This is a genomic window from Microbispora sp. H10670, from assembly GCF_014161385.1.
GTDB lineage: Bacteria > Actinomycetota > Actinomycetes > Streptosporangiales > Streptosporangiaceae > Microbispora > Microbispora triticiradicis.
The window spans coordinates 113,890-170,934 of record NZ_JABBWW010000015.1 but is presented as its reverse complement, the minus strand read 5'-3'; the positions used below and the strand labels follow the sequence as shown (position 1 = coordinate 170,934).

The window sequence follows — 57,045 nt, the reverse complement described above, 5'->3', positions numbered from 1 at the left end:
GCTGTCCGACGCGGCGGCCTTCGTCACCGGCACGGCATGGACGGTCGACGGTGGCTACACAGCGCAGTAACCCCGAGGCCGGCGACCCCCTGCAGGCCGGTCCGCCCGCCCCCGCCTCGGTCCACGCCTCTGTTCACGCCTCGCTGGAGCCGAGGGCGCTGGAGCTGCTCCGGGCCATCGCGAACTCGCCGGAACCGCTCGGCGCGCGGGAGCTCGGCCGCCGCATCGAGGCCGGCAACCGGCCGCTGAGCGAGTCGACGGTGAACCGGCTGCTGCGGCGGCTGGACGAGCAGGGCCTCACCCGTTCGATGGACGGCAGGGGACGGGTCGTGTCGGAGGCCGGGCGGGCGCTCGCGCAGCGGGCGGCGGCCGAGGTCACCTGGCACCAGCAGATCGGCTCCCTGGAGATCCGTACGGTGCAGGACGTGCGCGACCTGCTGGTCGCCCGGCGCGGCGTGGAACGCGAGATCGTCCGGGAGGCGGCGACGTCGGTCTCTGGTGAGGACGTCGAACGCCTGCAGTCGGTCATGGAGGAGTACGAGCGGTCCGTCCACACCGAGGAGCGGCGCCGCGACGTCTCCACCAACTTCCACAAGGCGCTCGCGTCGACGGTGGAGAACACGATGCTCCGCGCCGTCGCCATGGTGATCTTCGATCCCCGCTTCGACATGCTGGAGCACGTCCTCGACATGGTCACCGCCGGGCGCGGCACGACCATGCACTCCGTGCACGAGCACGAGGAGATCATGCGCGCCATCCGGGCCGGCGACCCGGACGCGGCGGAGGCGGCCATGGTCCGCCACATCAACCGCCTCATCGCCGACGCCAGTGCCGTGGTCGCCCCGTCCACGCGCCTGGCGATCGAACTGCTGCTCAGGAACCACAGCCCCGTCATCGGCGGCGGCACATGACCCTGGAGGAACCTGTGTCCACTATCACCCCGATCATCACCGACGCCGCGGCGGCGCCGAGCGCGTCCTACTCCCAGGGCATCGTGGCCGGCCGTCTCGTCGTGACGGCGGGACAGATCGGCCGCGACGCGGTGACCGGTGAACTGCCGGCCACGCTGGCCGGGCAGGTGGAGTCGGCCATCGCCAACCTCAAGGCCGTGCTCGCGGCGGCCGGGCTCGACCTGTCGCACGTGGTGAAGACGACCTGCTTCCTCACCCGGATCGAGGACTTCCCGGAGTTCGACTCCATCTACCGCGAGCACTTCTCCGACCCGCTGCCCGCGCGCAGCACGGTGGGCGTCGTGCTGGCGGGCGACCTGCTGTTCGAGATCGAGGCGTTGGCCGTCAAGCCCGAGGAAGTGGCATGAAGCCCGGTTTCGACCTGCTCATCCGCGGGGGTGAGGTCGTCAACGGCGACGCCCGGGCGGCGCTGGACGTCGGCGTTGCCGGAGGGCGGATCGCCGCCCTCCTCGCGCCGGGTTCATCGGCCGCCGCCGAGCGGGAGATCGACGCGACCGGGCTGCTCGTCATGCCCGGTGGCATCGACACCCACACCCACGTCGCCTGGCCGTACGACGACACCGTCACGGTGGACGACTGGCACTCGGCGACCCGGGCCGCGGTGCTCGGCGGGACGACCACGATCATGGACTTCGTCCCGCCCGCCGAGGGCGGCCTGGCCGCGCGCTGCCGCGCCCGCGTCGAGGAGGCCGCCGCCGACGCGGTGATCGACTTCGGGTTCCACCCGATCCTCACGGGGTCCGACGCCCGGAACGTCGAGGACATCGGCAAGGTCATCGCCGAGGGCTTCACGTCGTTCAAGATGTACACGACGTACGAGGACCGGCGCGTCGACGACGGAGCCGCCTGGACGCTGATGCGGGCCATCGCCGCGAACGGCGGGCTGCCCGGCTTCCACGCCGAGAACCACGAGATCCTCACCAGCGCGCTGGACGACCAGGTCCGCTCCGGCCACCTGGGCCTGGCGGACTATCCCCACAGCCGCCCCGGACTGGCCGAGGCCGAGACCATCCACATGGTGTCGATGTACGCCCGGCGGCTGAACACGCCGGTCTACATCTTCCACGTCTCCGGCTCCGACGCGCTCGACGCCGTACGCTTCGCGCGCCGGGCCGGGACGGTCGTCCACGCCGAGACCTGCACGCACTACCTCGCGCACGACGAGAGCGTGTTCACCGGCAAGGACGCGTGGCGCTTCGTCATCTCCCCGCCGATCCGCGGCGCGGCCGACCGGCTCGACCTGTGGTCGGGGATCGCGGACGGCACGGTCGTCTCCGTCGGCTCCGACCACTGCGCGTACGACACCTCCGCGAAGCGGGGCTGGGAGCACGACCACCGGCACATCCCGGCAGGCGCCCCCGGCATCGAGGCCCGTACACCGGTGCTGTGGAACGAGGCTGTGAACGTGCGCGGACTTGATCCGTGCCAGTTCGTCCAGGTCTCGGCGGAGCGCGCCGCGCGGGCGCTCGGGCTGTTCCCGCGCAAGGGCCGCGTGGCGGTCGGCGCCGACGCCGACCTCGTCCTGTGGGACCCGGCCCGCGCCTGGACCGGCGCCGACCTGCGGCCCGTCTCGCCCGCCACCTTCTCCCTGTACGAGCGGTCGAGCGGCACCGGGCTCGCCCGGCACGTCGTCGCAGGAGGCCGTCTGGTGGTCGAGGACGAGAACTTCGCGGGGGAGAAGGGCGCGGGACGGTTCCTCGCCCGCGCGCCGATGGCCCGGCCGTGAGCGCACCCGACGTCGTCACGTACGGCGAGATCATGGGCAACTTCGTGGCCACCGAGGTGGGCCCGCTGGAGAAGGCCACGCTGTTCGAACGGCGGCTCGCGGGCTCGGAGCTGAACGTCGCGGTCGCGCTGGCGCGGCTCGGCCACCGGACCGGATACGTCGGCCGCGTGGGCGACGACCCGCTCGGGGACGCCGCCCGCGTCCGCCTGCGCGAGGAGGGCATCGACGACGCGCACGTGCGCGCCGAGGACCACGCGGTCACCGGCATCCAGCTGAAGCAGCGCGTGCTCGTCGGGGACCCCCGCTACGTGTACTACCGCCGCGGGTCGGCCGGGTCGCTGCTCGCGCCGTCCCCCGAGACGCTGGCCTACGTGGCGTCGGCCCGGCACCTGCACGCGACCGGCATCCCGCCCGCGCTGTCCGCGACGGCCCGCCGGTTCGCGTACGAGGCGATGGAGGCGGCGCGGGACGCCGGGGCGAGCGTCACCTTCGACCCGAACCTCCGTCCCACCCTCTGGCCGGACCACGGCGAGATGACGCGCCTCGTGGACGACCTGGCCACGCGGGCCGACTGGGTGCTGCCCGGCGTCGCGGAGGGCGAGGCGCTGACCGGGCGGCGCGAGCCGGAGGCCATCGCCGGTCACTACCTGTCGCGGGGAGCGCGCGGGGTCGCCGTCAAGCTCGGCGCGGCGGGGGCCATGCTGTTCACGCCCGAGGGGTCGTGGACCTGCCCGCCGTTCCGGGTCACGACGGTCGACACCATCGGGGCGGGCGACGGGTTCGCGGCCGGGTTCGTCAGCGGCCTGCTCGATGGTCTCGACGAGGAGCAGCGGCTCCGGCGCGCGTGCGCGGTGGGGGCGCTCGCCACCAGCAACAAGGGCGACAACGAAGGCATGCCCACCCGTGCGGAACTGGACGCCCTCCTCGCGGCGGACCTACCGGTGGAAGGAACGCGATGACCGCGCGCAGTCTGCTCGACGTCGTCCAGACGGAGGTGGCCGGCGTCCTGGCCGAGGTCGAGCCGGCCACGCTGGAGACGGCCGCCGACCTGCTGGACCACGCGCCGCGGATCTTCGTGGCGGGAGAGGGCCGGTCGGGCTACATGGCCAGGGCGTTCGCCATGCGCCTCGTTCACCTCGGCCGTACGGCGTACTTCGTCGGCGACACCTGCACGCCGTCGACCGGGCCGGGCGACCTGCTCGTCGCCGTCTCCGGGTCCGGGACGACGGCGGCCACCGTACGCGCGGCGCGGGCGGTCACCGACGGCGGCGGGGAAGTCCTCGCGGTCACCACCGCGCCGTCGTCGCCCCTCGCCACCGGCGCGCGGCACGTCCTGCACGTGCCCGCCGCCACCAAGCACCGGCGCGAGGGCGAGGCGGCCACCGTGCAGCCCCTGTCGAGCCTGTTCGACCAGTGCACGCACCTGCTGCTCGACTGCGTCTGCCTGGAGCTCGCCCGGCGGCACCACGTCACGGACGAGCAGGCGAGGCAGGCCCACGCGAACACCGAGTGACGGGTCTGTCCACCCGGCGGGGTTCTGGACAGCGGGGGTTCAGACAGCGGGGTTCTGGACGGCGCTGGGCATCGGCGTCGCGGCGGTGCGGCGGTCCTCCTGGAAGCGCGTGATCGACAGGACGACCGCGACGGCGAGGGCGGCGGTGACGATGTACGCGGCGTTGACGGCGATGTCGAAGAGCGCGGCCTCGCGCATTTCCGGTAGCTCTTCGGCGTTCAGGTATCTGCGGCCCACTCCCTTGGCGATCCACATGCTGACAAGCCACGCCAGCCACCAGGCCCAGACCAGTCCGGAACGGCGGGCGTGATCATTTCTCTCGGTCGGGTTCTGGCGGGCTCCTTAGGGTGTGGTGATGGACGTGAAGATCAGCGGTGTTCCGGTGCGCGTCGTGGAGCACGGCGGCGGAAAGCCCGTTCTGGCGTTGCACGGTGCGGGCGTGGACCATCGGGAGATGGCCGGCGCGCTGGAGCCCGTGTTCCGTGACCGGCCCGGTTATCGGCGCATTTATCCGGACCTGCCGGGAATGGGACGCACCCCGTTGCCGGACTGGTTCCGTGGCTCCGACGACACTTTGGATGTCGTGCTCGGCCTGATCGACGCTCTGGTCGGCGACGAGCCGATCGCAGTCGTCGGCCACTCCTTCGGCGCGTACCTCGCGAGGGCCGTCGCCGAACGGCGCCCTGAGCGGGTCGCGGGACTGGCGCTGGTCTGTCCCATCGGCGAGGAGGCACGCGACGTGCCCGCGCACGCGGTGCTGCACGGCTCGGCCGGTGTGGCCGACGCGCTGAGCCCGGACGAGCAGGCCCAGTTCCGCGACTACTTCGTGGTGCAGACGCCCGCCATGGTGGAGCGGTTCCGCGAGTACGTGGCTCCGGCCCTGCCCCTCGTCGACGGGAACGGCCTGGAGCGGATCTCCGACCGATGGCGGCTGAGCGACGCTCCCGCGGAGACGTCCCCGTACACCGGCCCGGCGCTGATCCTCGCCGGACGCCAGGACTCCACGGTGGGGTACGCCGGTCCCTGGGAGCTGGTGGAGCGGTATCCGCGTGCCACGTTCGCCGTCCTGGACCGCGCCGGTCACGCGCTGCCGCACGAGCAGCCCGGGCTGTTCACCGCCCTCGTCGCCGAATGGCTCGACCGGGTGGCCGAGCATCGTACGGCGTGACGCCGGTGTCAGCCGCCGACGGCGCGGAGGGCGCCGGGGCGGCGTCCGGTGAGCCGGTCGAGCCGCGCGGCGGTGGCGTGGTCGGCGGGAAGATAGGCGATCAGTAGCTGGCTGTCGTCGTCGGACAGGCCGAGGGTCTCGTAGGCCAGCCGCAGCTCGCCCTCCTGAGGATGCGTCAGCCGTTCGACGCCGGTGCGGCTCGGGCTGGATGGAGCCTTCAACCGGTCAGTGAAGGGGGCGCCGACGGCGAGGGTCAGCTCGTCGACGAGATGGCCGACGTGTGGGTCCTCCCGGCGAAGGCCCAGGCCGAGGACGGCGATCCGCTCGTCGGCCACCCGCTCCCACTCCGGATAGGCCGCCCTGGCCCTCGGATCGGCGAACAGGTAGCGCAGCAGATTGGCCCGCCCGTGGTCCAGCAGTCCGATGGGACCGGCGAGCCGCTCGTAGCCGTCCGTGTGGGCGAGCACGTCACCGAGCCGGTTGATGACCAGCGCGGGGGCGGGTTCGAGCCGGTCGAGCAGCGCCCGGACGGTGGGGCGCACCGACTGCGCGGGCGGCCTCTGGCACACGCCGACCAGCCGGCCCGCGCCGTCGGCCGCCTTGTAGTGGTTCAGCAGACGCAGGCGCTCGTCGGCGGACAGGCGCAACGCGTCGGCGAGGGCGGCGAGCACGGGCATCGAGGGGTGACGATCACGCCCCTGCTCAAGCCGGGTCAGGTATTCGACGCTGATCCCGGCGAGCGCGGCCAGTTCGGAACGGCGCAGGCCCGGGGTACGGCGCCGGCCGCCGCCGGGTAGCCCGACCTCGGCGGGGGTGACGGCCTCGCGACGGGCCCGCAGGAACTCGCCCAGACTGTTGTCGCTCACGATTCGCAGGCTACCGAGTGACCCCGTATCCGATCGTGGCCCTGCCGGGGCCAGCCTCGGCCCGGCCTCCCTTCGATGGTCGCCGCCGCCGGATCCTTGGGTCTCCACTGTGATGAGGAGCGTCGAAATGGATCTGGGACTCACCGGCCGTACGGTCATCGTGACGGGAGCCTCCGGCGGCATCGGCCGGGAGATCGCCCGCGGGTTCGCCGCCGAAGGGGCCGACGTCGTGCTCACCTATCACCACTCCCAGGAGGGCGCGGAGCGCCTTGCCAAGGAGATCGGCGGACGCTTGCTCGTCGCGCCGTACGACCTGGACGACGACGAGGCGGCCCGCACTCTTGCCGAGACCGTGATCGAGTGGTCCGGCCGGATCGACGTGCTGGTCAACAACGCGGTGCACTGGGGCGCCACGGAGCCGGATGCGGGTCTCGCCTTCGAGGCGGTGCCCGACGAGAGGTGGCAGAAGACGATCAGGGCCAACGTCGAGGGCGCGCTCCGGCTCACCCGGGCGGTCGTCCCGTCCATGCGGGAGCGCCGATGGGGCCGGCTGGTGCACATCTCCTCTGCCATCGCGGTCGACGGGATGCCCGGCGGTGAGTACTACGGCGCGGCCAAGGCGGCACTGCACGGTTTCAGCAGGTCCGCCGCGTTCGGGCTCGGCAAGGACGGCGACATCCTGTCCAACGTCGTCATGCCCGGCCTCACCAGGACGGAGACCAACGGCGCGATCGTCGAGCAGGCGGGCGGGCACTACAGCGCGCTGGCTCCGATCGGCCGCCTGCTCGACGCCGCCGAGGTCGCGAGCGCCGTCGTCTACCTGGGCTCCGCCGCCAACACCGGCATCACCGGACAGGCGATCAAGGTCACCGGCGGGGCCTGACACTCTGGTCGAGGGTGGTGCCGGGCGTGCCGGCCCAGCTGCCGAGGAGGCGGAGTTTGTCTTCGGAGTCGCTGCCGGGCTCGGCTCCGTAGACGACCAGGGTGAGATTGTCGGCAGCCAGGTGCACTTCGGCGTCGCATTATCGCCAACTGTCCCGCGTCAGGCCCGGAGCCGCGGAAGGCGTGGAGAACCTTCTCGGACTCCCCACCGCTTGTAGACGTTGACGCGCCCGGCGTCGACAAGATCGGCGCTGAGACCGGGTCGACAGTGAGCCAGCCGGCGATGATGATCACGCCGTCACCGTAGGATCCGGCACCGACAAAAGCCCGTGCGCCGTACGTCGTCCAGCCCGGTCCGGGTCTCGCCGGCCGGCGAGAGGACCTTATGTCACGAACCTGTCACGCTCTGTCGGTTCTGCCTGATATTCCATAGGGCGGGTGTCATGGTCCAGCCAGGTACAGGGTCCGTACGGCTGGCAGGGAGTGGCGCGATGGCGAGGGGTCCGTTCGGGTATGCGGTCATCGACGTGGAGACGACCGGGCTGGCATCCAGACGGCACGATCGTGTCATCGAGATCGGAGTCGTCCACCTCACGCCCGCGGGTGAGGTGACTGGCGAGTGGACGACCCTCGTCAACCCCGAACGCGATCTCGGTCCTCAGCACATCCATGGGGTCAGCGCTGCCGACGTACGGCACGCGCCTACTTTCGCCGACGTCGCCGGGACCGTCATCGAACTCCTGCGTGGACGTGTGGTGGTCGCGCACAACCTGCCCTTCGATGTCGGCTTCGTCGCGCAGGAGTTCGCCCGTCTCGGTGCTGCCGCCCCGCTCCGCCGTGACCTCGGTGTCTGCACCATGGCCGAGGCGATCCGGTACCTCCCGCAGGCTCCCCGCTCGCTCGCGGCCTGCTGCGCCATGGCCGACATCCCTCTCAACGGTCATCACGATGCGCTCATCGACGCCCGGGCCTGCGCTTCGCTCCTGCGGCACTATCTGGACCTCGCCAGCCCGGCTGACCCCTGGCGGGACCTGCTGCACACCGCGGTACGAACCCCATGGCCGCACCTCCCGCCCACCGGCGCCCCGTGGGTACGGCGAGGCGTCTCCGCCGATCGCGATGGTCACTTCCTGGCACGCATCGTCGACCGGCTTCCCCGGGTGCCGCATCCGGCTGCGGCGGACTCCTACCTCGCGCTCTTGGACCAGGTGCTTCTCGATCACCACATCTCCGCGTCGGAGGCCGACGCCCTGGTCACGCTCGCCACGGACCTCGGCCTGAGCCGCGAGGACCTGAACCGGCTGCACCACGACTACCTCGCCGCGCTCGCCGAGGCGGCGCTCGCGGACGGCGTCGTCACCGTGGCCGAACGCCGTGAGCTGGATCTGGTCGCCACACTCCTCGACCTCTCGTCCACGGCGGTCGACGAAGCCCTAACCCGGTCGAGGGACGAGAAGGTGCCGGCCGTTCAGCGGTTCCGGCTGGCCCCCGGAGACCTGATCGTCTTCACTGGGGAGATGGACGGCGGACGGGACGCCTGGGAGGCCCGTGCCCGCCAAGCCGGGTATGTCCCGCACCCCACCGTGACAAAGAAGGTGCGACTCCTCGTCGCCGCGGATCCTGACACGCTCTCGGGCAAGGCCCGCAAGGCTCGGGCGTACGGGCTCCCCATCGTCACGCCCGACGCCTTCAGCTGCATGATCGGCTGATCGTGTCGCGTCGCCCCCGGCGAGAGCCGGCCGCGACCCCCTGAGCCTGTGTCCTTCCGGGGGAATCAGAGGCATCACCGGGCAGGCGGTCAAGGTCACCGGCGGAGCGTGAGTGCGGCCGCTCGTTCCCTAGGGTGCGACCAGCGGGAGCGCCGCGAAGGCGTGGTCCCGCCACAGCAGCCGCGAGGCCTCCTCCGGATAGGCGGTGACCGTCGACGGCGTGTCGAAGAGCTGGGCGAGGCGGCGCTCGGCGTCGTATGGAGGCCAGCCGGGGTCGCCGTGCGCGGCGAAGGCCGTCCACGCCGTACGCATGCGCGCGGACAGCTCCTCCGCCGCCGGGGAGGGCGGGGTGCCGATCAGCATGGCAGGCTGCCCGCTGCTCAGGTTGCCGAACACGAGCGGCACGTCCAGGCCGTGGCAGGCGCCGAGGGCACCGCCCAGCCCCGGGGCGGGCCACGTCAGCTCGTAGAGGTGGGCCCGCCCGCCCCCGGCGATCTGCGCGTCGGCGAGGCGAAGGCTCGGCATGCGGAACAGCCAGTCCCCGTTGACCAGTTCGTACAGCTCCTCGTCGGCGGCGGCGGGGAACGCCTCCCGGTAGCGGCGCGCGCCGTCCGGGCCGGGGGCGAGCATGCGCAGGGCGGTCTCGGTCTGCTCGGATGTGACCTGGCCGAGCGCGCCGTCGATCAGGCTGAACAACCGGTGCTCGTCACGTGTGTGCCCGGCGAGAAGCTCGACGTCCCGGGCGGCCCCGCCGGCCAGCGCCTGCCACGGGGTAGCCGGCAGGACGTCGCCGTCGACGACCGGAGCGAACGGGATCGGCCGGTGGGTGATCTGCCCCCAGCGCTCCCGCCATCGGACCATCTTCGCCGAGATCGCGTCGCCCGCGGCGGGCAGCCGGGCCGGGTCCACCGCCGACATGCCGGACACCGTGGGCCGTACGCCCAGCTCGGCGGCGCAGGTGGCGGCGACGTCGGCGGCCAGCTCGGGGGAGAAGAATGTGCCCGGCACACTCTGCGCGACCGCCCGGCGGAAGAGCCCGGCGGCGCGCGGCATCGCGAGCAGCGCGGCGACCGATCCGCCGCCCGCCGACTCCCCGAAGACCGTGACGCGGCCAGGATCGCCGCCGAACGCCCGGATGTTGTCCCGCACCCACCGCAGAGCCGCGACCTGGTCGAGCAGCCCCCGGTTGGCCGGGGCTCCGTCGATGAGCGCGAAACCCTCGATGCCGAGGCGGTAGTTGAGGGTGACGACCACGACTCCGCTCGCGGCCAGGCGCCCGGCGTCGTACTCCGGGAGGCCGGCGTTGCCCGAGACGTAACCGCCGCCGGGGATCCACACCATCACCGGGAACTCCGCCGCCGGGTCCGGTTCCGCTGTCCACACGTTGACCGTCAGCCAGTCGTCACCGGCGGACTCCTGGGACCCTCCGAGCAGGCCGGACTGCGGGGGCGGCGGGCCGTACGCGAGTGCCGGGCGCACACCATCCCAGCCGCGCACCGGCCGCGGCGCGGCGAACCGCAGGGCGCCGACCGGCGGCTCGGCGTACGGGATGCCGCGGAAGACCGTCATCCCCGCCTCCCGGCCGCCGCGCAGGACACCGGCCGCCGTGCGGACCTCCGGCTCGGACTCGTACGGCGTGCCAGACGCGGTGACGGCCACTTCGCGGTCTCCTCTCCGAACCTGCCCGGCCGAGCATGCCAACGTGTACGGACCGCGGGCAAACCATTTTGGAAAGCGACGCCGACGGGTCTGAAAGCCTGATTTCGGCCGTCCGCCACCGTGGTGTCTATGGCATTGGTAATTTCCCACATCCCGTTCACATCCAAATGCTTTAAGGAGTGAGCTGGCCCGTAGGTGCTGTCATCGATCGCTAGCATGGGCCGAATGCTCACAACTCGGGACGTGCCGATACAGACCAGGAAACGCTTGGCGTGGCTCGACGCCCTCCGTGGCCTCGCGGCCCTGACCGTGGTCTTCGAGCACACCCTTGAAACCGTTGTTGCCCCGAAGCGTGGCTACCGGTGAAGGCGGTTTTCGGCCCCGGCTGGTATGGCGTGATGGTGTTCTTCTTGGTCAGTGGATACATCGTCCCGGCGTCCCCGGAACGGCGGGCGAGCTTACGGAAATTCTGGATTTCCCGTTTCTTCCGCCTGTATCCGCTGTTCGGAATCGCCACGGTGGCCATGGCTCTGCTGACGCTGTTGGGCTGGGACGATCCGCACATCTGGTGGACGTCCCGGCCGCTCTCCGTGGTCCTGGGCCACCTGACAATGCTGCAGAACCTGCTGTACATGCCCAACCTGCTCAACGTCCTCTGGACGCTGTCCTACGAGATGGCCTTCTATCTGCTGCTGACGGCGCTGTTCACGCTCGGCGTCAACCGGAGGAGCATCACCGGCGCACTCGGCTTCACCGCGGCGGCCCTGCTGGGCGCGGGCATCCTCCCGGTCGCCCTGCTGTCAGCGGGCGGATCCGGCCGGATGCTGACGGTAGCCCTGGTGGTGACCACACTGACAGCGGCGGGACTGGCCGCTGCGATCAGGGGTTCGGGCGCGGTGCGGCAGGCAGGCGGGATCCTCATCGGGCTCACTGTGCTGACACTCCTGGCGGTCAACCAGAGCTATCCCGGGCCGTGGCAGGGCCTGCTGATCCTGGCCACGATGTTCGCCGGCACCGTGCTGTACCGGGCGGAGCAGCGTGAACTCTCCTGGAAACAAGCGGGATGGGTGGCTCTGGTCCCGGTGGCCGGGATCTGGCTGGCGCGTGACGACGTCGGCACACAGACGGCCACGGTCGCCGCCTGGCTCACCTTCGCCGCCGGCCTGGCCTTACGGCATCAGAAGATGCCACGCGTACTCACGTGGCTGGGGCTGGTCAGTTACTCGGTCTACCTGCTCCATCCCCTGCTGCTGGAAAGCGTCGAGTGGTTCTGGCCGGTGCCGCTGGCCGTACCCCTGCACCTGCGCATCGCGGCTCTGGCCTTCGTGGTAACGCTGCTGCTCGGACTCAGCGCGCTGACGTGGCGTTTCGTCGAAGCCCCCGCACAACGCCTGGCCAAGCGCCTCGTGGCCCGGACGCCGCCCGGCAGGAAGACCACGATCGTCCGGATGAGGCGGACGAGGTGAGCTGACGCTCAGTGCCTCCACCACCCGGCGGTGCTGGGTGCGGACCGAGGCGGTGGCCGCCTAATCCAAGTGATGAGCCTGAAACTCACTCCGGCGTGGGCTTTCGTCGGATAGGCAAGTGCTTGACGCTGACGCTGACGAAGGGGACTGGCATGGGAGTGCATCTCGCCGACCACACGGAGGCCCAGGCCAGGCTCGGGGAGCTTCTTGACGCGGCTGAGCGGGGCCAGAGCGCGACCGTCCGCTGCGGTGATCGGACCGCCGCCGTGGTGAACGGTGAGCGCCTGCGACACTTCCTCGCGCGCATCTGCCCGTCCAAGGTCCAGGTAGTGGCAGAGGCGGGTGGATGGTCGGCCTTCATCCCCGGCCTTCCGGTCGCGGCGCACGGATCGACGTTCGACGAGGCGATCGATGAGCTGATCGACGCTCTCCGGGAGTACGCCGAGGACTGGCAGGATCACCTGTTGGATGCCCCCGGCCACAGGGACAACTGGGGTCTGGTGCAGATGATCTGCCTGAGTAGCGACGCGCAGCTACGGAAGTGGCTGGTCGGGATGGGAGACCGCAAGTGAGTTCGTCACCGGCGTCGAGTGAGGTCGCGTCCCTCCTCGGCTACCTGGACTGGAAGCGGCGGCACGTCTTCGACATCCTGGACGGCCTGGACGAGGCCGACCTCCGGCGTCCGGTCCTTCCGTCCGCCTGGACCCCGGCCGGCCTCGTCCGCCATCTCGCCGTCGACGTCGAGCGCTTCTGGTTCCGTGCCGTCTTCGGCGGCGACCCTGACGCGATTGCCTCGCTCGCCACCCCGGCGGACGCATGGCAGGTGCCCGGCGACCGGCCCGCCTCGGAGGTGTTCGACCTCTACCGCGAGGAGACGGCGCGCGCCGACGAGGTGATCGCCTCCAGCGCCCCGGACCAGGTGCCGCGCTGGTGGCCGGACTACCGCGACGACCAGCCGCCAAGCGACCTGCGCGAGGCGATCCTCCACGTCCTCGTCGAGACGGCGACCCACGCCGGCCACCTCGACGCGGTCCGCGAACTGATCGACGGCAAGCAGTTCCTCGTCCTGGACTGACCGACCCCGCGAGGGTCTTATCGAGCGCGGCCGAGCAGCAGTTCCGTCCACAGCGGGCGCATCCGCGCGTACGGCAGACGTTCGGTCTCGCAGATCTTCGGCCGGTCGCCGCTCCGGTCTGTACGGCGGACGAACAGCAGCCCGCCAGAGGCACACAGCTCGTACGTCAGGGGCGAGCAGTCGTCGCAGGTGTGGGCGACGACCCGGACAGAGACACTGCGCCGGGTCTCGCGCATCCACCGAATCGCGACGTGGCCAGGTTGCTCGGGAGCAAGGTGCAATCCCGGGCAGGCGTCCCCGGACTGGCTGAGGGCTTTGAGCGCCCGGACGGCGGATGCTCGTAGGGCGGATGGCGGCGCACTCATCGGGGAGGCAATTCCGAAGCGAGTCGCTCTTGGTCGCGGAGCTGTTCACCCAGCTGGTGCGTGTCATCTCCATCGATCGTGTGGCTCAGCCCGTGGTCCAACTCCACGTCGGTCAGCTGTCGATTACGCGTAGCCCAGAGGCGATTTGCGGAGCTCCGCCAGATTGTCCAGCCGGGGAACGCGGCCTGCAGTTCCTTCAAGGTTGTCGTCGTACGCATGGCCACAGCGTGACGTTTGGTATCGGATCGTTTACACTCCGTTCTTGTGACGTGCGGGACGTTTTGCGTTACCGCTCAGATACGTCCTCAACGTCCTCCTGATTCGAGGTCGCGCGTGTCAAATGACTCTCTACGGCAAGCAATGACCGATGCGAGACTTACCGAAAGGGACCTCGCATTGCGGTGCGAGGTGGACATCAAGACGGTGTCCCGCTGGCTGGCTGACGAAGCGCGTGTCCCGCACCCGCGTCACCGGTGGGCGGCGGCCGATGCTCTGGGGGTGGATGAGTCCGTGTTATGGCCCGAGGCGATACGGAACACGGTCAAGATCGGACCCGATCGGGAGATAGTTACGGTCTACCCCTACCGTTCGGCCTGTCCCAAAAGTGTATGGCGGGCGCTCATCACCGAGGCGCGGTCGCACATCACGATTGCCGGGTACACGAACTACTTCCTCTGGTTGGAACACCCGAATCTGGCCAAGATCCTCAAGCGTAAGGCTGAACAGGGCTGCGAGATCCGATTCCTGATCGGTGATCCCGACAGTGATGTGACCCGCCGCCGGGAGGACACCGAAGCGGTGCCCCTGACGGTGTCCACCCGCATCCGCATCACCCTTGCCGAGTTGGAGCAACTCAAGGGCGTGTCCGGCATCGAGGCGCGCTTTGGCGACGAGCACATCGCCATGTCGGTGTTCCAGTTCGACGAAGAGATGCTCGTCACCCCGCACTTGGCCAAGCTGGTCGGCCACGACTCGCCGATGCTGCACCTGAAGCGCTACCAGGACGACGGCCTCTACGACCGCTTCGCGTACCACGTCAAGGAGCTGTGGTCGGCAGGCCGAGACATCTGGTCAGCAGCAAGCGCGGGATGACACCAGCCGTGAGGTGCGAGTTCGGTGAATCGGGATGAGCGGCAGCTTTGTGACCGTTGTGGCGAAATCTGAGCCGGCGTTTCAATACGATGATCTCTTGCGGTGCGCCTGTAGCGCAGACCTAGCCACAAGGACATGTAGTGGACGACGCCCTGATCCCTGGCCTGTACGACTCGCTGCTCACTGAGAAGCTCACCAAAAGCGTCGACGCGGCGCGGCAGATGGGGCACCTCGTGGAGGTGTCCGAAGTGGACAAAGAAGAGGTAGCCCACCTGCTGGGGCGTTTCGTGGGCGAAACGGCAACCCGAGCTTTGGCCATGCTGAAGGAGCCTCAAGAGCAGGTTGATTTGGTCAACCGGCTGTTGAACCAGTTGACGGAGCCCGAGACCGTAGCAGATGGGCCGAACAGGCTGTTGTCGATCGTGCGGGCCAGTCCGGGTGCGAGCAATCCAGTACGCCCTTTGACCTCGCTGTCCGAAGCGGCCTTGCTAACCAATGCTCGCGAGGATCCCAACCTGGCGCATGAGTTGGCGGCCGAGTTAGTCAGTGCCAACCGCGTGGACCTCTTGTGTGCCTTCGTCAAGTGGTCGGGACTGCGAATCCTGGAACGCTCCCTCGCGGACCTGCAGCGCAGGGGTGTCCCTCTCAGAGTAATCACGACGACGTACATGGGTGCGACTGAGCGGCGTGCGTTGGACCGACTGGTGCGCGACTTTGGCGCCGAGGTGCGGGTCAGTTACGAGCAGAACTCCACCCGCCTACACGCCAAGGCATGGCTGCTGCGCCGGGAGACCGGCTTCGACACCGCCTACGTAGGCAGCTCCAATCTCTCCAGGGCGGCACTGCTGGACGGGCTCGAATGGAACGTACGGCTCTCGTCCGTGACTACCCCTCGGCTTCTGGACAAGTTCGAGGCGACCTTCGACTCCTACTGGAACCGGCCAGAGTTCGAGCCTTACGACCCGGCAGTTGACGGCGACCGGTTGGATGAGGCGCTGTCCCGATCAAAGGTGGGTCAGCAGCTTTTCGACATCCCCGCCTTGGTGCCGCATCCTTTTCATCACCAACGGGAGATGCTGGAAGACCTGGACGTCGAGCGCAGTGTGCACGGTCGGCATCGCAACCTCCTCGTCGCGGCTACCGGCACCGGCAAGACGGTAGTAGCGGCTTTCGACTACCGTAACTTGCAGCAGCGGTTGGGCCGCCAGCCGTCACTGCTGTTCGTTGCGCACCGGCGCGAGATCCTGGCTCAGGCATTGCGCACGTACCGGCAGGTGCTGGCTGTGCCAGATTTCGGTGAGTTGCATGTGGGCGATGAGCGCTCGCGAAACTGGCGGCACGTCTTCGCCAGCGTACAGTCGCTCACCGCCATGGGGATCGAGTCGTTCGACCCTGAGCATTTCGACGTAGTCGTCATCGACGAGTTCCACCACGCCGCCGCTCGTACCTATCGACGGATCATTGATCACCTCAAGCCCAAGGAACTGTTGGGTCTCACCGCAACCCCTGAACGTGCCGATGGCACGTGGGTCCAGGACGAGTTCTTCGAGGGTCGGATTGCCTCAGAGTTGCGTCTGTGGGACGCACTGGATGCCGACTTGCTCTGCCCGTTCCACTACTTCGGTATCAATGATGAAACCGACCTCACCAGCATCAAATGGTCGCGCGGCTCCTACGACAGCAATGCGCTCGACAACTTGTTCACTGGTGATGATGTCCGAGCCCGCCTGGTCTTCAATGCTCTGAACGACAAGGTTAGCAATCTCGCTACTGTGCGTGGCTTGGGCTTCTGCGTGTCAGTACGGCATGCCCGCTTCATGGCTGACTTCTTCACGAGGGCAGGGTTGCCCTCTCTTGCGGTGGACGGCTCCACCGATGATGCTTCCCGGAAGGCGGCACTGAGGGCGCTGCGGGATGGCGAGGTCCGGTTCCTCTTCGCGGTCGACCTGTTCAACGAGGGTCTGGACGTGCCGGATGTAGATACTCTGCTGCTTCTACGGCCGACCGAGAGTGCAACCATCTTCCTCCAGCAGCTTGGCCGAGGGCTTCGTCGTACTCCGGACAAAGAGGTGCTAACGGTGCTGGACTTCGTCGGCCAGCACCGGAAGGAGTACCGTTTCGCTAACCGGTTCCAGGCATTGACCGGGTTCACTCGTGGCAGGCTAGACAAGCAGGTCAAAGACGAGTTCCCGCTGCTGCCGTCGGGCAGTCAGATTGTGCTGGACCGAGTGACCAAGGATCGGCTTCTCGCCGAGCTCAAGATTCATCTCGGCGCGACGGTGAGCACACTGACGCAGGAGATCCGTTCCTGTGCGGAGACGTCGCTTATCGCATATCTCGAAGAGATGGGGCGGGACATCGGCGACCTGTACCGCAACCGAAGGTACTGGACATCGCTCCTTCGTCGGGCCGGCCTGTTGCCCGAGTCTGGCTCGCCGCTAGAAGAGGCCCTTGGCCGGCGGGTCCGGGCGCTTCTGCACGTGGACGACCGTCGCCGTGGCGAAGCATACGCCCGACTCCTAAGCGCCGAGGGCCTGCGCTACGCGGACTGCTCGTCTACGGACCAGGCCTTTGCGCGGATGCTGTGCTTTTCCTTCTGGCGTGACGGCGGGGACTTCTCTTCCTACGATGAGGCGCTGGACCGGCTGCGCGAAGAGCCCGTTCTGTGCGAGGAGATCCGGCAGGTTCTGACCTACGGCATACACCGCCCGAGGCACGTGGCCCGACCGCTCGATCCGAGCGTTGGCGCGGTACCACTCGCGGTCAACGCCCGTTACTCCACGGAGGAAGTGCTCGCCGCGATCGGATGGGCATCGCTTGGTGGGCTGGTGCCGTCCACAATGCGCGAGGGTGTCGCGTGGAGCCCTGCCACCCAGTGCGACGCACTATTCGTCACGCTACACAAGAACGAAAAAGAGTTCTCCCCTCAGACCATGTACCGGGACTACGCGCTCACCCCGCGTCTTTTCCACTGGGAGTCGCAGAACCGGACCAGTTCGCACTCCACTACAGGTCTGCGATACCAGAACCATGAGACTGAGGGCAGCCACGTGCTCCTGTTCACCAGGGAGCGCAAGGAGAACGAGAGCGGCCACCCCGAACCCTTTGTCTTCCACGGCACTGCGCGATACGTGGAGCATCGAGGCGAGCGTCCGATGGCTATCACCTGGAAACTCGACGAGGAAATGCCTGCCGACCTATTCCGGAGGGCTGCTATTGCCGGGTAGGTCCGAGCGAAGCTACTGATCTTTAATTCGTGATGTCGACTCCTGCCGTTATTGCCAGGCCGGTCGGTGGGAGGCATCCGTCGATGAGGTGAGGCCGGTACTGGATCTTCTTCAGGGCGCGCTTGATGACGCGGACGAGCTGGGGCAGGTCGGCGACGGCGAGGCTGGCCAGGGCACCGCGTTTGAGCAGGGACCAGATGCCCTCGGTGGGGTTGAGGTCGGGGGCGTAGGCGGGGAACTGGACGATGGTGAGCCAGTCGGCGTGCTCGGCGGCGAAGGTCTTCATCCCAGGCACCAGGTGCAGGTTGAGGTTGTCCCAGACCAGCACGATCGGCGCACCGAGCTGGGCGTGGGCGTGCAAGATCAGGTCGCGGTAGTCCATCCACCCGAAGGTCTTGGGCTCGCCCTTGCGGCCGCGGTAGACGTGCAGGCGGTAGATCAGCCGGGAGCGCTCACCGGGTTTGTAACAGACCAGGGCGGCAATGTTCACCCGCCCTCTGCCGCGCCCGCGGACATGCACGACCGGAGTGTGCCCGCGTCGGCCCCAGGTACGAGCGACAGGCGGCCTCAGCCCTTGACCGGCTTCGTCTTCGAAGCAGATCCAGGCGCCGTCGGCCGCCGCGGATCTTCCACCTGCGGCCAGACCTCCTTCTTCCACACCTCGACCGCAGCCTCGTCGCGCTCGATCGCCCGCCGGGCGGGCCGCTGACAGGACCAGCCGTTACGCCGCAGCAGGTACCACACCCCCTGCACGGTGTAGCCGAGGTGGAACATCCGGCCGATCAGCGTCTTGATCCGCATCAGCGTCCAGCGCTGGTCGGCGAACCCGTGCGCCAGCGGACCGCGTTGCAGCTCGGTCTCCAGCCGGGCGAACTGGGCCGGGCTGAGCCGGGGCAGCGCGTGCGGGCCTGCTGAGGCCAGCGCCGCCGTGCCACCCTCGCGCCAGGCGCGCCGCCACCGCTCCACCGACCTCTGGGTGACCCGCAGCGTCCGGGCTACCGCCGCGTTCGTGACCCCCTGAGCGAACATCTCGGCTGCTTGCAGCCGTACCTCCTCGCGGCGCCGCTGCTCCTGGGGGGTGAAGCCGCCGCCTTGGGCATACCGCACACCCTGGTCACACAGACCGGATCAGCCCTCGTCAGCTCACCGACAAGACCCATGTTTAAGTTCCGTATTGAGTCCTCTCATACGGTCGGGACTTCGCCGACCGGCTCTCGGTCGCACCGAGTTGCCGTCACCGCGCCCACCTGTCGGCGGGTATCGAGGGGCCCGGCCAGGCTGGGGCCTGCCCGACCTGGCCGGGTTAGGGATCAGAGTTCGGACACCCAGTACGGCTCCACGTCCATCCAGCCGTTCCCTCTAGCGCCGTTCAGGCGACCGCGGCTGGTGGTGGACAGCGTGTACCAGGAGTCCACATAGTCGGGGTCGTCGGTCCACCAGGAGGTGGGGATGGCGGAGATGATGGCATTGACCAGCGGGATGTAGGTGCCGGCGTCGGCGATGGTGAGCAGCGCGGTGATGATCGCCTGGGCGAGTTGCTGGTAGTTGGTGTCGCCGTCGTCCTCCATCATCACGACGTCGGCCAGGTTGTACTTGTAGCCGTTGAAGTGGACCAGGAGCTGGTTGGGGTAGTAGGTCGTGCCGTCGTGGTCCAGGTAGGGCATCTGGACGATGGTGGCGGTCGCCTTGCCGTCCAGGCCGAAACCGCCGACGATGCTGTAGATCTCAGCGGCCCCCTTGATCCACGGCTCCTCGTCATCAGACAGCCGGACCGCGTCGATCTTGGTGGCCCAGTACCCGCCCGACGACTGGACGGTCGCGAGCGGCTTGGCCTCGGTCACCCCGCCGTGGGAAAGGGTCTTGCGCATGAGGTCGATCCCCATGGGCAACGCTTTGGCCACGTCGACCTCGACCACCAGCACCGGCCGCTCAGGCGCCACGGCGGGGTCGAGGGCCACCTTCCCACCGAGCGGGTCGTACGCGGTGATCGTGGCGGCCTCGTCGTCCGTGGGCGCCGCCGCTACCAGCGGCACCTCACCGCGGGACAGTCCGGCGTGCATCGCGTCGGTGGCAACGCGCAGTTGCAGCAGCGAGCCGCTGTTCGCGGGGAGGCCCTTGGCGGCGAGCACGGCATGGTTGGCCGTGCGGGCGGCCTGGGCAACGCCCGTGTTCGCGGTGAGCGCCAGCAGGTCCGCGGGCGCCGAGGCGATGGCCGCCACGGCGCGATCGCGGAACTTCCGGTCGGCCAGGGCGCCTGCGACCTGTGCGGCGAGACGGTCGGTGGCGGCGGAGACCGTGCCGTCGGCGGCGGGGGCCGAGGAGGAGGCGGGCGCCGGATCGGTGGGAGAGGCCAGGGCCGTTCCGCTGGACAGGGCCAGCGCGGCCGCCATGGCGATGGCGGCCGTGAGGACTCGGGTCACGAGTCTTCTCCTTCGGTCAGGGTTCCGGCCGGTAAGGGGGTGTCGGGGCCGGAGGGGGAGACATTTGGAGAGTGACAAGTCCTGACAGTTCATGAAATGTAGAAACCTGCCGATGACCGCTCCGCCATTCAGTGCGGCTTTACAATTTTCTGACCGGTTCCGTCAACCCATGATGGTACGAACCTGAACGCCTCACCGCGCCTGCGGCATCGTGCCGATACCTCGCCACGCTTCGATCGCGCGATTGCGGGTCATCGCGCGCCGGGACACTTGATCGATTGATCAAATCTCCATCGCCCTGACACGTCGGCCTCGTTGATCGACATCTTCATTTCGGCGTGGCATGGCGAGTCGCCACAGGGGTTGAAGCCGCTTGCCGAGCAGTTTGCTCAACCATGTTGCTGGCGGCGCGGGCAGGGGGCATCCTGACCTGGGGCACCAAGAGTGATCGGGCTGTTACCGGACGCGTTGCTCGGCGCTCGATGCTCTCGTGATCCATGTCTGGCCCTCACCTTAGGAGGACTGACGCGATGCCCCGCCCGACGTTGGTCCGACTTCTCATCCAGGAGCACCACTGGGACAACTGGGCGGTGTTCTGCAACCGCTTCGAGGAAGCGGCGTGGGCCGAGCGCTACTAACAGGCAGGCGAATCCCAACCGCGTAGTTCCCTGCACGAAGGGAGTGCACAGCATGGCGAAGCATGAGGGGCAGAAACCGACGAGCAAGCCCTTCACACCTGAGAAGCCAACCCCGGATGGGGACCGCCCCAACACCGGCGGTGGTCAGCACGAGAAGCCCCAGGGCAAGTGACGAACAACGGGCGTCTGATCGCACAGCTACAGGGCCTCGACTCACGATGGGCGGACGCCATGCGGGCGGTGCCGCGTCACCTCTTCATCCCCGACCGGGCATGGTGCTCGCCTGACGACAAGCCGGGCTATCTGATCGACCGGACCGCCGACCCCGACAGGTGGATGGGCGCCGTCTACTCGAACACGGCGATCGTCACCCAGCTTGACGACGGGACGACCGACTTGAGCGCGGGAAACGGGGACTACACCTCGTCATGCTCCATGCCCAGCATCGTTGCGGCGGGACTGGACCTGCTCGATCCCTACGACGGTGACGAAGTCCTGGAGATCGGTACGGGAACCGGCTGGACGGCGGGCCTGCTGGCCCATCGCCTCGGCGACGGCAACGTCACCAGTGTCGAGATAGATCAGGCCGTCCTTGCCGCAGCGACCGAGAGCCTCAAGAACGCCGGTCGTCTTCCCCGGCTCGTCCTGGGGGATGGGAGCGCCGGGTGCCCGGATGGCAAACCCTATGACCGGGTCCACGTCACCTGCGGCGTCGATGAGGTGCCCCATGCCTGGGTCGAGCAGACGCGTCCCGCGGGCCTGATCGTTTTCCCCTGGATGCCTCGGTGGGAGGCCGGCCACCTGACCAGGCTGACCGTGACCGGGGACGGCACGGCTGTGGGAAGGTTCCACCGGGGCTGTTCCTTCATGATGCTGCGGTCGCAACGACGGCGCGTACCCGAGCTGGTGGGCGACTACCGGGAGTCGTCGACCTACCTGGACCCCCGCCGGATCGTGCGCTCCTCGGTCGGTGCCGATGTGGCGGTCGCGGGCAAGATTCCCGACCTGAACGGCCGGCACGCCGACGAGGAAAACGGCGACTTCCACCTGTGGCTGTGGTCGGACGACTCCGATGCTCAGGTGCATTACTCGCCGGAGTACAAGCGCGTGGCCGTTCTCCAGAGGGGGCCACGCGATCTCTGGAACGAACTTGAGGCCGCGTTCCTGTGGTGGGTCTCCACCGGTTCCCCGGGCCGTGAGCGGTTCGGCCTGACCGTCACGCCGGAGGGTCAGCACGTCTGGCTCGACTCCCCGGCGAACGTCATCGGGTAGGCGCCTTCAAAGCCGGGCCCGGCGGCATGGCCGACGACTCCGCCACCTTCGCGGCGGCATCGCACCGACCTGGGAACTTGAGCGGTTGCTCAAATCGGCCTACTCTCGGTTTTGAGCGACTGCTCAAAACTGTGGGGGTGGCTTGTGGGTCGCTTCGTGTATGTGGAGTGCCTGGTCCGGGCGGACATGGGTGCTCTCTGGGAATTGACGCAGACCCCTGACCAGCATCAACGGTGGGATCTGCGGTTCACCGAGATCGACTACCTGCCGCGCGCCGACGGCGAACCGCAGTGGTTCCGGTACGCCGTCAGGCTGCTGCCGGGCCTCGTGATCACCGGTGCCGGCGTCGCGGCGGGGGACCGGCTCGACCCCGACGACAGGACGTCCGCGCTGCGCTTCGCATCGGCGCACCCGCTGTCGCCGATTCGCTCGGGTTCCGGCTACTGGCGATACGTCCAGACTCCCGACGGTGTCCGCTTCCTCACCCGGTACGGCTACCGCCCCGGCTGGGGAAGGGCCGTGGACCTCGTCTTCCGGCCGCTCATCGGCTGGGCGACGGCATGGTCCTTCGACCGGCTCCGCCTCTGGCTGGAGACAGGAAGAACACCCGAGCGTTCCCTGTGGCAGGCCCTCGCCGAGGTGTGCGTACGCGTGCTCGTCACCACCACGGCCACAGCACTGGCCCCGCCCCCAGCCGCCCTACTGGTCGCGGCGCTGGCGGTCCTCCTGCCGCCGCTGCCCGGAACCCCCGCCGCCCGGCGCTGCCTGCGCCGCCCAACCAGCCGACCGATCAGCCGCGCAACCATCCGCCCACCCGACCGGCAGGCAGCAACAGCCCCGCTGCCCGAACTGGAGACGCGATGACCTCGATCTTCGAACGCACCCTCGGCGCCGACTTCGCCCGCCTGCACCCGCAGTTACGCCGCCGCTTCGGCGTCAGCGTGACCGGCGGGCGGGCCTGCGTCGGCACGGGAACGATGGACCACATCTGGCATGCCGCGTTCACCCGGCCGTTCCTGGCCCTGGGCACCAGGCGCAACATCCTGGTCCCCGAGCAGGGCCGGCGGGTGCCGTTCACCATCGAGAACTATCCGTACGTCGACTCCCACGGACGCGAGACCGTCACGTTCGTCCGCACCTTCGACCTGCCCCGACGGCGGCGGAGGTTCGACGCCACGATGGTGTACGACCACGAGCGGCGCGGCATCGTCGACTATCTCGGCTCGCACCAGCACCTGGCGGTCGACCTGGACATGGCGGTGGACGAGCACGGGGGCCTCGTCATCCGGTCCGGCGAGTTCCGCCTGCACGAGGGGCTCGTCTCCTGCCGCCTCCCCGGCTCCGTGACCGGGACCGCCGTCGTCAGGGAGTCGTACGACGGTGACGCCGGGCTCTTCCGCGTCGGCGTCACCGTCTCCAACGCGAAGCTCGGCCCGCTGTTCGGCTATTGGGGGGCGTTCCGGGCGCGCTACGTCGACGTCGTGGAGCACGGCGTACCCGCTACCGTGAAGCCGCGGCGCGAAGAGGTACGCCGCTGAGGGAGTGACGATGGGCGACACCCGGACGAGGCTGCTCGAAGGAGCGCTGGAAACCCTGCGTACGCAGGGCATCGCGGGGGCCTCCGCGCGGGCCGTCGCCACCGCCGCCGGGGTCAACCAGGCGCTGGTCTTCTACCACTTCGGCACCGTCGACGAGCTCCTCGCCGCGGCCCTGCGGTACGGCTCGGAGCAGCGGGTGACGGTCTACCGCGAGCGGTTCGCGGCCGTGACCACGCTGCGCGAACTGCTCGACCTGGGCCGCTCGCTGCACGCCGAGGAGCGTGAAGCGGGGAACCTCGCCGTGCTCGCCCAGATGCTCGCGGGCAGCCAGATGGACGGCAGGCTCGCCCCCGCCACCGGGGCCGGCCTCGGCATGTGGGTCGCCGAGGTCGAAGAGGTGCTCCAGAGGGTGCTGACCGGCACCCCGATCGCCGAGTTCGTGGACGTCGCCGGGCTCGCCCGCGCCACCGCCGCCGCGTTCGTCGGTCTCGAACTGTACGAGGGGGTCGACGAGGACGGCGCGAAGCGCGCGTTCGACAGCCTGGAGCAGCTCGCCGGCCTGGTCGCGGCGCTGGACGACATGGGCCCGCTGGTCCGCCGTACGGTCCGGGCCCGGCTCCGCAAGGTCAACAGCACCGATAAGTGAGTCAGCGCAGCGGGGGGACGGCGTTCTTCGCGCGGTCGAGGGCGAGGGCGGGCCACCAGGTGCCGCCGACCGGGTCCACCTGGTGCCACTCGGGGTCCTCGGGGCCCGGGCCGCCTCGGGTGCACTGGCCGTTCGACCGCTCGGGGGCGCGGAGCCACAGGAACGCGTCGGCCAGTTCGCCGCCGGTCTCGGTGGTCGGGCGGGGTCCCACGCCCACCCCCGGTGGATTGCACCACTTCTCCGGGTCGGCGTACCTGCCCTTCGGCGGTTTCCACCCGCCCCTGCCGTTCCGGCTGGTGTCGAGGACGAAGTGGGTCAGCGGCGCTCCGGTCGGCACCGCGCCGAGCTCCGCGCCGGTGCAGGCGCTCGCGGGGTCCTTCGTCTTCACATAAAGGCACAGGGACAGGTTCTCCCCATACCGCAGGAGCCGATCGGTCTCCTGGTAGTCCGAGGTGTTCAGGTAGAAGCCGTCCGCTCGCCCCACCCCGGCCTTCAGCAGCCGGTCGGCGATGTCGACCATGCCCGGCCAGCCCTCGATGCCGCCGTCGAGATACACGGCCGTGTGCGGAAGCCTCCGCAGGCGGTTCACCGCGTAACCGAGCTCCCGGTAACGCTCGGCCGCCGCCGCCCTGCCCCCGGCCGGGCAACTGTCGGATCCCGGAATCCTGGTCAGGCTGTTCGGCTCCAGCACGACCACCGCCCGGCCCGAGCCGATCGCCTTCGCCACCACGTCGATCCAGGCGCGGTACGCCCGCTCGTCCACTTCTCCCCACTGGGAGCAGTCCTTCCTCGGCACCTGGTCGGTCACGATCACCGCGACGGCGTGACGCGCGGTGGCCGCCCGCATGGCGGACGCGACCGTACGGCCGGCCTCGTCGGCGGGCATGTTCAGGTTCACGGGGTGCGGCACCGCCGCCAGGGCGCGCATCAGCGCGGCGTCGGCCTTCCTGCCCTGCGCGCTCCAGACGTTCGCCTGGCGCCGCGCGTCCGGGTCCGTCTGGTACGCGAACCGTACGCCGGGCTCGCGCAGCGGGTTTCCCCTGCCGGGGTCGTCGCCGCCGTCCGCCTGTGGCGCCTGTGACGCGGCCGGGGTGGAGGACACGCCGGTCCGAGGTGCGGAGTCGTCTCCGGCCACCGCGGCGGAGCGCGTGGACGTCGCCGAGGTTGCCGGGGAGGGCGGGTCGTCCCCGGCAAGCCGTACGGCGGCCACCGTCGCGATCACCGCCAGCCCGGCGACCCCGGCACCGATCCCGGTCACCAGCCCGCGACGGCTCCTCCGCCCGCCCGGCTGGGTGGTGACCCACGCCTCCGGCTCCGCCCGGGAGCCGGTGAGGGCGTCCAGGATCTCCTGCACGGTCGGCCGTACGGCCGGGTCCTTGGCCAGGGCGCGCTCGACCAGCGGACGCAGCGGCCCGTCCAGGCCGTCCAGTCTCGGCTCCCCGTTGATGACCTGGTTGAGCACGACCGGGAGCGGCCCGTTGCCGAACGGCGCCCGGCCGGTGCCCGCGTACGTGACCGTGCCCGCCCAGGCGAAGACGTCCGACGCGGGGGTGAGCGCGCGGCCGTCGAACTGCTCGGGCGACATGAACGCGGGGGTGCCGACGACGGCGCTGCTGTGCGTGCCGGTGTCGGTCACGTGGGCCACGCCGAAGTCGATGACCTTCGGCCCGATGGGGGAGAGCAGGACGTTGCCCGGCTTCAGGTCGCGGTGGATGATGCCCGCCGCGTGGACGGCCCGCAGCGCCGTCGCGACGCTGACCGCGAGCCCGTCCAGGCTGGAGCCGCGCAGCGGCCCGTCCCGTTCGACGGCCTCCCGGAGGGTCGGCCCGGGGACGTACTCGGTGACCAGGTAGACGGTCTCGCCGTCCACCTCCGCGTCCAGCACGGCGGCGGTGCAGAAGCGGGCGACCCGCTTGGCCGCCTCCACCTCGCGCCGGAACCGGCGGCGGAAGCCGGGGTCGGCGGCGATGGTGTGGTGCAGCAGTTTGACCGCCACCCGCGTGCTGTCCGGCGCCTCGCCCAGGTAGACGACGCCCATGCCGCCCTCGCCCAGCCTGCGCACCAGCCGGTACGGTCCGACCTCGCGGGGATCGCCCCTACGCAGGTCGGCGGGTAAGTTCCCCGCCTCGCCGCCGTTCGTACCAGAGTGCGACATCGCTCGGCCCCCGCTGAGATGTCCCGAAAAATCAGGTCGTCACGGATCCTATTGACCACCGCCACGGTGAACCAGGCACTCGTCTTCTACTCGTCTCTTCTGTTGTGGTCGAGGCCGGTGAACTGGCGCATGAACGCGTGGTAGGCGTCGGCCCGGACTCTGGCCGACGGCGATCGAACACCTTCGGAGATGTCCTGAGCAACGCCGGAGCCGGCCCTCCTCGACTGGTAGTCCCGCAGTCGTTCCCGGTGATCGTCCGCCCAGTCGTGGATCGCCCCGATGCGGGCGAAATGAAACGCCACGCCCAGCAGCGGCGTGAGGAGAATCGTCGTCACGATGACGCCGACGTCATGAAGGAGCACCCCGAAAATCAGCACGAATCCGACCACGAGGCCGGCTCTGAACAGACCCCTCCGAGTTCTCCCGCGGTCGGCCCTGGCCTCCTCGGCCCACTCGCGCACGCGCCGCAGCGGAGGCTGGTACGCCGCGCCGAGCCGGATGACCTTTGGCAGCCAGCCCGCGTACGCGGCCAGGGTCAGCATGACGAGATACCAGGACAGCGTCGCGGCGATGTCCGGCCGAATCCAGCCCCACATGATCCAGGTCACCGGGATCGTGGCCGCGCCCCAGGACCCGAGCCACAGCGTCGCGCGGACGACCGCTTCCAGCCGGGCGGCGGGCGAGAGTCGCCGGCCCTCGTAGTCGGCCCACTGCCGCTGCCGCAGAGCGGAGGCGGCGTCCAGCGTGGTCCGTATCCGCTGGTTCTGCCGGTCGGCTTCCGCCTGCCGGCGCCGCTGTTCCGCCTGGGCCGCGGCGAAAGCAGTGAAGTCGGCGCGCACGAGCCATCCGACAGGGGTGTCCGAGCCGCCGTCCCGCGCCCGCAACCAGTCGTACCACTCGATCTCGCCCGTGGGGGGTGGCGCCACTCGCTCGCAGCCGGCGCGCAACCACGTCCTGGTCTCCGAGTAGGGCAGAAGGGCAGCCAACAACAGCCCGCGCGCCCCGCTCTCGGCCCATTCCCGGCCTTCGGGCGGCAGTCCGGGAACCTGAGTGGCCAACCGCCGCCACGAACCCCAGACCTCGTCCCAGGCCCGCTGCGTTCCGCGCAGCGCGCTCAGCCGGCTGAACCGCGACAGGGCGTCCAGCAGGCCGCCCTCGCAGAGGTCGCGGTAGAGCTCCCATTCGGGGCCGCTTTCTTCCAGACGGCCGATCCGGCAGGCCTCGGAAAGCGACTCCGGGGTCACGACCGTTCCCCGCCAGACGGCTTCTCCCTCCGGATCGAGCCAGCCCAGCAGGTGCAGCACTTTCAAGTCGGCCGGGAGAGCGTCGTCCCGGAGCCGATGGTCGATGAGTTCTATCTGAGCGGTCAGGTCGCCGGCGGTGAGGCCGTCGAGATCGCGCAGCCAGGCGAGAAGACCGAGCAGACCATCGGAGGGCGCGCCGGTTGCGGCCGCGCCCTCGAAGAACTGACGCCTCGCGGCGGTCCAGTCGCGGCGGATGACGGCGGCGAGTTCTTCCCGGGTCGACAGCGTCGCACCCGCGAGAACCAGCGGGCGGCGATGCGGCGTCGCCTGGTGAATGTGATTGATCTGGACGTTGCGATCGCCGAGTTGGAAGGGAGCCGGGCCGTGGAAGATGTTTCCCGATACTCCGTCTCCGCCTGAATCGGAGTCGCGGCTCATGTCTTCGGCCCGAAATGGTTGTCCTGACGGTTGTGGTCGCCGACCTGGAATGCGGCCGGTCCGTGGAAGACGTTCCCCGACACTCCCCCCACTGATGCCTGGCGAGCCTGGTCGGCGATGTCGTTCAGTTCGCGGGCGACCCGTTCGCGTTCGGCCTCGCCGAGACTCTCCAGCAGCATCTCGAATCGGGCCGTCCAGGACGCCTCCTGCCGGGCCCGTGTCAACGCCGCATCCCCCGGGGCGAGCGAGGCGAGCTCCGTCGCGGCCTGATCCAGCCGCAGCAGTTCCGCCTGCTCACGGTCGGGATCGTCGCGGCTGAGCACCTTTGCCGCTCGCTGCCGCACGCTCATCCACATATCCGTGCCCGCGGCCTGCACCACCGCGGTTCCGCCCGCCGCGGCCACCGCTGCCAGCCATTCGACCAGCATTTTCGGCCTCCTCACATGTTTTCCTGACACTTTATATCTGGCCATGGTGAGGTCGCCGGAAAAGATTACGCCTGATAACGCCGCGAATCGCCAGCTATAGGGGCCTCTCGCCGACGATTCGCGCCCCGCGATCGCCGAGAGGTGCTCAGTGCACGCAGAGAGCGGACACGGTGACGTCGTAGATGTACCAGCTTCCGGTGGGAGTCGTGTACACGTTGGTCGCGCCGGTCGTCTGGTAGCCGGTGCAGTCGCCTCCGGCCGCGAGGATGGCGGCGCGGGCCGCTGCCGCGCCGTTCTGCACGGCCGCCGAGTAGGTGCTCGCCTCACCGCGCGCCGTCGCGGTGCGCGGCACGGTGTAGGACGGCGGTGGCGGCGCGGGAGCGCACAGGCCGGTCGCGGTCCCGCCGTACACGTAGCCGCCCCCGCTGGGCACGGTGTACAAGAGGGTCGCCGAGGAGGTCACGTTCGTGCAGACCTCCCCGAGCTGGGCGGCCGTCTGGGTGAGGGCGGTACGCGCGCTCGCCTGGGCCGCCGCCGAAGCCGAGGACTGCGTCTGGCCCCATGCCGAGCCGGTCGCCGTCCGCCAGGTGTCGGCGTGGGCCGCCGCCGGGCTGAGGCCGATCCCGATGGCGACGAGCGCCACCGGTATCAGCAGTCGGCCGGCGAGCGAACCACGCCGGGATTGTCCGTACGGTTCATCGTGCTGAGCCATCCGCGCCTCCTGTGAGGGCCTGGTGAATAGCGACAGGGCGGGAATCCGATCCCGCTTACGAGCACGATCTTGGGGCGCGAGGTCATCGTAGGTTCGCCGTTTTCCGCTGACCATGCTCCGGCTGCGCAGGCGCGATCGACGCGCTGGTGGGCGGTCCCGGCCGGTGAAAGTTTCCCGACGCGGTCCGCGCCTGCCGGGCCCGGAGCGGCTCACCCGGCCTGGTCGAGCTGCCGCCAGCGACCGGGGTCGTTGAGCCGTTGCAGCCGCAGCGCCTCGTCGTGATAACCCCGGCGGGCGTCGTCCTCGGCGCGAAAGGCCAGATCCCTGCCACGCGGCTCGGTCGCCGTCACGTACCAGTCGCCGTACTCGCAGCCGCTCGGCAGCCGGCCCAGGGTGATCTGGAACGACTTGTGTGGTTCCGCGGCGGCGAACTCCCACCGGGCCACTGGTTCGAGATCGGAACAGCTGGACAGCCAACCCGGGGGCAACTCCGTCTGCCGGGCCTGAATCCGCCTGGCGGCCAGGCGCTTCAGCTCCTCCGGGGCGACCTGGAGGTACGCGGCCAGGGTGCGGGACGCCTTCGACAGCCCATACTCGGCGGACACGTCGCGCTCGATCTCGTCCCAGTGGGTGCCGACCACCGGTGCCAGCTCCAGGGAGTCGAGGGTGCCCGACATCAGTTCCGCACGGACCGGGAGGATGTCCTTGAGCCATCCCGCGCCGGTCTCGTGCAGGTTGAACAACTCGGAGTCCTCGGCGTACATGCGCAACCGCAGGAGCAGGTCGTCGTCGCTCGTCTCCACGCTCAGGCCTTCGAGCGTGTCGCCGTGCGCGTACGGCGCGACCGTCTCCGCGGACAGCGCCGTGCCGGGTATCCGGAAGGCGACCGAACGGGGACCGATGTTGTCGAAGAAGAGCCAGGCGTCGAAGGTCCGCTCGACGAACTGCTCCATCTCCCGCGTGTAGTCCTCCCAATCCACGGACGCGGAGAACGAGGTCGCGGTCACCATCGGCTGCCCGGGCAGCATCCGCAGCACCGACTGCGTGTTCTCGTCGAGAACGCGGTCGAGCACCACGGCCTCGACGTACTTGTAGTGACGACGTTCGTCCCGGTACCTGCGCCTGCCCATGTCCGCACTCCCTGGAAACGCTCGGTCCGACGTAATCTAATGATCACGCGAATCGAACGGGCGGAAACGGGCCGAATACGGCGGCCGGTCAGGGCGTGAGCGTGGCCGCGAGCACGTCGCGGAACGCCGTCGGCTTACGGCCGAGCACCTCCCCGAGGGCCGGGCCGACCTCGGCGAACTCGCCCTGACGGCTGGCCTCGTACATGCCGAGCAGGAACCGTGCCTGCCCCTCGGGGACGCCGCGCGACACCACGCCGGTGATCCACTCGTCGTCCGGGACGGTGACGCGGGTGATCTCGCGTCCGGTCAGTTCGGAGGCGATGGCGGCGATGTCCGTGAGGTCGAGCGCCTCGGGGCCGGTCAGCGACGGCGTGATCCCGTCGAGCCCGCCCTCCTCGGTCAGCGCGACGGCGGCCGCCTCGGCCAGGTCGGCGTGGGCCGTCCAGGAGACCGGCCCGTCGGCGGGTGCGACGATCTGACCGTCCCGGAGCCCCTGGCCGATGACCTGGACGATGGTGTCCGCGTAGAAGCCGTTGCGCAGCGCGGTGAACGGAACCCCGGACGCGCTCAGGTCCCGCTCCGTCTCGGCGTGGGCCGGCATCGGGAGGAAGGGAGAGGCCGGGTTCGCCCCCATGTGGCTGGTGTAGACGATTCGCTTGGCGCCCGCGGCCGTGGCGGCCTCGATCGCCGCACGGTGCGGGGCGGCGTCCGCGGGGCCGGAGACGATCAGCACCCGCGCCGCGCCCTCGAACGCGTACGCCAGGCTCCCGGGGTCGTCGAAGTCGCCCTGCCGGACGCGTACGCCTCGATCCGCGAGGTCTTCGGCTTTGCCGGGTTCGCGCACGCTGACGCCGATCCGTTCGGCGGGGACCCGCGTGAGCAGGTGCTCGACGACAAGGCGGCCAAGCTGACCGGTCGCTCCGGTAACGATGATCACGACATACTCCCGTGTTATCGGCGATATCGCCAGGACGCTAACACTGAAAAACCATCGATAGCAACTCCTTGCTATCGTTGGAAGCATGAGTGATCCTGGGAGCGAGACGGCCGGCCGCGACAGGACGCGGGCGCACATCGTGACGGTCGCGGCGGGACTGCTCGCGAGTGGTGGCCGCGACGCCCTCTCGACCAGGGCGGTGGCCGCCGCGGCGGGCACCCAGGCTCCGACGATCTACCGCCTGTTCGGCGACAAGGAGGGCCTGCTCGACGCGGTCGCCGAGTTCGGCTTCACCTCATATCTCCGGGACAAGAAGGCCCGGCCGCCCGCCGGCGATCCGGTCGAGGAGTTCCGGGCCGGGTGGGACCTGCACGTCGGCTTCGGGCTGGCCAACCCCGCACTGTTCTCGCTCATGTACGGCGATCCCCAGCCGGGGCGTCGGTCGCCCGCCTCCGTCGTCGCCTTCCGCATGCTGGGAGAGCGCATCCGCGCGATCGCCGCCGCCGGCCGGCTGAAGGTCGGCGAGCGCCTGGCGGCCGACCTCGTGCACTCCGCCGGAACCGGCGTCGTCTTCACGTTGCTCGCCATGCCGGAGGAACGGCGTGACATGCGCCTGTCCGAGGTGGCCCGCGACGCGGCGATAGCCGCCATCACGACCGACGCCCCCGCCGTCGAGACCCCCGGGCCCGCGGCGGCGGCGATGGCGCTGCGCGCCACCCTGCCGGACGCCACGGCCCTCACGGACGGAGAACGCCACGTGCTCGGCGAATGGCTCGACCGCCTCGCCGCCGGGCCACCGACGAATTGATTCCCCGTTGCGGACTTCAATCTTCGGCCCTGCAGCCAGCCCGTAAACCGCTCATTCAAATCGCATACCAGCCCCTATGGATATCCCTCAAAGCTGTGCTTACCATCAAGAAGAAAACACGGCACCGAGGGAGGCAACTAATGGGCCGTATCAAGAAGTTCGGCGTTTCGGCCGCTGCGGTGACCGCGATCGCCGCCGCGACAGCGCTAATGTCGCCGACTGCTCCCGCCCAGGCGGCGCCGACCTGCAGCACCAGCGCGCAGATTGGCGTTGTCGGCGGCACCGGCTGGGCGACGTGCAGCGGAACCGGAGTGACTCAGACACGGGTCGTGCTCTTCTGTCAAGACAGTAGCGGTGGCTACACCACGGTTTACGGCCCTTGGGTTGCCAATTCCGTCAAATCAAATGCCAGATGCAGCAGCAGCTCATGGCCGATATCGGTCGGATATCAAACAATCTGAGCCGCGTCATAATCGTCCTTCGTCGTCCCAGTGCGACGGCGCGGTGCTCGGACCTCGGCTCCGCCGAGCCGGGATTATCCGATATGGGGTTGGCTGCGGTTCTGCAGGAAATGCGTGATCCGCAGTCGCTGCGTCTCGTGCATGGGAAGTTGTGCTAGCTCGTCCCGGGCGACCCAGCGTACTTCGGTTGACTCGTCGCTGACGGTGAGGGCGCCACCCGTACGGCGGGCGGTGAGACAGACGTTGAACTGCCGGCGTACTTCGCCGTCGGTGTACGCGATGATGTGGCGGGCGTCCGTGTACAAGCCGACGATGCCGGTGATCTCGATGTCGTAACCGGTCTCTTCCTTCACCTCCCGTACGGCGGTCTGCGGGACTGACTCCGTCAGGTCCATCCCGCCTCCGGGAAGTGCCCACAGGCCGTTGTCGGCCCGGCGCTGCATCAGAATGCGGCCCTTCTCATCGCTGACCACAGCGGAGACGCCCACGACAAGGCTGTTCGGTTCGGGCGCCGCCGGGTCGTCGTAGTACTCGGTGCGAGCCACGATCACTCTCCTGGACGCCGGGACTGCTCCCAGACGGCTTCGAAGCTGGCAGCGTACACGTCGTAGAGGCCGCCCTCTCCGGTCCGGCGGAGATGATAGACGGGAGCACCGTAGGCGTTCATGCCGAACACATGAGCGTTGACGATCATCTGGTCGTCTCCTCTGTAGAGGGAGTTGTACAGGGTCGTACCATGCACGCGTACGTCGATGCCCGCGCGCTTCATGAGCGGCTGATAGTGCATGAGAGCGACGCGGCATCGGGCCTCGATGCCATGGCCGTACTTTTCCTCCTGCCCGCGTGTTCGGATGACGGGTGAGTCCGCGTCGCCCAGCATGACCCTTATTCGGCATCCTGCCTGGGCCTTTGTGGTGAGTAGCTCCGAAAATTCCGGCCATGACTCGTGGATGAAAATTGCGGCATAGACAAGGATGCCGATCTCCTGCTCGGCTTGCTCGAACACGGTGCGCCACAGGTCGAAGGGGGCGTTGGCGCGCGTCGGGTATGCGACCACCATGTCACTCGTGCCCTGTCTTCTCCGGCGTCCTTGCTCGGTTTCGGGCCAAAGGTAGGCAAGGTCTTCCCGGAGCGCGAGCGCGGCTCTGTGGGCGATGGCCGGATGCGGGGTTCGTCCGATATTGACCCATCGTTCGACGGTCTTGGGATCGACGCCGACGACCTCGGCCAGTTGCCTGCCCGTCATCCCCATGTTGAGCAGGGCCGTTCGTAAGCGCTCGTTCACCGCCATGGGGACGTTTATAGCTCCAAAAGACGTCCCGCTATCCGTCCCAGACGAAGTTTCGACGTCCCAGCGCATTCCCTCAAGCTTGGGCCGTATCGATGTTCCAAGAACGTCCTACGGCTGACCTGCGAGTTCGGGGCATGCCGCCTGCGGGGAGGAGCGCGCGATGGCAGATCAGGGTAAGGGTGGCGGCAAGCACGAGGGTCAGCGGCCGTCGAGTCGCCCGGTGGAGACGCCCAAACCGACCGGAGACGGTGTCCGCCCGGGGCAGGGCGGCAAGCACGAGAAGGGCGGCGGTAAATGAAGCTGGAGGAGGAGCATGTCGCCGCCATGCTCGCGGGACTGGGCGACCTGGATCCGGAGTGGAGGCGGGCGCTGGAAGCCGTCCCGCGTCACCTGTTCATCCCTGACCGGGCCTGGTGCGCTCCCGAGGACGGCAACGAGGGATTCGTGATCGACCGCCAGAGCGATCCGAAGGGCTGGTTCGCGGCGATCTACCAGCAGAACGCCCCGATCATCACGCAACTCGATGACGGGAACCTGGACATCGACGAAGCGGGGCAGGGCGGGGTGGATTACACCTCCTCCTCGTCCGCTCCGGGCATCGTCGCTCGTGGTCTCGATCTGCTCGGCCCCTACGCGGGCGATGAGGTTCTGGAGATCGGCACGGGAACGGGCTGGACGGCCGCACTGCTGGCGTATCGGCTCGGCGACGCCAACGTGACCAGCATCGAGATCGATCCCGCCGTTCACGCCACCGCGGCGGTCAACCTCAAGGCGGCGGGATACGCGCCGCACCTGGTCCTCGGCGACGGGGCGGAGGGATGGCCGCAGGGCGCGCTCTACAACGGCGTCCATGTCACGTGTGGCGTGCGGAAGGTGCCCCAGGCGTGGGTGGAGCAGACCCGGCCCGGCGGGGTGATCGTGCTGCCCTGGATGCCCGGCTGGGAGGCCGGACACATGCTCAAGCTGACCGCCACCGGGGATGGCACCGCGGTGGGCCGCTTTCATGGGAGTTGCGCCTTCATGATGCTGCGTTCCCAGCGCTCTGTGCTTCCCGCCTACTCCGACGATTTCCGGGACTCGGGAACCGACCTGGACCCACGCCGGGTGGTGCGGTCGTCGTTCGGGGCGGACATCGCCGTCGCGGGCCTGCTACCCGGCGTCGACGCCACACACACCGATGAGGACGACGGCGGGTTCCACCTGTGGGTGTGGTCGGGTGACTCAGACGCGCAGGTGCACTATTCGCCTGACTACAAGCGGGCGGCGGTGCATCAGAGGGGGCCGCGCGACCTGTGGAACGAGGTGGAAGAGGCTTTCTTGCGCTGGGTGGGGTGGGGAAGCCCCGGCCGGGATCGCTTCGGGCTGACCGTCACCCCGGATGGTCAACATGTATGGCTGGATCGGCCGGACAACGTGATCCGCTGAGCGGTGGCCCATGCCGATGAAGAAGATCGTCGTCTGCGCCGATCCCGAAGACCTCGCTGTCATCAAGGAAGCCGCCAAGCGCCGTGGCATCTCCCAGGCGGAGATCATCCGTACGGGAATCCACCTGGCCGCGATGGCGAACCATGTGTGGGACGAGTCGCTGGACTGGCCGGCCTTCGAAGCCGTCGCCCCGCGTCCCGGTCGGCCTGGTCAGATGCCCTGGGGGAGGCGGAAGAGGCGGCCGGGGTCGTAGGCCGCCTTGACCTCGGCGAGGCGCGCGGCGTTCGCGCCGTAGTACTGCTGCCGCCAGTTGGTGAGTTCCGGGTCGACGTAGTTGACGTACGCGTGGTCGCCGAAGTGCGGCCGCATGGCGGCGTGGGCGGCGCGGGTCCAGGCGGCGGCGCCGGACTTGTGGGCGTAGTACTGCACGCTGAACAGCGCCTTGCGGTGCGGGAAGGCGGTCGCGTCCGGGCGGACCCGGGCGACGGCGCCGCCGAGCGCGTCGAGCAGCACCGAGTGCCGTCCCGGCGCGGCGACCTGGGCCAGCAGCGCCCTGATCCCGGCGGACGACAGCGGCGTGTAGGCGAAGTGCGACTTCGCGGTGAACGAGTCGCGGACGAGCCTTCCGCCCGGGTTCTGGCCGGGGAGCGTGCCGGGACGGTGGCACTGCGCCACCGTCAGCGTCGAGCAGCCCGCCTCCACCATCATCGCGTGGTCGTACGCGGAGACCGCGACATAACGGGTCTTGGGCCCGGAGCCGACCCGGTCGGCGAGCTTCTGCAGCAGGTTCTCGCATGCCGCCTTGCCGCCGAGGTAGAGGCCGCCGACCATCACGTCCGGGGACGGGTCGTGGTTCAGGTGGCAGTTGGACCACAGCGCGTCGGGCGCGGACGGCGCCCACGCCTGCCACGCCTTGAGCACGGCGGCCGCCTTCGACCAGGGCCAGTGCAGGAAGAACAGCGTCACCTGACGGGTGGCGTGCGTGCGGAAGGTGAACGACGTCGCGACGCCGAAGTTGCCGCCGCCGCCACCCCGGGAGGCCCAGAACAGATCCGGGTGCGAGGTCTCCGAGCAGGTCAGCGTCTTCCCGTCGGCTGTGACGATTTTCAGGGACTCCAGCACGTCGCAGGTCAGGCCGTACTGCCGCGACACCACCCCGATGCCGCCGCCGAGCGTGAGACCCGCCACGCCGACGGTCGGGCAGGAGCCCGCCGGGATGCTCACCCCGTGCGCGGCCAGCTTCGCGTACACGTCCACGAGCCGCGCGCCGGCGCCGACCGTGGCGTGACCGCTCGTGTACGACACGCCGCTCATCCGCGACACGTCGACGACCAGCCCGGCGCCCGTGGACCAGCCCGCGTAGCTGTGGCCGCCCGACCGGGAGGTCACCGGCACGCCGAACCGCCGCGCGAACGCCAGGCACTCCGACACGTCGGCCGCCGTCGCGCAGTACGCCACCCCGGCCGGCCGTACGGAGTCGAAGGCCGCGTTGAACACGTGGCGCGCGTTGTCGTACGACGCGTCGCCCGGCCGGATCAGCTTGCCGTCCAGTCCCCGGCCGAGTGCGGACCAGTCGGCGGGACGGGGACCGGCGGCGGCGAACGCCGTGCCCGAGAAGGCGCCGGAGAAGGCGGCGGTCCCGGCGAGGGCCGAGACGCGAAGGAAGCTCCGTCTGTCGATCATGGTCGTACTCCCGAGGTGGTGATCTACCTCGTGAGACGCGTGCTGATCCGGTCCGGTTGGTTACAGTGTCATCACTTCGTCCTTCGTGTCGGGTCTCACTTCGCGCCGATCCGCAGGGCCAGCGCGGGGCACATCTCCACCGCCTTCTGGGCGTCGCCGAGCAGCCACGAGGGGACGCCGGTGTCCATGAACACCGGAAAGCCGTGGTGGTCCAGCTTGACCAGCTCCGGCACGAGATGCGCGCACAGGCCGTGGCCCTGGCAGCGGGTCCAGTCGACCATGAGCCGGACGTCCCGCGCCTCCTCCACGGGCAGGGGGAGCACGCCCTTCGTCTCCCGTCCGCAGCCGCCGTGGAAGCGGTGCTCCTCCACGTCGTCGGCGAACGCGTCCAGGGCCGACAGCACGAACCTGGCCGAGCCGTCCGGGTGGAAGCAGGCGCCCCGGCCCTTCACCGCGGCGGCCGCACGGCGGACCGCCTCGGGGCCGTCCGGGTCGCCGTCCTGGAGCTGCCGGAAGGCCCGCGCGAGGTCGGGCAGGCCGAGACGGCACGGGCCGCACTGCCCGGCCGACTGCGCGGCGAGGTAGCCCGCCACCCGCGCGGTCTCGCCGAGCGGGCAGGTGTCCTCGCCCAGCACGACCACGATGCCCGCGCCCAGTTCGCCGCCCGCCTCCTTCGCGCCGCGCCGGGACAGGACCGTGCCGTACGCCGCCTCGGCGGACATCCAGGTGCCGTGGTATCCGCCGAGCAGCAGGCCGTCACCGATCTTCGCTTCGCACAGGGTCAGCACGTCGGCCAGCGGCACCCCCGGAGGGGCCTCGACCACCGCGGGGGCGCCCACCGAGCCGCCGACCGTCAGCAGGATGGTCCCCGGCTCCTGCACCGTGCCCACCGCGGCGTACTCCTCCGGGCCCAGCTCGGCCAGCACGGCGAGCTGGGCGAAGGTCTCGGTGTTCGACAGCAGGGTCGGCAGGCCGTACACGCCGCTGTCGCTGGAGCGGACCTTGCGGCCCGGCGGCAGCCCCATCTCGCCGTTGACGGCGCGGACGAGCGCGCCGCCCTCGCCGGAGATGAACCGCTCCTCGATCGCCACGACGCGTACGAGCCCGGTCAGGCCGCGCTCGGCCACGGCGGCGGTGACCGAGGCCTCGGCGAGCTCGCCCGCGCCGACCGCGACCACCACCTCGCGGGAGCCGAGCGCGCTGGCCGCGAGCAGTGCGCCCTCCAGCACCAGGTGCGGCGCCCGGGTGAGCAGGGTCTTGTCCTTCAGGCTCGCGGGCTCGCCCTCGGCGGCGTTCACCAGCACGACGGTGTCGCCGTCACGGGCGGACACGGCGCGCAGCTTGCGCGCGAACGGGAACGCGGCTCCGCCCCGGCCCCGCAGGTCCACCTCCTCGGCCATCGAGATGAGCGCGTCGACCGTCTGGCCCGGCAGCCGGTCGTGGTACTTGTGATGGGCGTTGAGGTCGAGCCTGCGATGCTCGTCGAGCCCGGCGGTCAGCCGGGACGGGCCGAGCCGCCGGACGTTGGAGACGCGGTAGGGAATCACACGATCCTCCGGAGGCGGGGTTCCTGGGGGGTGGGCGGAGCATCACTCAGGACGTCGTTCAGGACGTCGTGCGGGAGACCGCCTGAGACGTCCCGCAGGATGTAGCGGGGGACGTCGGGGGCGGCGGGATCGGTGCCGGTGCGGGCGAGGACGGCCACCTCGGGCCGGGCCTGCGGCCTGACCGGCCGCGCCGCCCGTCGGCTGTCCTCCTCGCGGACCGTACGGCGCCCGGTGCCGGTGACGGCGGCGGGGGCGGCGCTCCATTCGTCGGTCGCGGCCTGCCGGGCCGGCCGGGTGGCGGCCGCGAGGCGGATCAGCAGGGCGGCGCCGACCGCCGCCAGGCAGGCCACGTAGCTGAAGGTGACCCACGGCGCGGCGGCCCGGCCGGCGGTCAGGCCGTGCAGGATCGCCACCGGCCACGCGAGGTAGGCCAGGTCGTGCAGCCCCCGCCACAGCCAGGGCCGTTCCGCCTGGGCGAACCTGCCCCGCATGACGCCGGTCGCGACGATCACGATGAACAGGTCGGAGGCCACGACCCCCAGCGAGACGTACACGTTGGTGGACGGCACGACCGACCCGTACGGCGGCACAAGCCCGGCGGCGATCTTCATGCCGATGTGCACGATGAGGAAGCCGATGCCGAGCAGGGCCATGGCCCGGTGGACGAGCTGCACGCGCACCCGCTGCGCGATGGGCAGGATCACGCGGTCGGTCGCCGCCAGGCCCAGGGCGACCGTGGTGGTGAGGCCGACCAGCGAGAAGACGCCGGCGTAGAACGTGAGGAACGACTGGGCCTCGGCCAGGAACGCCGAGCCGCCGGACGTCCGGGTGGCGGCCAGCCCGCCGGTGATGACCACGGCGACCACGACGCCGAGGCCCACGCGTACGCCGCGCCGTTCGAGGTCGAGGCCGGGATTCGGCCGGGTGCGCCGGGAAGCCCCTCTGTTGGGCACTGATTTCCTCCGTCGTACTGCCTGGGGGGTGTGGAGGCGCCGTTCCCCGCCCACTTGGGTGGGGCCCTCGGGTGGGGGTGGCCTGCGTGAGGACCGGGCGGGGAACGGCACGATCGGGGCGCGGCTCAGCAGCGCAGGCCGCGGTTGATGCAGGTGACCACCGACCGCATCAGCCGGTCGGGCATCACGTTCTCGAAGTCGGCGTGGTCGGTGATCGGGTTGTGCCGCTGCTCGGGGAAGCTGTCCACCGCGAACGACGGCCCGCCCGGCACCGAGTAGGCCAGGGTCATGCGCAGTTGCGGGATCGCCCGGGTGCCCGCCGGGCACGCGCCGTTCCGGGCGGGGAAGACGACGTGCGTCCGGTGGTTGGCGCTGTCGGTGTTCTGACCGTCCCAGCAACTGGGGAAGTCGAGCACGCGCAGCACCAGGCTGCCCCGGGGACAGAGCGGATACTTCCCGGTCAGCCGGTTCGTGAAGCCGGTGCAGGTCCACTGGGCGCGGGCGTTGGCGCCGCCGTTGGTGGCCGCCTTCGCGTCCCCGGTGATGAGCCGGAGGAACCGGGGCATCGCCACGACCCTGCTGACCAGGTTGCCGCGGAACTGCAGCGTGACCGACCGGGCGAGGAGGATCGTGCCGACGTTGCCCTCGGCCGCGCCGCCCGGCTCCTCAATGTGCCGCGCCGTCGCGTCCTCCGCCGTCGCCGTCGCGTCCTGTGCCGTCGCGTCCTGTGCCGTCGCGTCCTGTGCCGCCGGGTTCTCGGCTGTCACGTCCTCTGCCGTCGCGTCCTGGACGTCGGCGGGGGAGGCGGCGGCGGAGGGGGAGGGAGAGGCGGACGGCTGGGCGCCGAGGCCCTGCCGGCTGCGCAGCACCGGCCAGAAGTACGTGGACCTGTCGCCGAGCCGGCAGGTCGTGCCGCCCGCGGCGAGGCTCTCGTCGGTGGAGGACCCGTTGGTCGTGAGGTTGCCGACGTAGTCGTGGACGTGGTGCGCGCCGTTCGACACCCCGGGCGCGACGATGTGGTTGTCGGAGTTGCGGTGGCCGTTCTCGTTGCGTCCGCAGCGGGAGGTGAACGAGCCGCGCCCGGCGCGTACGCCGCCGTCGCCAGGCGGCACCCGCCGGATGTCGGCGAAGTCCTCCAGAGCGGGGCCGACGTCCTCGCACCCCGCGCCCTGGACGGACGGATCGCAGTGGTCGGCGAGGGCGGGCCGGACCCCACCGATCAGCGGGTTCAGCGGGCTCAGCGAGCCTCCGAGCAGCACGCCCGCCATGGCGAGAATGAGCCGTTTTCGCATGGATGCACCTTCTAGACGGTGGGGGTGGGGAGGGCGGAGTAGTCGACGAGACCCGTGCCTTCGAGCAGGGTCATGTGCTTCATCACGACGTCGACGGCCTGCCCGGCGAAGTCGCGGACCAGGCTGTTGCGGGTGCCCGCGCGGACCGCGGAGACGAAGGTGAACACCTTGCCGTGGGCGTTACGCAAGCGGTCCGCGAAGACGCGGTCGAACTCGGGGCCGCGCGCGGCGGCCATCTCGTCCAGCCACCCCCGCTGATCCGGGTTCGGCTGGTCCGGCAGCGGGACGCCGAGCTTGGCGGCGAGCTCCCTGACCTGCGCGTCGAGTTTGGTGTGGTCCTCCACGAGGTGCCTGCCGACGTCCTTGACCTTCTCGCTGCCGGCCCGGTCCTGGGCCCAGCGCCCGGCGGGGATCTCCCAGAGCCCCGCCCAGCGCACCCTGACCAGCAGGTCGCGGTCGGCCGGGCCCAGCGGGCCGTAGGGGGTCTGCGTCCAGCCCGCCTGGGCCGACGACGCGCTCCTGGGGACGACCACGATCACCGTGACGGCCGCCGCGAAGAGGAAGACGCCGAGCACCAGGAGTTCCCCGAAACGGAACCGCATCGTGCCTCCTTTCGTGACCTTCGGTCGGAGGTACGCGGCGTCGCCGGGGGCGGTTCAGGACGTAGTCAGAAATAACTGGAGTTACGGATGTGGTGTACGAACAACTAACGCTGGTGCAAATATGTGGCCGTGCGTCGACAACTCGACAGCCGGTTCGTGCGTCTGGACTCCAATGACTACGACGACCCCGATCGGGAGGAACTCCTGATCAGGGAGCTTTACCGCGAGTTCGGCGGTCCGCTGCTGCGTCAGGTGCGCAAGACGACCGGCAACGACCTGCAATGGGCTGAGGATGTCGTCCAGGAGACGCTGGTGCGTGCCTGGCGCAACTCGGCGAAGCTGACATGGGAGCCCCACTTGCTGTGGGCGTGGCTCCTCACTGTCGCCCGCCGCATCGTGATCGACGGACGCCGCCGGCGCGGCGTCCGGCCCAGGGAGGTGGAGGCTCCCGAGGAGGACAGCCTTGCCGTGCCGGACGGCGCGGACCGCACGCTGGCGGCCATCGTGGTCGCGGACGCGCTGCGGAACCTGTCCGCCCAGCACCGGGAAGTTATCGAAGAGACATACTTACGCGACCGGACAGTAAGCCAAGCGGCCGAAGTTCTGGGCATCCCACCGGGTACCGTGAAGTCGAGGCTCTTTTACGCCCTGCGCGCACTTCGTACGGCCCTGAAGGAGAGGGGGGTGGCCAGCTGATGTCCGCGTCGTCGCCGCACTTCGACGTGGCAGCGTACGCCCTGGGAGTGCTGGACGACGACGAGGCCGAGGAGTTCGAGCGGCACCTCGACGACTGCGCGCCGTGCCGGGCGGAACTGCTGGAGACACAGGACCTGCCCGGCATGCTCGACGCCTTCAAGGACGGCTCCATCCCCTCGGAACGCACCATTCCCTGACCGGCCGGCTCCCGGCGTTCCGCCCGCCCCGGTCGGCGCCTCCCCCTGTCAGCGCCTACTCCTGTCAGCCCCCGTCAGCGCAGAGCCGCCGCGGGGAGGCCGAGCAGTTCCGCCAGCGCGCGTTCACCTTCGGGGGTGACCTGGACGGCGCGGGTCGAGCCGATCCGCACGCACCATCCCGCCTCCAGCGCGTGGCGGCACAGCTCCGCTCCGGCGAGCCCCGCCAGGTGCGGCCTGCGCTCGGTCCAGTCGAGACACCCGCGCGCCAGCGGGCGCCGACCCGACGGGGCGAGGGGCGCTCCCAGGTCGGCGAACCAGCGCAGACCGGCGTCCGTGAGCGCGAAGCCGGTGTCCTGGCGCAGCAACCCGCGCTCGGTCAGCGCCTCCGTGACGGCGATGCCGAGCCGGCCCGCCAGGTGGTCATAGCAGGTGCGGCCGCGCGCCAGCGCCCCGGCCGCGCTCGCGGCCCGCAGCGTACGCGGCCGGTCCGGCCGCCCGTGCTCGGGTGCGGCCTGCGCCGCGAGGTCCTCGATCAGGTGGGCCACCTGGGCGTCCGCCAGCCGTACGTAGCGGTGCCGGCCCTGCCGTTCCGCGGTGAGCAGCCCACCCTCGACGAGCCGGTCGATGTGCGCGCTGGCGGTGGAGGGGGCCACTCCGGCGTGCCGGGCCAGCTCGCCCGCCGTCCAGGCCCGGCCGTCGAGCAGCGCCAGGCAGAACCGCGCCCGAGTCTCGTCGGCGAGGAGCGCGGCGAGCGCGGCCAGACCGGAGGTGACCCGCCCGGAAGACGGCATGGACGGCATGATCGGCGTGGGCGGCGTGGACGGCATGGCCCCAGGATGCGGCACCCACGTTGCGGTCGTGACCGAAGAGTCCGTGACGACAGAGCTCGCGGCGACGCGACTGGGCGGAACGCCGGGCCGGGGCCGCCGTCCGGCTTCCCGGACCGCTGTCCGGCTTCCCGGACCGCCGTCCGGTTCGGTGGCTTTCGTCTGGTTCGTGGGGCTGTCGACCAGTTCGCGGATAATTCGTTATCGGGCGAAACGTCCTGGTCCTAACGTTGGCCGGGTGAGAACCGAAACGCGCGTCGACCGCGGCCAAGAGCTCCACCGTCCCGCGGCTCGCGCCGCCCTCGCGGCCGCGGGGGTCACGGTCCTGTTGTGGGCTTCGGCCTTCGTCTCCATCCGCAGCGCCGGAGAGGCCTACTCTCCCGGAGCCCTGGCCCTGGGACGGCTCCTCGCCGGGGCCCTCGTGCTGGGCGTGATCACGCTGGTCCGCCGGCCGGGGTGGCCGGCCCGTGCCGCCTGGCCGGGGATCGTCTGCTCGGGAGTCCTCTGGTTCGGCGGCTACATGGTCCTGCTGAACTGGGGCGAGCGGGAGGTGGACGCGGGCACGGCGGCGCTGCTGGTCAACATCGGACCGATCCTCATCGCGCTCCTCGGCGGCAGGCTGCTCGGCGAGGGTCTGCCGCGCCCGCTGCTCGTGGGCATGGCGGTGTCGTTCGCCGGCGCGGCGGTCGTCGGGCTCTCCATGTCCGGCGGCGGCCGGTCCTCCCTGCTCGGCGTGGTGCTGTGCCTGCTGGCCGCGGCGGCGTACGCGGGTGGGGTGGTCGTCCAGAAGCCGGCGCTCCGGCACGCCGGGGCGCTGCAGGTGACCACGTTCGGCTGCCTGATCGGGGCGGCGGCCTGCCTGCCCTTCGCGGGGGTCCTCGTCTCCGAGGCGGCGCGCGCCCCGCTGCCGGCGACGCTGAACATGCTCTATCTCGGCGTCGGCCCGACCGCCGTCGCCTTCACCACCTGGGCGTTCGCCCTGGCCCGCACGACGGCCGGCCGGATGGGCGCGACCACCTACCTCGTGCCCGCCCTGGTGGTGCTCATGTCGTGGCTGCTGCTCGACGAGGTTCCCGGCCCGCTCACGCTGGCCGGCGGGGCCCTGTGCCTGGTGGGGGTGGCCGTCTCCCGCCGCCCCGGCCGGGCACGGACCTCCAGCTAGGTCCGGTGCGCGCCGAGTTGACGTCTGTGATGTCATGGGGTGATATCGGGTGCGGTGGTGCCGGGCTTTCGGTCAATGGGGATCGGAAAAAGGGACGTGCCCATCGTGGAGGAGTGGCGCATGCCTGCGACGCCGTACGGCCGGGCCGGGTCCGGGGACGTGCTGCCCCCTCCGCGCAGCTTCGGCGAGGAGGGCGGGCGCCTGTCCTACGGCGGCTACCTCCGGCTGCCCGAGCTGCTCGCCCAGCAGGAGCAGCGGTCCGGGGCCAGTGACGAACTGCTGTTCATCACCGTCCACCAGGTCTACGAGCTGTGGTTCAAGCTCCTGCTGCACGAGCTGGAGCGGATCAGGGACGCGATGACCGAGGGCGCCCTGTGGCGGGCGAGGCACCTGTTCCGCCGGGTGCACGCGGTCGAGAAGGTCCTGGTCGACCAGGTCCAGGTGATGGAGACCATGACGCCGCAGGACTTCCTGGAGTTCCGGTCGGTGCTCGCCCCCGCGAGCGGCTTCCAGTCGGTGCAGTTCCGGGAGCTCGAGTTCCTGTCGGGGGCCAAGGACCCCTCGTACCTCGGTAGGCTGCGGGGTGCGGGCGACGCGGAAATCGCCAGGCTGCGGCGTCGGCTCGCCGAGCCCACGCTGTGGGATGCTTATCTCACCGCCCTCTCCCAGCGTGGCCTGCCGGTCTCCGACGAGGAGATCATGGACTCCCTGCTGGCCGTGGCCCGCGACCGGGGATCGCATGACGATCTGTGGGACCTGGCCGAGGATCTCCTCACCCACGACGAGACGACCGCCCTGTGGCGGATGCGACACGTACAGATGGTCGAGCGCCAAATCGGGACGAAATCCGGTACCGGCGGCTCGTCTGGGGCACCTTATCTCCGGGGGCGGACGCGTTTGCACTTCTTCCCCCTCCTATGGGAACTACGGGCCTGGCTTTGAGATCCTCACAAGGGAGTGAGTTAGCGACATGCCGCTCGAGATGGCGCTGAACCGGCAGGAATCGGATGAAGCGCTGGACGCGCTTCTCCGCACCGCCGCCGACACCTGCGCACACGCGCCGGGAGCGCCGCACGTGGACGGGGAGGACCCCCTTACCTTCCTGCGGCGGTACTACCGGAACGTCCCCCCCGAGGACCTGGCCGACCGCGACCCGGTGGACGTGTACGGGCCCGCGACGGCCCACCGCCACCTCGCGCAGAACCGCCCGCAGGGCCGCCCCCTGGTGCGCGTCTACACCCCCACCCTCGAAGAGTACGGCTGGGACCCGGGCCGTACGGTGATCCAGATCGTCACCGACGACATGCCGTTCCTGGTCGACTCGGTGACGACCGAGCTGGACCGGCACGAGATCGGCACGCACCTGCTCATCCACCCGCAGATTCGGGTGCGCCGGGACATGACCGGCAAGCTGCTCGGCCCGGACCAGGAGCACGTGACCGGGCAGATCATCCGCGAGTCGTGGATGCACATCGAGATCGACCGGCAGTCCGATCCCGCCGTGCTCAAGGAGCTGGAAAGCGACCTGCAGCGGGTCCTGCAGGACGTGCGCTGCGCGGTCGAGGACTTCGCCAAGATGCGGGCGCTCGCCGTGCGCACCGCCGACGACCTGTCGGCCGAGCCGCCGCCGCTCGACCCCGCGCAGGCCGAGGACAGCATGGAGCTGCTGCGCTGGCTCGCCGACGGCCACTTCACGTTCCTCGGCTACCGGGAGTACCGGCTTGAGGACACCGACGGCGGCGCCGCGCTGCGCGCCCTGCCCGGCACCGGGCTCGGCATCCTGCGGGCCGACAAGGCCGGATCGGCCAGCTTCGCGGCCCTGCCGCCGGAGGTCCGCGCGAAGGCGCGGGAGAAACAGCTGCTGATCGTCACCAAGGCCAACAGCCGGGCGACCGTCTACCGGCCCCACTACCTCGACTACATCGGGATCAAGGTCTTCTCGCCCGAGGGCGAGGTGATCGGCGAGCGCCGGTTCCTCGGGTTGTTCACCCACGTGGCGTACAACGAGTCGATCTCCCGCATCCCCGTCCTGCGGCGCAAGCTCGCCGACGTGCTGGACCGGGCCGGGCTGTCGCCCGACAGCCACGACGGCAAGGACCTCATCGAGATCCTGGAGACCTACCCCCGTGCCGAGCTCTTCCAGATCCCCGCGGACGAGCTGCTGCCGATCGCGCTCGGCGTGCTGCGGCTGCGTGAGCGCAAGCAGGTCAAGCTGTTCCTGCGCCGCGACGACTACGGTCGCTACATCTCCTGCATGATCTTCCTGCCGCGCGACCGCTACACCACCAAGGTCCGCCTGGACATGCAGCGGATCCTGCTCAAGGCCCTCGACGGCACCTCGCTCGACTACAGCACCTCGATCGGCGAGTCGGCGCTGGCCCGGCTGCACGTGGTGATCCGCGGCGAGCGGGGCAGGCCGCTGGGCGAGACGCCGGTCGACGTGGAGGAGCTGGAGGCGCGGCTGGCCGCCACCACCCGCTCCTGGGAGGACGACCTCAGCGACGCGATCAACGAGCTGTGCCCGGAGGAGGACGCGCCCGCGCTGCTGCGCCGGTACGGCGTCGCCTTCCCCGAGGGCTACAAGGCCGACTTCCCGGCCCGTACGGCGGTCGCCGACCTCAAGCGGCTGGAGGCGCTCGGCGACGAGCCGAACGCCATCGGCATGAACCTCTACGAGCCGTACGGCGCGGCGGAGGGGGAGCGCCGGTTCAAGGTGTACCGGCTGGGCGCGCCGATCTCCCTGTCGCGGGTGCTGCCGCTGCTCCAGCGCATGGGCGTCGAGGTGGTGGACGAGCGTCCGTACGAGATCGACCTCGACCACGACCCCGCCACCAAGGACGCCTGGATCTACGACTTCGGCCTGCGGTACACCCCTTCGGACGAGGTGCACCGCGACGAGTTCAAGCGGTTGTTCCAGGACGCGTTCGCCGTGCTGTGGCGCGGCGAGGTGGAGAACGACGGCTTCAACGCGCTCGTGCTGGCCGGCGGGCTGACCTGGGAGCAGGCCGAGATCCTGCGGGCGTACGCCAAGTATCTGCGGCAGGCCGGGAGCACGTTCAGCCAGTCGTACATCGAGCGGGTGCTGCGCGGCAACGTGCGGCTGGCCCGGCTGCTGGTGCGGCTCTTCGAGGCCAGGCTCGACCCGCGGCGGCCGGACGACGCCAGGCCGGAGGTCTGCGACGCGCTGACCGAGGAGATCCTCGCCTCGCTGGACGAGGTGGCCTCCCTCGACGAGGACCGCATCCTCCGGGCGTACCTGGAGATGATCCAGGCGACGCTGCGCACCAACGTCTTCCAGGCGGACCGTACGGACGGGCGGGACGCCGGGGCGGCCGGCAGCCAGTTCGTCACCGGCAGGCGCAAGCCGTACATCTCGCTGAAGTTCGACCCGCAGGCGATCAGCGTGCTGCCGCTGCCGCGGCCCAAGTACGAGATCTTCGTGTACTCGCCCCGGGTCGAGGGCGTGCACCTGCGCTTCGGCAAGGTCGCGCGCGGCGGCCTGCGCTGGTCGGACCGTATGGAGGACTTCCGCACGGAGATCCTCGGCCTGGTCAAGGCGCAGATGGTGAAGAACACCGTCATTGTGCCGACCGGGTCCAAGGGCGGATTCGTCGTCAAGAACCCGCCCCAGCTCAAAAACGGCGGGGGCGGCCGGGACGAGATGATGGCCGAGGGGGTCGCCTGCTACCGCCAGTTCATCTCCGGCCTGCTCGATCTGACCGACAACCTGGTCGCGGGGGAGGTCGTGCCGCCGCCCGACGTGGTGCGGCACGACGGCGACGACACCTATCTCGTGGTGGCCGCCGACAAGGGCACCGCGACGTTCTCCGACATCGCCAACGGCGTGGCCAAGGAGTACGGCTTCTGGCTCGGCGACGCCTTCGCCTCCGGCGGCTCGGTCGGCTACGACCACAAGGCCATGGGCATCACCGCCAAGGGCGCCTGGGAGTCGGTGAAGTACCACTTCCGCACGCTCGGGGTGGACGTGCAGACCACCGACTTCACCGTGGCCGGCATCGGCGACATGTCCGGCGACGTGTTCGGCAACGGCATGCTGCTGTCGGAGCACATCCGCCTCGTGGCGGCCTTCGACCACCGGCACGTCTTCGTCGACCCCGACCCCGACCCGGCGCGGAGCTTCGCCGAGCGGCTGCGCCTGTTCGGGCTGCCCCGGAGCTCGTGGGCCGATTACGACAGGTCGCTGATCTCGGCGGGCGGCGGCGTGTGGCCGCGCACCGCCAAGTCGATCCCCCTCTCCCCGCAGACGCGCGCCGCGCTCGGCCTGCCCCACGGCGTCACCGCGCTCGCCCCCAACGACCTGATCAACGCGATCCTGCGGGCCCCGGTCGACCTGCTGTGGAACGGCGGCATCGGCACGTACGTCAAGGCGTCGTCGGAGACCCACGCCGACGCCGGGGACAAGGCCAACGACGGGCTCCGGATCAACGCGGCCGACCTGCGCTGCAAGGTCGTGGGCGAGGGCGGCAACCTCGGCTTCACCCAGCGCGCCCGGATCGAGTTCGCGCTGAACGGCGGCCTGATCAACACCGACTTCATCGACAACTCGGCCGGCGTGGACACCTCCGACCACGAGGTCAACATCAAGATCCTGCTCGACCAGGTCGTCCGCGACGGCGAGATGACCGACAAGCAGCGCAACCTGCTCTTCCTCGACATGACCGACGAGGTCGGCCGGCTGGTGCTGGAGGACAACTACGCCCAGAACGTGGTGCTCGCGGCGGCCCGCGCCCAGGCGCCGGAGATGCTGCACATCCACTCCCGCTACCTGCGGAGGCTGGAGCGCGCCGGGCTGGTCAACCGGGAGCTGGAGTTCCTGCCGTCGGACAAGGTGCTCGCCGAGCGGCGCCAGGCCGGGCTGGGGCTGGCCAACCCCGAGTTCGCCGTGCTGCTGGCCTACACCAAGCTCGTCGTGGACGCGGAGCTGCTGCAGTCGGACATCCCCGACGACCCGTCCCTCGCGTCGTGGCTGGTGTCGTACTTCCCCTCGGCGCTGCGCGACCGGCTCCGGCCGTACATGGACTCCCACCCGCTCCGGCGGGAGATCATCACGACCCGGATCGTGAACGACGTGGTGAACTTCGGCGGCACCAGCTTCGTCTTCCGGTTCGGCGAGGAGACCGGCGCCTCCGCGCCCGACATCGTGCGGGCCTACCTGGTCACCCGCGAGGTCTTCGACCTGCCGTCGTTCGTCCGGCAGGTCGAGGCGCTGGACAACGAGGTCGACACCGCGACCCAGCTCGCCATGCTGCTGGAGGGCCGCAAGCTGTCCGAACGCGGCACCCGCTGGCTGCTCGGCAACCGCCGCCCCCCGCTCGACCTCGCCTCCACGGCGCGGCACTTCATCGACGGTGCCGGCGGCCTGCTGCCGCACCTGCCTAAGCTGCTGACCGGCCCCGACCTGGCGGCGTACGAGGAGCGCAGGGACTCCTTCACGGCCAGGGGCGTGCCCGGGGAACTGGCCGAGCGGGTCGCGGCGATGGTGCCGGCCTACTCCACCTTCGACCTCGTGGAGATCGCGACGTACACCGGCAGGCCGGTGGGCGAGGTGGCCGAGGTCTACTTCGACCTGGCCGACCGGCTCCAGCTCGCCCGGCTGCGGGAGCGGGTGATCGCGCTGCCGCGCGACAGCCGGTGGAACTCGATGGCCAGGTCGGCGCTGCGCGACGACCTGTACGCCGCCCACGCCACGCTGACCCGGGACGTGCTGATCCACAGCCGGCCGGGCCTGTCGCCGGAGGAACGGCTGGCGAGCTGGACGGAGGCCAACCAGGCCGCGGTGACCCGGTCGCGCCAGACGCTGTCGGAGATCTGGGAGAGCGACACCTTCGACCTGGCGACGCTGTCGGTCGCGCTGCGCGCGGTGCGGACGCTGGTCTCCACCAGCAACCTGCCGCACGCGGAGGCGTAGCCTCCCGGTCCCGGGTCAGCGGTTGAAGCCGCCGGTGACGACGCCCTGGTAACCGACGACGTGCACGGGCGCGGTGGACGCCTTGGGCGGCACCGCGCTCACGTACTGCTGGGTCTCGACGATCTGCCGCTTCTGGTGGATCATGAGGTCCTTCGTGGGGCTCAGCAGCCAGCGGGCCGCGGCGGGGACCGCCACCGGGCGGCCCTCGCTGCACTTCACCCCCTGGCCCTGGCCCGGCCCCTGCGCGCTGGTGATCCACGAGGACGTCCGGATCAGCGTGTACATCGTCAGCGCGCCGCCGTCCCGGGTGCGCAGCGCGAAGATCGGGTAGTTCGGCGCGGAGGCGAAGATCGACTCGTACGCCATGCAGTCGTCGGCCTTCGCCTTCACCTTGGTCCTGCTGATCTCGTCGTAGAAGCCGGTGGTCTGCGGGCCGGGGGCGATCAGCCCGGAGGCGTACCCCTTGGGGCCCTCCTCGGCGACCGTCGCGTGCAGCGGGCCCATCAGGTTGGGACTGATCGCCACCGACGAGTCGCGCGACCCCAGGGCGATGGCGTACCCCTCCGCGTCGAGCTCGACCGCGGGCGGTTTCTCGCCGGGATTGAGCAGCGACGTGAAGCTGTTGCGCCACGGGCCGTCCTGGCCCTGCCGGACGAAGGTGAACACGCCGGTGCGGGCGCCGCCCGGCCCGCCGTGCCGTTCGGCGGTGGCCGCGAACCACTGGGCCGCGCCGCTCTGCCGGGGCACGAGCACCGTGCGGTGGTCCCAGCGGTAGCTGGCGGGCCGCCTGCCGCCCTGCGTACGGATCTCGGCGATCGTGATCGGGCGCTGGCCGTCCTGGGTGAGCTGGTAGGCCCAGCGGTCGGCGTGGGCCGCCCTGAGCACCTCGTCGGTCTCCAGGAACGTGTCGAGCGCCCGCGAGGCGTCCTTCAGCGTCACCGCGGGCGGGCTCGGCGACGTCGAGGGCGAGGGGGACGGCGCGGGGCTCGCGCCACGCCCGTCGTGCCCGTCGCCCGGAACGGTGGAGACGGCCGCGGCAGGGGCCCGCGGCGGCTCCCCGCCCGAGCAGGCGAGGACCGTGGACGCCAGGAGGGCGAGGGCCAGCGCACTCCGAACGACCCCGTTCACGCCAGCCTCCCGATGCGATCGATGCACATGCTACCGAGGCGCGCTGCCTGACAGGGTCTCCGGTTCGCGTACCCTTTACAGACGTGGCAGTCATCGATCCAGCCGAAGAGATCAACGAGCTTGGCGGCACGCTGAGAGGCATCCAGGACGTGCTCGACCTCGACGCCCTGCGCAAGCAGATCGCCGAGTTGGAGGAGCAGGCTGCCGCGCCCGACCTGTGGAACGACCCCGACCAGGCCCAGCGCGTCACCAGCCGGCTCTCCCACATCCAGGCCGAGGTGAACCGCGTGGACGGCCTGAGCCGCCGCCTGGAGGACCTCCCGGTCCTGTTCGAGCTCGCGGCCGAGGAGGGCGACGAGGACGCGCTGGCCGAGGCCGACAAGGAGCTCGCCGCGCTCAGGGCCGAGGTCGGCGCGCTGGAGGTGCGCACGCTCCTGGCGGGCGAGTACGACGCCCGCGAGGCCCTGGTGACCATCAACTCCCAGGCGGGCGGCGTCGACGCGGCCGACTGGGCGCAGATGCTGCTGCGGATGTACCTGCGGTGGGCCGAGCGCAAGGGCTACCCGGCGGAGGTCTACGAGACCTCCTACGCCGAGGAGGCCGGCATCAAGTCGGCGACCTTCACGGTCAAGGCCCCCTACGCGTACGGCACGCTCAGGGGCGAGCACGGCACCCACCGGCTGGTCCGGATCAGCCCGTTCGACAACCAGGGCCGCCGGCAGACCTCCTTCGCGGGCGTGGACGTCGTCCCGGTGGTCGAGCAGACCGACCACATCGACATCAACGAGGACGACCTGCGCATCGACGTCTACCGGTCGTCCGGGCCGGGCGGCCAGGGCGTCAACACGACCGACTCGGCCGTGCGGATCACCCACCTCCCGACCGGGATCGTGGTCTCCTGCCAGAACGAGCGGTCCCAGCTGCAGAACCGCGCGACGGCGATGGCCGTCCTCTCGGCCAAGCTGCTGGAGCGCAAGCGCCAGGAGGAGGCCGCGGCGATGAACGAGCTACGCGGCGAGTCGACGACGTCATGGGGCACGCAGATCCGCAACTACGTGCTGCACCCGTACCAGATCGTGAAGGACCTGCGCACGGGGGTGGAGGCGGGCAACCCCTCCGCCGTGCTGGACGGCGACCTCGACGAGTTCATCGAGGGCGAGATCCGCTGGATGCGCCGCCAGGAAGCCGGCGACGCCCAGTAGAGACGGCGGTTCTAATAACCGCTGACGTGTCCGACCGTCGCGACCAGGGCCAGGACGAGGAGCACGATCAACGTGATGGTCAGGGGCGTCAGCCCCAGGAATCCGTGGTTGTGCAGCTTGGCGCGGCCTTCGCGGCAGACGGGGCAGCGGCCCTCCACCACGGGGCCCGCGCAGGCGGCGCAGATCAGATGTTCGCAGCTCATAGCAGCTTTACCGGCCCATCGCTCGAGGGCTAATCGTTTTGTTTCCGTTATGGACGTTCCATGCCAGTGTTACCCCTAGACTGGCCTTCGGCCAAACGGAACGTCGATCGACAGCAAAGTGACCGGCGACCCCCGTACCGGCCGTCCCACCCCCTAGACTGGCTAGCCGTGATGCGCCCGTGATCCATTTCGATAATGTCACCAAGGTCTACGCGAACCAAAACCGGCCCGCCCTCGACCACGTGAGCGTGGATGTCGACAAGGGCGAGTTCGTGTTCCTGGTCGGTCCGTCAGGGTCGGGGAAGTCCACCTTCCTCCGGCTGGTCCTGAAGGAGGAGCGGCCCAACTCCGGCTCGATCCACGTGGCCGGCAAGGATCTCGCGAAGTTGTCCAACTTCAAGGTGCCGCACCTGCGCCGCCGTATCGGCTGCGTGTTCCAGGACTTCCGGCTGCTGCCGAACAAGAACGTCTACGAGAACGTGGCGTTCGCCCTGGAGGTCATCGGCAAGCCGCGCCGGTTCATCCGCAAGGTCGTGCCGGAGGTCATCGAGCTCGTCGGCCTGGAGGGCAAGGCCCACCGGATGCCCGAGGAGCTGTCCGGCGGTGAGCAGCAGCGGGTCGCGATGGCCCGCGCGTTCGTCAACCGGCCGATGATCCTGCTCGCGGACGAGCCCACCGGAAACATCGACCCCGCCACGAGCATCGGCATCATGAAGGTGCTCGACCGAATCAACAGGACCGGCACGACCGTCCTCATGGCGACACACGACGCGGCGATCGTCGACTCCATGCGCAAGCGCGTGGTCGAGCTCGAGGACGGCAAGATCGTCCGCGACCAGTCGCGCGGCGTGTACGGCCAGGCGTATTAGGAGTAACTGGGACCATGCGGGCCAACTTCATCTTTTCCGAGGTCTGGATCGGCCTTCGGCGCAATCTCACGATGACCATCGCGGTGATCGTGACCGTGGCCGTCGGCATGGCGCTGCTGGGCGTCGGACTGATGATCAACTCTCAGGTCTCGAAGCTCACCGGCTTCTGGAGCGACAAGGTCGAGCTGTCGGTCTACCTGTGTGTGAAGGGCTCGCCCTTCGACGCGTGCAAGAACAAGGGCGCGGTCACGCAGGAGGAGAAGGGCAGCCTGGAGCAGACGATCCGGGGCCTGCCCGAGGTCGAGTCGGTGAAGTTCGAGACTCAGGCCGAGGCGTACAAGAACTGGCAGAACACCGAGAACAACACGCTGCTGCTGTCGGTGACCAAGGTCGAGGACATGCCGGAGTCCTTCCGGGTGAAGCTCAAGGACCCGGAGAAGGCGGCGGTCGTCGCGAGCAACCTCAAGGGGCAGCCCGGCGTCTCCAACGTCGTCAACGAACGCGACCTGCTCCAGTCGGTCTTCGGCTTCATGGACACCCTGCGCAACATGGCGCTCGGCATCGCGATCCTGATGGTCTTCGCGGCCACCCTGCTGATCGGCAACACCGTGCGGCTGTCGGCGTACAACCGCCGCAGGGAGACCGGGATCATGCGGCTGGTCGGCGCGTCCAACATCTACATCCAGCTTCCCTTCGTGATGGAGGGGTTGATCGCGGGCCTGATCGGCGGCGTCCTGTCCGGCGTCCTGCTGATCCTCGTCAAGATCTTCATCTTCGAGGAGATCCAGACGTACATGGTGGCCCCCCTCGGCTGGGACACCGTCGCCGGTGTGATCACCGGCACCATGGCCATCGGCGTGCTGATCTGTGTCTTCGCGTCGTTCGTCACGCTGCGCCGCTACCTGCGGGTGTGAGTTCCGCGGACCGCATAGCTTCCCGTAGCTCGTTTTCGCCCTTCGCGGCGACGGTAGGCTCCCCTTATGCCACGTGAGACCGGGCGCAAGCTCATCGCCCAGAACAAGCGTGCCAGGCACGACTTCTTCATCGAGGACACCTACGAGGCCGGGCTCGTGCTGACCGGCACCGAGGTCAAGTCCCTGCGGGCGGGCAAGGCCAATCTGACCGACGGCTACGCCTCGGTCGAGGGCGGCGAGGCCTGGCTGATCAACGTGTACATCCCGGAGTACAGCCAGGGGACCTGGACCAACCACGCCGCCCGGCGCACCCGCAAGCTCCTGCTGAACCGCAAGGAGATCGGCAAGATCGACGCGACGCTCAAGGAGAAGGGCCTCACCCTGATCCCGCTGTCGATGTACTTCAAGGACGGCCGGGCGAAGATCGAGATCGGCATCGCCCGGGGCAAGAAGGACTACGACAAGCGCCAGACGCTGATGGAGAAGCAGGCCAGCCGGGAGATGTCGCGGGCGATGTCCAACGCCGTCCGCCGGCGGGGGGGCCGCTAGACCGTGCGCGCCAGAGTGGTACGGGCCGCGCTCGCCCTGGGGTTGACCGCGCCCTTGCTCACCGGCTGTTTCGAGGAGCCGTCGCCCCACGAGGCGGTGCGCGACTTCCTCGTCGGCTGGCAGACCGGGGACTACGCGGCCGCCGCACGGCGGGCCGACGGCGACCAGGCGGCCGTACGGAAGGCGCTGGAGGACGCCCGCCTCCAGCTGGACGCCGCCTCGGTCCGCTTCTCCCTCAAGGGGATCAGCCAGGACGGCGAGGCCGCGCAGGCCGCCTACCACGCCGAGGTGGACCTCGGGGAGAACAACCCCCTCTGGCAGTACGACGGCACCCTGCCCCTGCACCTGGCCGGCGGCCAGTGGAAGGTGCGGTGGTCGCCGAGCGTCATCCACCCGGACCTGCACGCCGGGCAGCGTCTCGCCGTCGCCACGGTCCCCAAGGGCCGCAGGCCCATCCTCGACCGCGCGGGCGAGCCCCTGCAGGACGAGACGATGCTGCACGTCGCGGGGGTCACCCCGGCCGAGGTCAAGGACCCGGCCCACCTGTGCGAGCAGTTGTCGAAGATCACCGGGTTCGCCCAGGACCGGCTGCTGAGCCGCATCCTGTCGTCGCCGCCGCAGGACTTCGTCCCGCTCGCGACGTTCGGCCGGACGAAGTTCGCCCAGCTCAAGTCCAAGCTGGAGGCCATCGGCGGGCTGCGGTTCGAGATCGACAACGCGCCGGTGGCGCCCAAGTCGCCGACGCAGATCGTCGGGGTCGTGACGGCCATCACCCCGGAGGCGGAGCAGCGGCTCGGCGGGCCGCAGCGGGCCGGCGACACCCTCGGGAGGGACGGCCTGCAGAAGGCCTACCAGGACCAGCTCACCGGCTCCACCGAGACCCGGGTCGTCATCCTGGACAACGCCACCGGGCGGCAGGTCAAGGAGCTCAAGGCGTGGCCCGGGCGGGAGAACGAGCCGGTCCGCACCACGATCGACAGCCGCCTGCAGAGCGCCGGCGACGCCGCCGTCGCGGGGTCCCGCCCGGCCGCTCTCGTCGCCGTCAAGGCGTCCACCGGCGAGGTGCTCGCCGTCTCCACCAACCAGCTTCACCAGGAGCGGGACGCGCTCGCGGGCAGGTACGCGGCCGGCACCGCCTTCTCGATCGTCGTGGCCGAAGGACTGCTCAGGTCGGGCCTCGACCCCAAGCAGAAGGTGCCGTGCAGCGCCGACCGGACGGTGGGCGGGGCGCGCTTCCAGCAGCCCGGTGTGGACGGCGTGACGGTCCCCAGCTTCCAGACCGACTTCGCCCAGGGCTGCGTCACCGCGCTCGCGTCGCTGGCCCGGCGGATCAACGGCCAGGCGATCAGCCGCAGCGCGCAGCAGTTCGGGATCGGCTCCGGCTGGAAGCTGCCGCTGCGGACCTTCAGCGGCTCGGTGCCCGCCGCCCAGGGCGACGCCGCGGTCGCGAAGATCATCGCCGGGCAGGGCGCCAAGGTGAGCCCGCTCGCGATGGCCCTGGTCGCGGGAGCCGTCAAGTCCGGCACCTGGCGCCCCCCGACACTGGTCACCTCGCCCGCCGCCCCCGACCCGGCGGTGGAGGAGGCGGGCGGGTCCGCCGCGGTCGCGCCGGCCACGCTCGACCCGGCGGTCACGGCCAAGCTGCGCACGCTCATGCGGGCCGGCGTCACCTCGGGCGCGGCGGCCCCCGCCACCGCCCCCGGCGAACCCGTGTACGGAGTGGCGGCCCAGGTGACGCAGGCGGAGAAGAAGGAGCGGACGAGGCTGTCGTGGTTCGTCGGCTGGCAGGGGGACGTGGCGCTCGCCGTCCTGGTGGAAAGCGGTGACCTTCAGGCCGCTCCGGTGGTCGCGGGAGGCTTCTTCCGGGGCGCCCAGCCGCAGACCTGAGACAGCGCCGACCTGAGACAGTGCCGACCTGAGAAAAACCGGGGAGCGCGAGCAACCATCGGGGGCCTGACCGGCGTCTTTCAAGGTGACTGGGACCCGCTCGGGGGGTTGCGGGCCCAGTCGTCGTGATGAGGACAGGGCTC

Annotated in this window: 54 protein-coding genes and 1 pseudogene (1 of these 55 only partly in view); 32 read left to right on the top strand and 23 right to left on the bottom strand. The window is 70.0% G+C overall.

The annotated features are described in order from the left end of the window. The 6 genes in view from HHX33_RS21640 to hxlB are tightly spaced (at most 14 nt apart) and all read left to right on the top strand, a layout consistent with a single transcriptional unit that may run on beyond the window. Nucleotides 1-70, top strand: the final stretch of a protein-coding gene (locus HHX33_RS21640) for an SDR family NAD(P)-dependent oxidoreductase (RefSeq protein WP_182876203.1). Its footprint begins 668 nt before the window's first position; 70 of the gene's 738 nt are visible here — the last part of the coding sequence; its start codon lies off the left edge, out of view; it ends in the stop codon at nt 68-70. Continuing rightward, nucleotides 51-911, top strand: coding sequence for an FCD domain-containing protein (locus tag HHX33_RS21635; protein ID WP_182876202.1), 861 nt, complete (start codon nt 51-53; stop codon nt 909-911). Before HHX33_RS21640 ends, HHX33_RS21635 begins: the two co-directional genes overlap by 20 nt. 14 nt (nt 912-925) lie before the next feature. Continuing rightward, complete coding sequence (locus HHX33_RS21630) at nt 926-1,318, top strand: RidA family protein (protein ID WP_220502043.1); 393 nt, start codon at nt 926-928, stop codon at nt 1,316-1,318. After that, entirely contained in the window at nt 1,315-2,697 is a 1,383-nt protein-coding gene (locus tag HHX33_RS21625) for an amidohydrolase family protein (RefSeq protein WP_182876200.1), read from the top strand. Before HHX33_RS21630 ends, HHX33_RS21625 begins: the two co-directional genes overlap by 4 nt. After that, entirely contained in the window at nt 2,694-3,656 is a 963-nt protein-coding gene (locus HHX33_RS21620; RefSeq protein WP_182876199.1) for a sugar kinase, read from the top strand. The genes HHX33_RS21625 and HHX33_RS21620 overlap by 4 nt, the downstream gene beginning before the upstream one ends. Continuing rightward, nucleotides 3,653-4,210: a 6-phospho-3-hexuloisomerase gene (gene hxlB, locus HHX33_RS21615; protein WP_182876198.1), complete on the top strand. Its 558-nt coding sequence runs from the start codon at nt 3,653-3,655 to the stop codon at nt 4,208-4,210. The genes HHX33_RS21620 and hxlB overlap by 4 nt, the downstream gene beginning before the upstream one ends. A gap of 39 nt (nt 4,211-4,249) precedes the next feature. Here hxlB and HHX33_RS21610 read toward each other — a convergent pair. Further along, nucleotides 4,250-4,528, bottom strand: a pseudogene (locus tag HHX33_RS21610) (DUF4328 domain-containing protein); the annotation flags it as partial. 37 nt (nt 4,529-4,565) lie between these two features. Between HHX33_RS21610 and HHX33_RS21605 the strand changes: the two are divergent. After that, nucleotides 4,566-5,378 carry an alpha/beta fold hydrolase gene (locus HHX33_RS21605; protein ID WP_182876197.1) on the top strand — a complete coding sequence of 271 codons (813 nt, stop codon included), beginning with the start codon at nt 4,566-4,568 and terminating at the stop codon, nt 5,376-5,378. Between the two features lie 8 nt (nt 5,379-5,386). Here HHX33_RS21605 and HHX33_RS21600 read toward each other — a convergent pair whose 3' ends face one another. After that, nucleotides 5,387-6,244 carry a helix-turn-helix domain-containing protein gene (locus HHX33_RS21600; RefSeq protein ID WP_182876196.1) on the bottom strand — a complete coding sequence of 286 codons (858 nt, stop codon included), beginning with the start codon at nt 6,242-6,244 and terminating at the stop codon, nt 5,387-5,389. A gap of 127 nt (nt 6,245-6,371) precedes the next feature. On the opposite strand from HHX33_RS21600, the gene HHX33_RS21595 reads away from it, so the two are divergent. Together HHX33_RS21595 and HHX33_RS21590 are read left to right on the top strand one after the other, a co-directional pair. Next, complete coding sequence (locus HHX33_RS21595; protein ID WP_182876195.1) at nt 6,372-7,127, top strand: SDR family NAD(P)-dependent oxidoreductase; 756 nt, start codon at nt 6,372-6,374, stop codon at nt 7,125-7,127. Between the two features lie 490 nt (nt 7,128-7,617). Beyond that, the gene (locus HHX33_RS21590) at nt 7,618-8,835 is read left to right on the top strand and encodes an exonuclease domain-containing protein (RefSeq protein WP_182876194.1); all 1,218 of its coding nucleotides are present in this window, start codon (nt 7,618-7,620) and stop codon (nt 8,833-8,835) included. Between the two features lie 129 nt (nt 8,836-8,964). On the opposite strand, the gene HHX33_RS21585 is transcribed toward HHX33_RS21590, so the two are convergent. Then, nucleotides 8,965-10,494, bottom strand: a complete 1,530-nt coding sequence (locus HHX33_RS21585) for a carboxylesterase/lipase family protein (RefSeq protein ID WP_182876193.1) — start codon at nt 10,492-10,494, stop codon at nt 8,965-8,967. A 398-nt stretch (nt 10,495-10,892) separates the two neighbouring features. Here HHX33_RS21585 and HHX33_RS21580 point away from each other — a divergent pair, with 398 nt between their 5' ends. The 3 genes from HHX33_RS21580 (at nt 10,893) to HHX33_RS21570 (ending at nt 13,035) form a co-directional block, all read left to right on the top strand. Then, on the top strand, nt 10,893-11,960 hold the full coding sequence (locus HHX33_RS21580; RefSeq protein ID WP_259402707.1) for an acyltransferase family protein: 1,068 nt from the start codon (nt 10,893-10,895) through the stop codon (nt 11,958-11,960). A gap of 122 nt (nt 11,961-12,082) precedes the next feature. Continuing rightward, nucleotides 12,083-12,532, top strand: coding sequence for a type II toxin-antitoxin system HicB family antitoxin (locus HHX33_RS21575; RefSeq protein WP_259402706.1), 450 nt, complete (start codon nt 12,083-12,085; stop codon nt 12,530-12,532). Further along, complete coding sequence (locus HHX33_RS21570) at nt 12,529-13,035, top strand: DinB family protein (RefSeq protein WP_182876191.1); 507 nt, start codon at nt 12,529-12,531, stop codon at nt 13,033-13,035. The genes HHX33_RS21575 and HHX33_RS21570 overlap by 4 nt, the downstream gene beginning before the upstream one ends. A gap of 17 nt (nt 13,036-13,052) precedes the next feature. On the opposite strand, the gene HHX33_RS21565 is transcribed toward HHX33_RS21570, so the two are convergent. Further along, nucleotides 13,053-13,271 carry a hypothetical protein gene (locus HHX33_RS21565; RefSeq protein ID WP_259402705.1) on the bottom strand — a complete coding sequence of 73 codons (219 nt, stop codon included), beginning with the start codon at nt 13,269-13,271 and terminating at the stop codon, nt 13,053-13,055. Nucleotides 13,272-13,808: 537 nt separating this feature from the next. Here HHX33_RS21565 and HHX33_RS21560 point away from each other — a divergent pair. Together HHX33_RS21560 and HHX33_RS21555 are read left to right on the top strand one after the other, a co-directional pair. Then, nucleotides 13,809-14,492, top strand: coding sequence for a hypothetical protein (locus HHX33_RS21560; protein ID WP_310741469.1), 684 nt, complete (start codon nt 13,809-13,811; stop codon nt 14,490-14,492). Between the two features lie 140 nt (nt 14,493-14,632). Further along, entirely contained in the window at nt 14,633-17,719 is a 3,087-nt protein-coding gene (locus HHX33_RS21555; protein WP_310741468.1) for a DUF3427 domain-containing protein, read from the top strand. Nucleotides 17,720-17,741: 22 nt separating this feature from the next. Here the strand turns inward: HHX33_RS21555 and HHX33_RS21550 are convergent, their stop codons facing one another. The 3 genes from HHX33_RS21550 to HHX33_RS21540 all read right to left on the bottom strand — a co-directional run bounded on the left by HHX33_RS21550 (nt 17,742) and on the right by HHX33_RS21540 (nt 20,139). After that, nucleotides 17,742-18,377 (bottom strand): transposase, encoded by a 636-nt coding sequence (locus tag HHX33_RS21550; RefSeq protein ID WP_310741467.1) that lies wholly within the window; start codon nt 18,375-18,377, stop codon nt 17,742-17,744. Then, nucleotides 18,287-18,826 carry a winged helix-turn-helix domain-containing protein gene (locus tag HHX33_RS21545; protein ID WP_182876188.1) on the bottom strand — a complete coding sequence of 180 codons (540 nt, stop codon included), beginning with the start codon at nt 18,824-18,826 and terminating at the stop codon, nt 18,287-18,289. The genes HHX33_RS21550 and HHX33_RS21545 overlap by 91 nt, the downstream gene beginning before the upstream one ends. Nucleotides 18,827-19,029: 203 nt before the next feature. Beyond that, complete coding sequence (locus tag HHX33_RS21540) at nt 19,030-20,139, bottom strand: DUF3103 family protein (RefSeq protein ID WP_220502041.1); 1,110 nt, start codon at nt 20,137-20,139, stop codon at nt 19,030-19,032. Between the two features lie 806 nt (nt 20,140-20,945). Between HHX33_RS21540 and HHX33_RS21535 the strand changes: the two genes are divergently transcribed. The 4 genes from HHX33_RS21535 (at nt 20,946) to HHX33_RS21520 (ending at nt 24,233) form a co-directional block, all read left to right on the top strand. Further along, a complete protein-coding gene (locus HHX33_RS21535) occupies nt 20,946-22,049 on the top strand; it encodes a methyltransferase domain-containing protein (RefSeq protein WP_310741466.1) in 1,104 nt (367 codons plus the stop codon). Between the two features lie 204 nt (nt 22,050-22,253). Continuing rightward, the gene (locus HHX33_RS21530) at nt 22,254-22,913 is read left to right on the top strand and encodes a hypothetical protein (protein WP_220502040.1); all 660 of its coding nucleotides are present in this window, start codon (nt 22,254-22,256) and stop codon (nt 22,911-22,913) included. Continuing rightward, nucleotides 22,910-23,587: a DUF4166 domain-containing protein gene (locus HHX33_RS21525; RefSeq protein ID WP_182876186.1), complete on the top strand. Its 678-nt coding sequence runs from the start codon at nt 22,910-22,912 to the stop codon at nt 23,585-23,587. The genes HHX33_RS21530 and HHX33_RS21525 overlap by 4 nt, the downstream gene beginning before the upstream one ends. 10 nt (nt 23,588-23,597) lie before the next feature. Next, nucleotides 23,598-24,233: a TetR/AcrR family transcriptional regulator gene (locus HHX33_RS21520; RefSeq protein ID WP_182876185.1), complete on the top strand. Its 636-nt coding sequence runs from the start codon at nt 23,598-23,600 to the stop codon at nt 24,231-24,233. Between the two features lies 1 nt (nt 24,234). Here HHX33_RS21520 and HHX33_RS21515 read toward each other — a convergent pair whose 3' ends face one another. From HHX33_RS21515 to HHX33_RS21490, 6 genes are all read right to left on the bottom strand, one after another. Continuing rightward, nucleotides 24,235-26,388, bottom strand: coding sequence for a glycoside hydrolase family 6 protein (locus HHX33_RS21515; RefSeq protein WP_182876184.1), 2,154 nt, complete (start codon nt 26,386-26,388; stop codon nt 24,235-24,237). An 86-nt stretch (nt 26,389-26,474) separates the two neighbouring features. Further along, nucleotides 26,475-28,070, bottom strand: coding sequence for a hypothetical protein (locus tag HHX33_RS21510; RefSeq protein ID WP_182876183.1), 1,596 nt, complete (start codon nt 28,068-28,070; stop codon nt 26,475-26,477). Next, nucleotides 28,067-28,498 (bottom strand): hypothetical protein, encoded by a 432-nt coding sequence (locus HHX33_RS21505; RefSeq protein WP_182876182.1) that lies wholly within the window; start codon nt 28,496-28,498, stop codon nt 28,067-28,069. The genes HHX33_RS21510 and HHX33_RS21505 overlap by 4 nt, the downstream gene beginning before the upstream one ends. 145 nt (nt 28,499-28,643) lie before the next feature. Continuing rightward, nucleotides 28,644-29,210, bottom strand: coding sequence for a hypothetical protein (locus HHX33_RS21500; protein WP_182876181.1), 567 nt, complete (start codon nt 29,208-29,210; stop codon nt 28,644-28,646). 209 nt (nt 29,211-29,419) lie between these two features. Further along, nucleotides 29,420-30,340, bottom strand: a complete 921-nt coding sequence (locus HHX33_RS21495) for a hypothetical protein (RefSeq protein WP_182876180.1) — start codon at nt 30,338-30,340, stop codon at nt 29,420-29,422. 88 nt (nt 30,341-30,428) lie between these two features. Then, nucleotides 30,429-31,277: an NAD(P)H-binding protein gene (locus tag HHX33_RS21490; RefSeq protein WP_182876179.1), complete on the bottom strand. Its 849-nt coding sequence runs from the start codon at nt 31,275-31,277 to the stop codon at nt 30,429-30,431. Between the two features lie 85 nt (nt 31,278-31,362). Between HHX33_RS21490 and HHX33_RS21485 the strand changes: the two genes are divergently transcribed. Together HHX33_RS21485 and HHX33_RS21480 are read left to right on the top strand one after the other, a co-directional pair. Further along, nucleotides 31,363-32,085, top strand: coding sequence for a TetR/AcrR family transcriptional regulator (locus tag HHX33_RS21485; protein ID WP_182876178.1), 723 nt, complete (start codon nt 31,363-31,365; stop codon nt 32,083-32,085). Between the two features lie 140 nt (nt 32,086-32,225). Beyond that, on the top strand, nt 32,226-32,546 hold the full coding sequence (locus HHX33_RS21480) for a hypothetical protein (protein WP_182876177.1): 321 nt from the start codon (nt 32,226-32,228) through the stop codon (nt 32,544-32,546). A gap of 74 nt (nt 32,547-32,620) precedes the next feature. Here the strand turns inward: HHX33_RS21480 and HHX33_RS21475 are convergent, their stop codons facing one another. After that, a complete protein-coding gene (locus HHX33_RS21475; RefSeq protein WP_182876176.1) occupies nt 32,621-33,091 on the bottom strand; it encodes an NUDIX hydrolase in 471 nt (156 codons plus the stop codon). 2 nt (nt 33,092-33,093) lie between these two features. Beyond that, complete coding sequence (locus tag HHX33_RS21470; RefSeq protein ID WP_182876175.1) at nt 33,094-33,837, bottom strand: helix-turn-helix domain-containing protein; 744 nt, start codon at nt 33,835-33,837, stop codon at nt 33,094-33,096. A 444-nt stretch (nt 33,838-34,281) separates the two neighbouring features. Between HHX33_RS21470 and HHX33_RS21465 the strand changes: the two genes are divergently transcribed. Beyond that, nucleotides 34,282-35,262, top strand: coding sequence for a methyltransferase domain-containing protein (locus tag HHX33_RS21465; protein WP_310741465.1), 981 nt, complete (start codon nt 34,282-34,284; stop codon nt 35,260-35,262). A gap of 16 nt (nt 35,263-35,278) precedes the next feature. After that, the gene (locus tag HHX33_RS21460) at nt 35,279-35,515 is read left to right on the top strand and encodes a CopG family transcriptional regulator (protein ID WP_182876234.1); all 237 of its coding nucleotides are present in this window, start codon (nt 35,279-35,281) and stop codon (nt 35,513-35,515) included. Here the strand turns inward: HHX33_RS21460 and HHX33_RS21455 are convergent. From HHX33_RS21455 to HHX33_RS21435, 5 genes are all read right to left on the bottom strand, one after another. Beyond that, nucleotides 35,473-36,945, bottom strand: coding sequence for an FAD-binding oxidoreductase (locus HHX33_RS21455; RefSeq protein WP_182876173.1), 1,473 nt, complete (start codon nt 36,943-36,945; stop codon nt 35,473-35,475). The genes HHX33_RS21460 and HHX33_RS21455 overlap by 43 nt on opposite strands. Before the next feature lie 95 nt (nt 36,946-37,040). Continuing rightward, nucleotides 37,041-38,492: an NADH-quinone oxidoreductase subunit NuoF family protein gene (locus HHX33_RS21450; RefSeq protein ID WP_182876172.1), complete on the bottom strand. Its 1,452-nt coding sequence runs from the start codon at nt 38,490-38,492 to the stop codon at nt 37,041-37,043. Continuing rightward, complete coding sequence (locus tag HHX33_RS21445; protein WP_182876171.1) at nt 38,489-39,445, bottom strand: hypothetical protein; 957 nt, start codon at nt 39,443-39,445, stop codon at nt 38,489-38,491. The genes HHX33_RS21450 and HHX33_RS21445 overlap by 4 nt, the downstream gene beginning before the upstream one ends. Nucleotides 39,446-39,570: 125 nt before the next feature. Further along, nucleotides 39,571-40,737, bottom strand: coding sequence for a DUF1996 domain-containing protein (locus HHX33_RS21440; RefSeq protein ID WP_182876170.1), 1,167 nt, complete (start codon nt 40,735-40,737; stop codon nt 39,571-39,573). An 11-nt stretch (nt 40,738-40,748) separates the two neighbouring features. Next, entirely contained in the window at nt 40,749-41,339 is a 591-nt protein-coding gene (locus HHX33_RS21435; RefSeq protein ID WP_182876169.1) for a DUF4142 domain-containing protein, read from the bottom strand. A 123-nt stretch (nt 41,340-41,462) separates the two neighbouring features. On the opposite strand from HHX33_RS21435, the gene HHX33_RS21430 reads away from it, so the two are divergent. Both HHX33_RS21430 and HHX33_RS21425 read left to right on the top strand, forming a co-directional pair. Beyond that, nucleotides 41,463-42,035 carry a sigma-70 family RNA polymerase sigma factor gene (locus HHX33_RS21430; RefSeq protein ID WP_244301792.1) on the top strand — a complete coding sequence of 191 codons (573 nt, stop codon included), beginning with the start codon at nt 41,463-41,465 and terminating at the stop codon, nt 42,033-42,035. After that, complete coding sequence (locus tag HHX33_RS21425) at nt 42,035-42,232, top strand: zf-HC2 domain-containing protein (protein ID WP_111699420.1); 198 nt, start codon at nt 42,035-42,037, stop codon at nt 42,230-42,232. The genes HHX33_RS21430 and HHX33_RS21425 overlap by 1 nt, the downstream gene beginning before the upstream one ends. Before the next feature lie 74 nt (nt 42,233-42,306). Here the strand turns inward: HHX33_RS21425 and HHX33_RS21420 are convergent, their stop codons facing one another. After that, entirely contained in the window at nt 42,307-43,023 is a 717-nt protein-coding gene (locus HHX33_RS21420) for an ArsR/SmtB family transcription factor (protein ID WP_182876227.1), read from the bottom strand. 274 nt (nt 43,024-43,297) lie between these two features. On the opposite strand from HHX33_RS21420, the gene HHX33_RS21415 reads away from it, so the two are divergent. From HHX33_RS21415 to HHX33_RS21405, 3 genes are all read left to right on the top strand, one after another. Continuing rightward, nucleotides 43,298-44,221 carry a DMT family transporter gene (locus HHX33_RS21415; RefSeq protein ID WP_182876168.1) on the top strand — a complete coding sequence of 308 codons (924 nt, stop codon included), beginning with the start codon at nt 43,298-43,300 and terminating at the stop codon, nt 44,219-44,221. Between the two features lie 120 nt (nt 44,222-44,341). Beyond that, complete coding sequence (locus HHX33_RS21410) at nt 44,342-45,163, top strand: tryptophan 2,3-dioxygenase (RefSeq protein ID WP_111699471.1); 822 nt, start codon at nt 44,342-44,344, stop codon at nt 45,161-45,163. A gap of 28 nt (nt 45,164-45,191) precedes the next feature. After that, complete coding sequence (locus tag HHX33_RS21405; RefSeq protein ID WP_182876167.1) at nt 45,192-50,150, top strand: NAD-glutamate dehydrogenase; 4,959 nt, start codon at nt 45,192-45,194, stop codon at nt 50,148-50,150. 15 nt (nt 50,151-50,165) lie between these two features. Here the strand turns inward: HHX33_RS21405 and HHX33_RS21400 are convergent, their stop codons facing one another. Then, a complete protein-coding gene (locus HHX33_RS21400; protein ID WP_182876166.1) occupies nt 50,166-51,278 on the bottom strand; it encodes a hypothetical protein in 1,113 nt (370 codons plus the stop codon). 83 nt (nt 51,279-51,361) lie between these two features. Here HHX33_RS21400 and prfB point away from each other — a divergent pair, with 83 nt between their 5' ends. Continuing rightward, the gene (gene prfB, locus HHX33_RS21395) at nt 51,362-52,480 is read left to right on the top strand and encodes a peptide chain release factor 2 (RefSeq protein ID WP_111699426.1); all 1,119 of its coding nucleotides are present in this window, start codon (nt 51,362-51,364) and stop codon (nt 52,478-52,480) included. Between the two features lie 11 nt (nt 52,481-52,491). Here the strand turns inward: prfB and HHX33_RS21390 are convergent, their stop codons facing one another. Further along, on the bottom strand, nt 52,492-52,683 hold the full coding sequence (locus tag HHX33_RS21390; protein ID WP_111699427.1) for a hypothetical protein: 192 nt from the start codon (nt 52,681-52,683) through the stop codon (nt 52,492-52,494). 179 nt (nt 52,684-52,862) lie between these two features. Between HHX33_RS21390 and ftsE the strand changes: the two genes are divergently transcribed. From ftsE to HHX33_RS21370, 4 genes are all read left to right on the top strand, one after another. Next, nucleotides 52,863-53,552: a cell division ATP-binding protein FtsE gene (ftsE, locus tag HHX33_RS21385; RefSeq protein WP_111699428.1), complete on the top strand. Its 690-nt coding sequence runs from the start codon at nt 52,863-52,865 to the stop codon at nt 53,550-53,552. 14 nt (nt 53,553-53,566) lie between these two features. Then, on the top strand, nt 53,567-54,466 hold the full coding sequence (gene ftsX / locus HHX33_RS21380; RefSeq protein ID WP_111699429.1) for a permease-like cell division protein FtsX: 900 nt from the start codon (nt 53,567-53,569) through the stop codon (nt 54,464-54,466). A 66-nt stretch (nt 54,467-54,532) separates the two neighbouring features. Further along, entirely contained in the window at nt 54,533-55,015 is a 483-nt protein-coding gene (gene smpB / locus HHX33_RS21375; protein WP_111699430.1) for an SsrA-binding protein SmpB, read from the top strand. Between the two features lie 3 nt (nt 55,016-55,018). Beyond that, on the top strand, nt 55,019-56,902 hold the full coding sequence (locus HHX33_RS21370) for a penicillin-binding transpeptidase domain-containing protein (RefSeq protein ID WP_182876165.1): 1,884 nt from the start codon (nt 55,019-55,021) through the stop codon (nt 56,900-56,902). Nucleotides 56,903-57,045: the final 143 nt, after the last annotated feature.

Coding starts and splice junctions, on each gene's coding strand:
- HHX33_RS21455 (WP_182876173.1), bottom strand. CDS start 36,945: ATGATCGACAGACGGAGCTTCCTTCGCGTCTCGGCCCTCGCCGGGACC.
- HHX33_RS21625 (WP_182876200.1), top strand. CDS start 1,315: ATGAAGCCCGGTTTCGACCTGCTCATCCGCGGGGGTGAGGTCGTCAAC.
- HHX33_RS21590 (WP_182876194.1), top strand. CDS start 7,618: ATGGCGAGGGGTCCGTTCGGGTATGCGGTCATCGACGTGGAGACGACC.
- HHX33_RS21510 (WP_182876183.1), bottom strand. CDS start 28,070: ATGAGCCGCGACTCCGATTCAGGCGGAGACGGAGTATCGGGAAACATC.
- HHX33_RS21505 (WP_182876182.1), bottom strand. CDS start 28,498: ATGCTGGTCGAATGGCTGGCAGCGGTGGCCGCGGCGGGCGGAACCGCG.
- HHX33_RS21390 (WP_111699427.1), bottom strand. CDS start 52,683: ATGAGCTGCGAACATCTGATCTGCGCCGCCTGCGCGGGCCCCGTGGTG.
- HHX33_RS21480 (WP_182876177.1), top strand. CDS start 32,226: ATGGGCCGTATCAAGAAGTTCGGCGTTTCGGCCGCTGCGGTGACCGCG.
- HHX33_RS21440 (WP_182876170.1), bottom strand. CDS start 40,737: ATGCGAAAACGGCTCATTCTCGCCATGGCGGGCGTGCTGCTCGGAGGC.
- HHX33_RS21580 (WP_259402707.1), top strand. CDS start 10,893: ATGGTGTTCTTCTTGGTCAGTGGATACATCGTCCCGGCGTCCCCGGAA.
- HHX33_RS21485 (WP_182876178.1), top strand. CDS start 31,363: ATGAGTGATCCTGGGAGCGAGACGGCCGGCCGCGACAGGACGCGGGCG.
- HHX33_RS21425 (WP_111699420.1), top strand. CDS start 42,035: ATGTCCGCGTCGTCGCCGCACTTCGACGTGGCAGCGTACGCCCTGGGA.
- HHX33_RS21410 (WP_111699471.1), top strand. CDS start 44,342: ATGCCTGCGACGCCGTACGGCCGGGCCGGGTCCGGGGACGTGCTGCCC.
- HHX33_RS21460 (WP_182876234.1), top strand. CDS start 35,279: ATGAAGAAGATCGTCGTCTGCGCCGATCCCGAAGACCTCGCTGTCATC.
- HHX33_RS21405 (WP_182876167.1), top strand. CDS start 45,192: ATGCCGCTCGAGATGGCGCTGAACCGGCAGGAATCGGATGAAGCGCTG.
- HHX33_RS21495 (WP_182876180.1), bottom strand. CDS start 30,340: ATGGGCAGGCGCAGGTACCGGGACGAACGTCGTCACTACAAGTACGTC.
- hxlB (WP_182876198.1), top strand. CDS start 3,653: ATGACCGCGCGCAGTCTGCTCGACGTCGTCCAGACGGAGGTGGCCGGC.
- smpB (WP_111699430.1), top strand. CDS start 54,533: ATGCCACGTGAGACCGGGCGCAAGCTCATCGCCCAGAACAAGCGTGCC.
- HHX33_RS21420 (WP_182876227.1), bottom strand. CDS start 43,023: ATGCCGTCTTCCGGGCGGGTCACCTCCGGTCTGGCCGCGCTCGCCGCG.
- HHX33_RS21565 (WP_259402705.1), bottom strand. CDS start 13,271: ATGCGCGAGACCCGGCGCAGTGTCTCTGTCCGGGTCGTCGCCCACACC.
- HHX33_RS21500 (WP_182876181.1), bottom strand. CDS start 29,210: ATGGCTCAGCACGATGAACCGTACGGACAATCCCGGCGTGGTTCGCTC.
- HHX33_RS21525 (WP_182876186.1), top strand. CDS start 22,910: ATGACCTCGATCTTCGAACGCACCCTCGGCGCCGACTTCGCCCGCCTG.
- HHX33_RS21515 (WP_182876184.1), bottom strand. CDS start 26,388: ATGTCGCACTCTGGTACGAACGGCGGCGAGGCGGGGAACTTACCCGCC.
- ftsX (WP_111699429.1), top strand. CDS start 53,567: ATGCGGGCCAACTTCATCTTTTCCGAGGTCTGGATCGGCCTTCGGCGC.
- HHX33_RS21470 (WP_182876175.1), bottom strand. CDS start 33,837: ATGGCGGTGAACGAGCGCTTACGAACGGCCCTGCTCAACATGGGGATG.
- HHX33_RS21435 (WP_182876169.1), bottom strand. CDS start 41,339: ATGCGGTTCCGTTTCGGGGAACTCCTGGTGCTCGGCGTCTTCCTCTTC.
- HHX33_RS21595 (WP_182876195.1), top strand. CDS start 6,372: ATGGATCTGGGACTCACCGGCCGTACGGTCATCGTGACGGGAGCCTCC.
- HHX33_RS21520 (WP_182876185.1), top strand. CDS start 23,598: ATGGGCGACACCCGGACGAGGCTGCTCGAAGGAGCGCTGGAAACCCTG.
- HHX33_RS21605 (WP_182876197.1), top strand. CDS start 4,566: ATGGACGTGAAGATCAGCGGTGTTCCGGTGCGCGTCGTGGAGCACGGC.